Origin of the sequence: Tepidimonas alkaliphilus, assembly GCF_007556595.1 — a bacterium.
Lineage (GTDB): Bacteria > Pseudomonadota > Gammaproteobacteria > Burkholderiales > Burkholderiaceae_C > Tepidimonas > Tepidimonas alkaliphila.
Genome location: NZ_VJNB01000001.1, coordinates 1 through 56,071 on the forward strand (window position 1 = coordinate 1; position 56,071 = coordinate 56,071).

Consider the following 56,071-nt stretch of genomic DNA (forward strand, 5'->3'; position numbering starts at 1 on the left):
TCGGCCAGCAGCAGCGCCTGCAGCCGGTTGCACCCGTACGACGGGTGCGCCAGCGCCAGCTCCACGATGCGCTGCACCACCTGCGCCGGTGTGCTCATCGGGTGGCTCTTCGGGATCGGCGGCAGATTCTTCAGCCCCTCAATCCCATGCGTCTGAAAGCGGCGCTTGTACTCGTAAAACGGCGTGCGCGTCATGCCCCGGCGCCGGCACGCCTCACTCACATTGCCCAGCGCCTGCGCCAGCTCCAGCACCGACAGCCGCTGCTGCGCCAGCTTCAGCTCCGCGTTCGTCCTTCTCTCCTTTCGTCGATCCGTTATGTCAGGAAAGAAGGTTTAGAGTACATCTTATGCAGACCTGCGTGGGGTAAGTGCGCCCAAATGGGGCGCGCAAGCCCCCGGCGGGGCTGCAAAAGGTCCCGGCGGGGGCCGAAACGGCTCCGCAAGACCCTCGAAACGAGGCCCGAACCCATCACATGAAACCCAAGGCCCAGCCGCGGCGTCAGCTGCGGGGGGTGAGCAGACCTTCCTTTAGGGTGGGGGAGTGGACAGAGGGCTTGTCGGCCTTATACAGACGGACCGGAACGCACGCGCAAGCGCAATCCATTGGGCAGAGGAGTCGATTGACGAAGCACGTCTTCGGCCAGCCAAAGCGCTGAGCGCTGGGCGCGCTCGGCCACCAAGGGCAGCGGCAGTTGCACGTAGTCGTCATTGAAGACCTCGAAGCTGTAATCACCCTGGTAGCCGATCTGGTCGAGCTTGAGTACCAGCTGCACCAACTGCTCGCTGTGCACGCCTTCGCCCGGAAACACGCGGAAGGTTCGCGCGGTGGTCATACGCTCTTCGAATGTGCGTGCCTCCTGCCACATGAAGTCGGCGAGCTGCACCAGAAAAATCTTGTCCGGTTGCAGGTAATCGATTTCGTCCAGCGGAGTCTGCGCGGCGAAGATGTGGAACGAGTCGATGCCAAGCCCGAGGTTGGGGCAATCGGCGCGCACCACCGCTTCCCAGGCAGTGGTGAACTCATTGACATGCCGCCCCCAGGACAGGGCTTCGTAAGCGATCTTGATGCCATAGGGAATGGCCAACATGGCGAGCTTGCGCAGATCGCGGGCAATGTGTGCCAGATCGCCGCTGGCATGGCGCGAGGTGGACGAACAGACCAAGAGCACGTCGCACCCCAGCGCCGCGCACATCTCCAGCATGGCCTTGGCGATGTCCACTTTATAGTGGTGCAGGTGGCCACTCAGGCCCTCGAAATCGCGCAGCACCTGAAAGCCCGTGCCCCGCAGCCCGCTGGCCTGTACCGCCTTGACGGCTGCCTGCCAGCCGCCCGGGTGGCCGACCAGGTCGTTGGCCTTGAGCATGACCTGGCTGAAGCCGGCCGCCTGTATCGCTTCCAGCTTGGCCTCCAGCGGTCCGGCCAGGCTGATGGTGTCCATGCCAAAGCGGGCAATGGTCTGCTCGATGGAATGGGTCCGGCGCCACATGATTCAAGCGCCTCCGGCTTCGCTGTGCACCAGCTCGAACACGACCGAGCCCAGATAGGTTTTGGTGATGGCGCCCCGGGGGTCGGTGTGGGCCTCAGGCGTCTCCACGAATTCCACGCCCAAGCCGCGCAGGGCCCGTACCGCAGCCAACACATCCGGCACGCCCAGGCCGATGCGCTGCAGGCGTTCGCTCGTATCGAACACGTTGGGCTCGGGCTCGACGAGCTGGATCAAGAAGCCGCGGGTGGCCGACAGCGCCGGCACACGCAACAACTTGCCTTTGGGCATGATGCCGAAGCGTTCCTCATCTGGAATCGGCTCGGCGCCCAGGAGCTCGCGGTAAAACTCGATCCAGTCGTAGCTGCGGCCGGGGCCGATGTATTGCACGATCCCGAAAAAGTGGATGCCCGCCGTGGCTTGCGGATGCTGGTCCACTGTGGGGATGGGAACGAAATCGACGTCGTAGATCGAAAAATCCTGATAGCGGTCCACCAGATAGATGCGGCTGCCGCCCGCGCCGTGGATGGCGGGGATGTTGAGCTCCATCACCTCGGGATGGGTGGGGACCGCCCATGCGCCCCGTTCCAGCATGTAGTCGTAGGCGGCGCGGGCATCGCGCACGCGCAGCGCGATGGCCGAGATGCTGGGAGCCTCACCGCCATGGTTGGCGGCTCGGGCGTCATCGGGATGGGCGTTGACGACGATGTTCAGGCCGCCTTGTCGATACAGCAGCACCTCACGCGAGCGGTGTCGGGCAATCGGGCGAAACCCCATCATCTCCAGCACCTGCCCCAGTGCCTGTGGCTTGCCAGTGGCGTATTCGATGAATTCCACCCCGTCGAGGCCGATGGGGTTGGACGCGTCGCTGAACGAGGCTTGCAACGGTTCACGGGCTGATGCGGTGGGCTTGATCAGGAAGTCGCTCACGGGTGGCCTCCGATTCGGTGGGTCAGTAGCTCAGGCGGGCCAGCGCCCGCAGGTGGTCGGCGCTGGTGCTGGGGTAGCCGAAAAACTCCAGATAGGCCGGAATCTGCTCGAACAGCATGTCAGCGCCCACCTGGATGCGGCAGCCCCGCGCCTGTGCGGCGGCGAGGAAGGCGGTCATTTCGGCGCGCATCACCACTTCGCCCACAAACGTTTGCGCCGAGAGCCGATCCATGTCGATCGGCAGAGGGTCGCCCTCGTTCATTCCCAGAGGCGAGGCGTTGACCACCAGGTCGCAGCCTTGCGGGTCACGTGTGTGCAACCGTACCGACAGGGTGGGGAAGTGCGCCTGCAGGCGGGCGGCCAGGGCTTCGGCCGCCTGTGGCTGGATGTCATACAACCCCAGGCGGCTCACGCCCGCGGCGGCCAGCGAGGCCGCGATCGCGCTGCCCACGCCGCCGCAGCCCACGATCAGCGCCCGGGCGCCTTCCAGCGCCAGGCCTTTGCGCCGCAGGCCGCGCACGAAGCCTTCCCCATCGAACAAATCGCCCACGAGGCGCCCGTCTGCGCCGCGCTTGACGGCGTTGCAGGCACCGGCTACCTGCACCGTGGGGCTGGCTTCGTCGAGCAGCGCCACCGTGGCCACTTTATGCGGCATGGTGATGAGGGCGCCGCGCACGTTCTCCAGCCGGAACAGGCTGCGCAACAGATCGGGATAGGCCTCGGGTCTGCAACCCATGGGCACCACCACGGCATCAATGCCGCTGGCCTCGAAATATGGGTTGTAAATCATCGGCGCCTTGAAACTGTGCGTGGGGTAGCCGATGTGGGCGATGAGTTCGGTGTTGCCGGTGATCATGGCCCAGGGGTTATTTGCGCAATTTGCTCAGTTCGGCCATGATGGCATTGACCGTGGCCTCGCCCACATTGGCGCTGTGCTTGGCGATGACGGGTTTCATGCGCTCGCGCAGCTTGGCCACTTCGGCGGGGGGCAATTCGGTCACCTGCATGCCGGCCTTGCGCAGGTTCTCCAGCGTGCTGGCCACGGCGGCACGGGATTGCTCGCGTTGGTATTTGATGGATTCGGCCGCGGCTTCGCGCAGGATGCGCTGCTCATCGCCGCTCAAGCGATCCCAGAAGCGCTTGCTGACCAAGATGGACTGCGGGTTGTACTGGTGGTAGGTGAGGGTCAGATAGCGCTGAACCTCGTAGAGCTTGGCGCCGTAAATGGTGGCCAAGGGATTTTCCTGACCATCCACGGCCCGTTGCTCCAGGGCGGCATATAGCTCTGGGAAGGGCAGCGGGGTGGGGTTGGCCCCCAAGGCGCTGACCCAGTCCACGTTGATGGGGTTGGGGATGACGCGTAGCTTCAGGCCGGCAATATCTTCCACCCGGTTGATGGGGCGGCGGCTGTTGGTGATGTGCCTGAAGCCCAGCTCGTAGTAGCCCAGCGCGACGAGACCGCGCTCTTCCAGTTTGGCGTGAAGGCTGCGGCCGAACTCACCGTCCACCACGGCATCGGCCTCCTGCGGGTTGGCAAACAGGAAGGGAAAGTCATAGACGGCGAAGTCGCGCACCAGGCTGGCCAGGATGCCTGAATTCATCGAGGCCATTTCCAACGTGCCGCCTTGCAGGGCCGATAGGTTGGCCTGGTCGCTGCCCAAGGCGCCACCCGGGAAGATATTGACCTTCAGCGTGCCGCCCGATTTGGCCTCAACCAGTTCGCCGAATTTCTCCATGCCCATCACGATGGGGTGACCTTTGGCGTTCTGATTGGCAAATTTGATTGTCTTGGTCTGTGCGGCGGCCAAGCCGACGGTAGCGACGGCGGCTACCGCGAGAGCGGTTTTGAGGAATAGTCGCTTCATGGTGTCTCCTGCGGGTAGGGCGGCACGCGAAATGGGGATGGGACATAGCCGGCGTGCCGGTCGGCCTGATCCCAGACGGCATCAGGAATAGAACCAGCGGTACGGAGCGATCACGATTTGCGGGAACAGCACCAGCAAAAACAGCACGATGATCTGGGCTAAGAGGAAGGGCCAAACCCCGTGGGCGACTTGTTGAATCTTCATCTTGCTTACTCCGGCCACCACGTTAAGTACCGTGCCAACCGGCGGCGTGATTAAACCAATGGCACCGTTCATCACGAACAGTGCACCGAAATACACCGGGTCGATGCCGGCAGCCTTGACAACCGGCATCAGAACCGGGGCGAGAATCAAGATCATGGGAGTCAGATCCATGGCCATGCCAATGACCAAAATCAGCAACATAATCACGATCAGCAGCAAGGTCGGGTTGTTTATGAAGGGCTGCAGGATGTCGATGAGTTGCCCCGGTAGGTTGGCCACGGTGATGAGCCAGGCACTGACCGCGGCGGCAGCCACGAGGAACATGATGATGGCGGTGGTCTTGGATGCGGCCAACAACACCTGATAGAGCTGCTGAAGGTGCATTTCGCGGTACACCGCGGTGGCCACGAACAGCGCATAGACCGCAGCCACCACGGCCGCTTCGGTGGGGGTGAATACCCCCATCTTCAGCCCCACCAGAACGATCACGGGCAAACCCAATGCCCAGGTCGATTCGCGCAGGGCCTTCCACATCTCGGCGCGGCTGGCTCGCGGGGGCGTGGAAGCGCCTTCTTGGCGGGCCACCAGCCACCAAGTGATAGCGATGGCGATCCCCATCAGGATGCCGGGCACGATGCCGGCGATGAACAGTCGTCCGATGGACACGTTGGCGGCGACGCCGAAAATCACGAACGGAATCGAAGGGGGGATCACTGGGGCAATGATCCCGGCCGAGGCGATCAGGCCGCCGGAGCGGGCCCGGTTGTGGCCGGCCTTGACCATCATGGGCATCAGCAGCGCTGCCAGCGCCGCCGTATCGGCCACTGCCGATCCGGACAGCGACGCCAGCAACACCGCCGCCAGGATGGTGACGAAGCCCAGGCCGCCGCGCACGTGGCCCACCAGGGCCAGCGCCAGATTGACGATGCGCCGCGACAGACCGCCGACGTTCATGATCTCGCCGGCCAGCATGAAGAAAGGCACCGCTAGCAGCGGAAAGCTGTTTGCGCCTTCAAGCACGTTTTGCGCCAAAATTTGGGCATCGAAGAGATCCAGATGCCACATCAGCGCCACGCCGGAGAGCAGCAGGGCATAGGCAATCGGAATGCCTATGGCAATGGCGCCGATCAGCGCGCCAACGAAAATCAGAACAGTCATGCAGGCATCCCGGTCAATTTTTGGGGGCGGGGGAGGCGGATGCAGAGGCTACGGACGGCTCCAGCCCGTGCGGGCTGTGCATTTGCGCCAGGGTCAGGCGACCGGTGCTTATGCGCCAGATGTCGATGAGCAGCAGGCAGCCAGCCGAAGCGGCAAACACCACGCCGCAGCCATACATCCAGCCCATCGACCAGCCTGTCACCGGGGCCTGCACATCCCAGTTGATGCGGGTTTGCGCTAAGCTGCCCTGGAACATCAGCCAGGTGGCAAAGAGCATCAAGCCGTGACCGACCAGCAGGCCCATGCGCTGCCCCAGCGGCGGCAGCCGTGCGATCAGCATGTCCACGCCCATGTGGGCGCGTTCCCGGATGGCCACCACCGCCCCCAGGAACACCAGCCACAGAAACAGCCAGCGCGAGAGTTCCTCGGACACGGCAATGCCGGAATTGAAGCCATAGCGCAACACCACGTTGCCGAACACCATGACGACCATCGCTGCCAGGCAGAAGGCCATGATGGCGCCGAGCACACGGCAATAGTGGTCCACTATGCGATCGACCATAGGTGTCTCCTTGGATCGTGATTGTGTACGAACTAGTTAGTTTTTTTATTAGGGTAAACCATGACCCCGTGGCAAACGGCGGGTGAAAAGAGGGGTCAGCGGTCGGCGCGCAGGTAGCGGACCACCATCTCCACCGCCAAGGCGCGGCGATGCGCCACCACGTCGGTGTCTGGGCGGTCGCGCTTGAAGATCAGGTCGAAGGTGTGGCGGTTGGAGACGTTGAAAAACGCCAGCGAAGAGATGGCCCAGTGGATGTCCAGCGGGTCCAGGCCAGGCCGAAACACGCCTTCGGCCACGCCACGGTCATAGAGCTGGCGAATGGCTGTGATCGCCGGGGTGTTGAGCTCCTGAATGAAGCGGCTTCGGGCCAGGTACTGGCCACGGTGGATGTTTTCCGACATCACCAGCCGGATGTAGGGCTCATTGCTGTGGTGGTGGTCGAAGGTATAAGCCACCAGGCGGCGCAAGGCCTCCTCGGGAGGAAGGTCTTCCAGGTGTAAGGCGGCCTCGTTCTGTCGCATCCGGCGGTAGGACTCCTCCAGCACCGCAAGGTACAAACCCTCCTTGCTGCCGAAGTAGTAGTAAATCATCCGCTTGCTGGTGTGGGTGGCATCGGCGATTGCGTCGATGCGTGCCCCTGCCAGCCCCTTTTCGCCGAACTCCTGGGTAGCCACTTCCAGGATGTTGGCCATGGTGCGCTCAGGGTCGTTGGTGCGGGTGGTCGCCCGCTTGCGGACAGCACGGGACGTGCGGGCGGAGGGGGAGCGCGTAGCAGAATGTACCATCCGGTTCATAGCGGCAGTATATGCCGCCTGCTCGGCCTGGCGCTTCAGCTTGTCCGCTGCTCAAGGAAGCGCTGCGCGTCCAGCGCCGCCATGCAGCCGGTGCCGGCGCTGGTGATGGCCTGGCGGTAAACGTGGTCTTGCACGTCGCCGGCGGCGAACACCCCTGGCACGCTGGTCATCGTGGCCATGCCGTCGCGGCCGCCGCGCGTGACGATGTAGCCGTCTTTCATTTCGAGCTGGCCGGCGAAGATCTGCGTGTTGGGGCTGTGGCCGATGGCAATAAAAACGCCCTGCAGCGCCAGCTCCTCGGTGGCGCCGCTTTGCACATGGCGGATGCGTACGCCGGTGACCGCCTTGCCATCGCCCAGCACTTCGTCGAGCACGTGCCAAAGTTTCAGCTCGATCTTGCCTTCGCGCACCTTGTCCATCAGCTTGTCCACCATGATGGCCTCGGCGCGGAAGGTGTCGCGGCGGTGGATCAGCGTGACCTTGCGCGCGAGGTTGGCCAGGTACAGCGCCTCCTCCACGGCGGTGTTGCCGCCGCCGACGACGCACACATCCTGCCCGCGGTAGAAGAAGCCGTCGCAGGTGGCGCAGGCGCTCACGCCTTTGCCCAGGTAAGCCTGCTCCGACGGCAAGCCCAGGTATTTGGCCGAGGCGCCGGTGGCGATGATCAGGGCGTCGCAAGTGTAGGCGCCGCTGTCGCCGCTCAGTGTAAAGGGGCGGCGCGACAAATCGGCAGTGTGAATATGGTCGAACACGATTTGGGTGGCAAAGCGCTCGGCGTGCTGCTGAAAGCGCTGCATCAACTCCGGGCCTTGCACGCCGTGGACGTCCGCCGGCCAGTTGTCCACCTCGGTGGTGGTCATGAGCTGGCCGCCTTGCGCCAAGCCGGTGATCAGCACGGGCTTCAGGTTGGCGCGCGCGGCGTAAATGGCCGCCGTGTAGCCGGCTGGGCCGGATCCTAAGATCAAAACGCGGGCGTGCAGGGTTGGGGTGCTCATGCGCGGCATTGTAAGCAAGCCCTTGGGTTAAGCTTGTAACCATATGAGCCGATCCTCCAATGCGTTTCATGCGGACTTGGCCGCCCCACCGCTGCGCGGTCTGCGTCGCTTGGCGCAAGAGCTGGGCTTGCTGGTCGCCGGCGTGATCTGGGGGTTTGCGGCGCTGGCGTTGGCGACCCAGCATCCCGGGGACCCCGCCTGGACGACCTCCGGGACGGGCGTGGGTTATCGCAACGGGGGCGGGCTGCTGGGTGCCTGGGTTGCCGATCTAGGCTATGCGTTGTTCGGCGCGTCGGTATGGTGGCTGGTGCTGGCCGGCGGCTGGAGCTGGCTGTCCGCCGCGCGGCGCTGGTTGCGCGCGCAGCGCGCGCCCTCTGCGTCGGGGCTGGAGCCTGCGCACGTGTGGCAAGCGGCAGGGCGCGCTGCCGCGCTGGCTGGGGTGCTGGCGGCCAGTTGCGTCATCGAATGGTCGCGCTTGACGCGCTGGGATGCGTGGCTGCCTGGGCATACTGCCGGCGGCGTGCTGGGCGCGCTGCTGGGGCCCTGGGCGCTGCGCGGGTTGGGTGACGTGGGCTCGGTGTTGGTGGCGCTGGCGCTGTGGGCGGGGTGCTTGCCCGTGGCGTTGCGCTTTTCATGGGCGCGGGTGGCCGAAGGCATCGGCGCAGGGGTAGAGTGGGCGTGGCAGCGCTGGCGCGCGCGGCGCGAGGCGTATGAGGACGCGCGCATCGGCGCGCAGGCGGCCCGCGCGCGCTCGGCGCCCCCCCCGCACGGGGCCGAGCCATCCTTATCCCCGCCGCCACCTTCTCCTTCCGTGGCCGGTGAGGCGGTTGAAGGCCGCGCCGCGGCAGACCCCAGGCCATCGGCGCCCGCCGCCGTGGGCGAAGGCGCCAGCGCCGCTCGCTCAAGCGCGCCGCGACTGCAAATTACCCCGGCTGCGCAGGCGGTGGAGCCCAGCGCGCGCGCGCTGCAGGAGCGCCAGCAAGCGCTGTTCGCCGAAGGCGAGTCGCCGCTGCCGCGGCTGGAGCTGCTCGATCCCCCGCCGCGCCAGCAAGCCACCGTGGCGGCTGAGACGCTGGAAATGACCAGCCGCTTGATTGAGAAAAAGTTGGCCGATTTTGGCGTGGAGGTGCAAGTGGTGGCGGCGCAGCCTGGCCCCGTCATCACCCGCTACGAGATCGAGCCGGCCACGGGCGTCAAGGGCGCGCAGATCGTCAATCTGGCCAAGGACTTGGCGCGCTCGCTGTCGCTGGTGTCGATCCGCGTCATCGAGACCATCCCTGGCAAGAGTCTGATGGCGCTGGAGCTGCCTAACGCGCGCCGCCAGACCATCCGGCTCAGCGAGATCTTGGGGTCGCAGGTCTATCACGAGGCCAAGAGCCTGCTGACGCTGGGCCTGGGCAAGGACATCGCTGGCCATCCGGTGGTGGCCGACCTGGCCAAAATGCCGCACCTGCTGGTGGCCGGCACCACCGGCTCGGGCAAGTCGGTCGGCATCAACGCCATGATCCTGAGCCTGCTCTACAAGGCCGAGCCCAAGGACGTGCGGCTGCTGCTGATCGACCCGAAGATGCTGGAGCTCAGCGTCTATGAAGGCATCCCGCATCTGATCGCGCCGGTCGTCACCGACATGAAGCAGGCCGCCAACGGCCTGAACTGGTGCGTGGCCGAGATGGAAAAGCGCTACCGCCTGATGAGCAAACTCGGCGTGCGCAACCTCGCGGGCTACAACGCCAAGATCGACGAGGCCGCGCAGCGCGGCGAGTCGATCCCCAACCCTTTCAGCCTGACGCCGGAGTCACCCGAGCCGCTGGCACGCCTGCCGTACATCGTGGTGGTCATCGACGAGCTGGCCGACCTGATGATGGTGGTCGGCAAAAAGATCGAGGAGCTGATCGCCCGCCTGGCGCAGAAGGCGCGCGCCGCCGGCATCCACCTGATCCTGGCCACGCAGCGGCCCAGCGTCGACGTCATCACCGGCCTCATCAAGGCCAACATCCCGACGCGCATCAGCTTTCAAGTCAGCAGCAAGATCGACAGCCGCACCATTCTCGACCAGATGGGGGCCGAGGCGCTGCTCGGCATGGGCGATATGCTCTACCTGCCCGCTGGGGCAGGGCTGCCGACGCGCGTGCACGGCGCCTTTGTCAGCGATGAGGAGGTGCACCGCGTGGTGGCCTTTTTGAAAGAGCGCTACGGCGAGCCCGACTACCTGGACGACGTGCTGGAGGCCCCCGCTGGCGACGGCTTGGGCGGCGCTGACGGCGGCGAAGCGGAGGGCGGCGAGAAGGATCCGCTGTATGACCAGGCGGTGGCCATCGTGCTGCAGGATCGCAAAGCCAGCATCAGCTACGTCCAGCGCAAGCTCAAGATCGGCTACAACCGCGCCGCCCGGCTGCTGGAGGACATGGAAAAGGCTGGCTTGGTCAGCGCCTTGACCGCCAGCGGCCAGCGTGAAATCTTGGTCGGGCAGCGCCCCGATTAACCGCCCGCGCGGGAACCACCGCAGCCCAAGCGCACCGAAGCCACCATGCTGTCACGACGCACCCTGCTGGCGGCCGCTGGCGCCGCCCCCCTGACGATGCTGACCCCCGCCGCGCGCGCGCAGGGCGAGGGCCTGCGCGATCTGGAGGCGTTCCTCGCCACCGTGCAGCAGGGGCGCGCCACCTTCACACAGACCGTTACCGCCCCCGGGCGCGACGGCCAGCCGCCGCGCGTGCGCACCAGCCGCGGCGAGTTCAGCTTCCTGCGCCCGGACCGCTTCCGCTTCCGCTACACGCACCCCTTCGAGCAGGACATCGTCGCCGACGGGCAGACGCTGTGGCTTTATGACCCTGATTTGAATCAAGTGACCGCCCGTCCCCAGGCCGAGGCGTTGAGCCAGACGCCGGCGGCGCTGCTGGCCGCCGGCGCCGACCTGCGCGCGCTGCGCCAGGCGTTCGAGCTGCGCGAGGGCGAGCCGCGCGACGGCCTGCACTGGGTGGAGGCGATCCCGCGCGCGCGCGACGGCGCCATCCAGCGGGTGGCGGTTGGCTTTCGCGCCGGCCAGCTGGAGGCGCTGGACATCCTCGACGGGCTGGGCCAGCGTTCGGTGCTGCGCTTCGGCCCGCTGCAGACCCGTGGCGTGACGGCGGCGCAGTTCCGCTTTCAGCCGCCGCCGGGGGCGGAGGTGGTGCGCCCGTGACGGCGCCGCACGTGCCGCTGGCGGAGCGGCTGCGTCCGCGCACGCTCGCCGAGGTGGTGGGGCAGGCGCACCTGCTCGGCCCCGGCATGCCGCTGCGGCTGGCGTTCGAAAGCGGCCGGCCGCACAGCTGCATCCTGTGGGGGCCGCCGGGGGTTGGCAAGACGACGCTGGCGCGCCTGATGGCGCAGGCGTTCGACGCCCAGTTCATCGCCTTAAGCGCCGTGCTGGGCGGCGTCAAGGACATCCGCGACGCGGTGGAGCGCGCCGAAGCCGCGCGCCGCGGGCTGCGCCCGCAGCCGACGCTGGTTTTCGTCGATGAGGTGCACCGCTTCAACAAGGCGCAGCAGGACGCCTTCCTGCCGCACGTGGAAAGCGGCCTGTTCACCTTCGTCGGCGCCACCACCGAAAACCCGAGCTTCGAGGTCAACGCCGCGCTGCTGTCGCGCGCCACGGTCTATGTGTTGCAGCCGCTGGCGGAGGCCGACCTGCAAGTGTTGATCGACCGCGCGCTGGACAGCGGCGAGGCGCCGGCGCTGGATGCCGCAGCGCGCCGGCTGCTCGTGGCCTACGCCGACGGCGACGCGCGCCGGCTGCTCAACACCCTGGAGACGCTGGCGGTGGCCGCGCGCGCCCAGGGCCGCGCAGAGGTGGACGAAGCCTGGCTGCTGGCGACGCTGGGCGAGCGGCTGCGTCGCTACGACAAAGGCGGCGACCAGTTCTACGACACCATCAGCGCGTTGCACAAAAGCGTGCGCGGCAGCGACCCCGACGCGGCGCTGTATTGGTTGGCGCGCATGCTGGACGGCGGGGCTGACCCGCGCTACCTGGCGCGCCGGCTGATCCGCATGGCGGTGGAAGATGTCGGTCTGGCCGACCCGCGTGCGCTGCGGCTGGCCTTGGACGCCGCCGAGACTTATGAGCGGCTCGGCAGCCCGGAGGGCGAGCTGGCGCTGGCGCAAGCGGCGGTTTATCTGGCCGTGGCGCCCAAAAGCAACGCGGTGTATGCCGCCTACAAGGCCGCGCGCACCTTCGTGGCGCGCGACGGCACGCGGCCGGTGCCGCTGCACCTGAGGAATGCCCCCACCGCGCTGATGCGCGGGCTGGGCCATGGCCGCGGCTACCGCTACGCGCATGACGAGCCCGACGCGTTCGCCGCCGGCGAGCGCTACTTCCCCGACGGCATGGCCGAGCCGCGCTTTTACGAGCCGACGCCGCGCGGGCTGGAATCGCGCATTGGCGAGAAGCTCGCCGAGCTGCGCCGGCGCAACGCCGAGGCGCGCGCTGGCGGCGGCGAACATCATGATAACTCACGCTAATGCAAACGCTAAAACATCGATCCGGCTGCTGGAAAACCCGCAGTGGGGCGGAAATGGCTTGGGGCAAACCCTGATTTTGCGGCGCCGATTGAGGGCAAACCAGCAACCAAGCCGTCTCGACGCTTGGCTACAATCCGCGCACTTCAACCCGCCCCTGGGGCTGCCTTGCAGCCAGCACTGGCGGGTTTTTTGCTAATCCGAGGCGGGCGGCCCTTTGCGGTGGGGTGGCCTGGTTCTCACAACGGAGAGCGTTCATGGAAGTCTTGCTACAGCAGATCATCAACGGTCTGGTGCTGGGCAGCATGTATGCGCTGGTGGCCTTGGGCTACACGATGGTGTACGGCATCATCGGGCTGATCAATTTCGCCCATGGCGACGTGCTGATGGTGGGCGCGCTGACCAGCTGGACCCTCATCACCTGGGCGCAGGCCGCCTCCCCCGACATGCCCGGCTGGGCCATGCTGGCCCTGGCGGCGCTCATTTCGATGCTGGTGTGCGCGCTGCTCAACTTCAGCATCGAGAAGCTGGCCTACAAGCCGCTGCGCAACTCCCCGCGGCTGGCGCCGCTGATCACCGCCATCGGCATGAGCATCCTGCTGCAGACGCTGGCGATGATCATCTGGAAGCCCAACCCCAAGTCCTACCCGACGCTGCTGCCGAGCGAGCCGTTCAACCTCGGCGGCGCGGTGATCTCGCCGACGCAGGTCACGATCCTGGCCACCACCGCCATCGTGCTGTCGGTGCTGATGTTCATCGTCAACAAGACCAACCTCGGCCGCGCGATGCGCGCCACCGCCGAGAACCCGCGCGTGGCGGCGCTGATGGGCATCAAGCCCGACGTCGTCATCTCGGCCACCTTCGTCATTGGCGCGATGCTGGCGGCGATCGCCGGCATCATGTGGGCGTCCAACTACGGCACGGTGCAGCACTCGATGGGCTTCATGCCGGGCCTGAAGGCGTTTGTGGCCGCGGTGTTTGGCGGCATCGGCAACCTGGCCGGCGCGGTGGTCGGCGGCGTGGCGCTGGGGCTGATCGAGTCGCTTGGGGCCGGCTACCTCGGGCCGCTGACCGGCGGCTTCCTCGGCAGCCAGTATTCGGACATCTTCGCGTTCATTGTGCTGGCCATCGTGCTGACGCTGCGGCCCTCGGGCCTGCTGGGCGAGCGCGTCGCCGACCGCGCCTGACGACCGGAAGGAGTTTCCCACCATGACGCAAGCCTCCGCTCCTTCCAAGGGCCGCTACGTCGCGTTTGCGGCGGCGGCGCTGGCGATGCTGGTGCTGCCGCTGCTGCTGCAGGCCACCGGCAGCAACTCGTGGATGCGCATCGTTGACGTCGCGCTGCTGTATGTGATGCTGGCGCTGGGCCTCAACATCGTGGTCGGCTTTGCGGGCCTGCTGGACCTGGGCTTCATCGCCTTCTTCGCGGTCGGCGCCTACCTCTACAGCCTGCTGGCCTCCAGCCACCTGGCGGACAACTTCCCCGCCATCGCGGCGATGTTTCCGAACGGCATCCACCTGAGCTTCTGGATCGTGATCTTCCTGGCGGCGATCCTGGCCGGCCTCACCGGCCTGATCCTGGGCTATCCGGTGCTGAAGCTGCGCGGCGACTACCTGGCCATCGTGACGCTGGGCTTCGGCGAAATCGTGCGCATCTTCATGCTCAACCTCGACCGCCCGATCAACATCACCAACGGGCCCAAGGGGATTGCCGGGGTGGACGCGGTGACGGTGTTCGGCCACAACATGGGCCAGCGCCTCACCGTCTCGTTGGGGGACTGGAGTTACACCTTCGAGTCGGTGACGCTGTATTACTACCTGATCCTGTTCTTCGTCGTGCTGACGGTGGTCATCTGCTACCGGCTGGCCGACTCGCGAATCGGCCGCGCCTGGATGGCGATCCGCGAGGACGAGATCGCCGCCAAGGCCATGGGCATCAACACGCGCAACCTGAAGCTGGCGGCGTTTGGCACCAGCGCCACCTTCGGCGGCGTGGCCGGCGTGCTGTTCGCCTCGCTGATGCGCGGCGTCTATCCGGAGTCGTTCGTGCTGATGGAGTCGGTGATGATCGTGGCGATGGTGGTGCTGGGGGGGCTGGGCCACATTCCGGGCGTGATCCTCGGCGCGCTGCTGCTGGCCGGCCTGCCGGAGCTGCTGCGCCACCTGGCCGGCCCGCTGCACCACCTCACCGACGGGCGGCTGGCGCCGGAGATCCTGCGCCAGCTGCTGATCGCGCTGGCGATGATCGTCATCATGCTGCTGCGTCCGCGCGGCCTGTGGCCGGCGCCGGAGCACGGCAAGGCGCTGAGCAAGTGAGGAGCACGGCATGACGGACACCATCCTGAAAGTCAGCGGCGTCTCCAAGCGCTTCGGCGGCCTGCAGGCGCTCTCCGACGTCGGCATCGAAATCAAGCGCGGCCAGGTCTATGGCCTGATCGGCCCCAACGGCGCCGGCAAGACGACCTTCTTCAACGTGCTGACGGGCCTCTACACCCCCGACAGCGGCCGCTTCGAGCTCGACGGCAAGCCCTACACCCCCACCGCCGTGCACGAGGTGGCCAAGGCCGGCATCGCCCGCACGTTCCAGAACATCCGGCTGTTTGCCGAGATGACGGTGCTGGAAAACGTCATGGTTGGGCGCCACGTGCGCACGCGCTCGGGCATCCTGAGCGCCATTCTGCGCACGCGCGCGTTCAAGGCCGAGGAAAAGGCCATCGCCGAGCGCGCCATGGAGCTGCTCGACTACGTCGGCATCGCCCGCTACGCCGACTACAAGGCGCGCACGCTGTCGTATGGCGACCAGCGCCGGCTGGAGATCGCGCGCGCACTGGCCACCGATCCCAAGCTGATCGCGCTGGACGAGCCGGCCGCCGGCATGAACGCCACCGAGAAGATGCAGCTGCGCGAGCTGATCGAGCGCATCCGCGCCGACGGGCGCACCATCCTGCTGATCGAGCACGACGTCAAGCTGGTGATGGGCCTGTGTGACCGCGTCACCGTGCTGGACTACGGCAAGCAGCTCGCGGAGGGCACGCCGGCCGAGGTGCAGAAGAACCCCAAGGTCATCGAGGCGTACCTGGGCACGCAAGGACACTGAAGATGGCGAACACCCTGCTGAAGGTCACGGGCCTGAAGGTCTCCTACGGCGGCATCAAGGCCGTCAAGGGCATCGACCTGGAGGTGCGCGAGGGCGAGCTGGTCACGCTGATCGGCTCCAACGGCGCGGGCAAGACCACCACGATGAAGGCCATCACCGGCATGCTGCTGGCCGAGGCCGGCGAGATCGTTTACCAGGGCCAGCCGATCCGCGGCGTCGGCTCTTGGGATCTGGTCAAGCGCGGGCTGGCCATGGTGCCGGAGGGCCGCGGCGTCTTTACGCGCATGACCATCGTCGAAAACCTGCTGATGGGCGCCTACACGCGCCGCGACAAGGCCGAGATCCAGCGCGACATCGAGCGCATGTTCGCGCTGTTTCCGCGCCTGAAGGAGCGCAAGGATCAACTCGCCGGCACCATGTCCGGCGGCGAGCAGCAGATGCTGGCGATGGCGCGCGCGCTGATGAGCCGCCCCAGGCTGCTGCTGCTGGACGAGCCGTCGATGGGGCTGTCGCCGATCATGGTGGACAAGATCTTCGAGGTGGTGCGCGACGTGCACGCGCAGGGCATGACGATCCTGCTGGTGGAGCAAAACGCCCGCCGCGCGCTGCAGGTGGCCGACCGTGGCTACGTGATGGACTCCGGCGAGATCATCATGCACGGCGAGGCCAAGGCCATGCTGGACGACCCGAAGGTGCGCGCCGCCTACCTCGGTGAGGCCGCGGCGGCCTGACCGGGCGCGCCCCCGCGGCGCGCGCCTCTCTACAATTCAGGCTTTCAAAACGAGCGCGGGCCTGGCTGCCGTGGGCACGCAGGCGCGCCGCTTGAGTTGCCGCGCTGGGGCCGCCCGTATCGAAGGGCGGAGCGCGGCTTAGGCTTTTGGCATCATGACCGACACCTCAACGTCCCCCGCCCACGCCGACGACAACCACCTGATCGCCGAGCGCCGCGCCAAGCTGGCGGCGTTGCGCCAATCCGGCGCGCCGGCCTTCCCAAACGACGTGCGCCCGCAGCACCGCGCCGAGCAGCTGCAGGCCGAATACGGCCACATGAGCAACGAGCTGCTGGAGCCGATGCGCGCGCGCGCCAGCGTCGCTGGCCGCATGATGCTCAAGCGCGTCATGGGCAAGGCGAGTTTCGCCACGCTGCAGGACGCCTCCTTCGGCCCCACCGGCGGGCGCATCCAGATTTACGTCACCAAGGACGGCGTCGGCGAGGCGCTGTATGAAGCGTTCAAGCACTGGGACCTGGGCGACATCGTGTGGGCTGAGGGCACGCTGTTCAAGACCCGCACCGGGGAGCTGTCGATCAAGGTCGAGCGGCTGCGCCTGGTGGTCAAGAGCCTGCGCCCGCTGCCGGACAAATTCCACGGCGTGCACGACCAGGAGCTCAAATACCGCCAGCGCTACGTGGACTTGATGACCGACGTGGCGGCGCGGCAGCGCTTCGTGGCGCGCAGCCAGGCCGTCACCGCGCTGCGCGAGCACATGGTGGCGCACGGCTTCCTGGAGGTGGAAACGCCGATGCTGCACCCGATCCCCGGCGGGGCCAACGCGCGGCCCTTCGTCACGCATCACCACGCGCTGGACCAGGACATGTACCTGCGCATCGCGCCGGAGCTGTACCTGAAGCGGCTGCTGGTCGGCGGGTTTGAGCGCGTGTTCGAAATCAACCGCAACTTCCGCAACGAAGGCATCAGCGTGCGCCACAACCCCGAGTTCACGATGATGGAGTTCTACGCGGCGTACTGGAACCACGCCGACATGATGGCCTTCACCGAAGACATGATCCGCCGCGTGGCGCGCACGGTCTGCGGCGACGGCAAGCTCGTGTATCAGGGGCGCGACGTCGATCTGGAGCAGCCGTTCGAGCGCCTGACGATCCGCGAGGCCATCCTGCGCCACACCGACGCCGGCGAGCGCGTCGATGACGCCGACTGGCTGCGCGCGCAGCTGCGCAAGCTCGGCGTGGACGAGGCCAAGGAACGGCTTGGCGAGCGCAGCCTGGCCGGCCTGCAGGTGCTCTACTTCGAGGAGGTGGTGGAGGACAAGCTCTGGCAGCCGACCTTCATCTGCAACCACCCCACCGAAATCTCGCCGCTGGCGCGCGCCAGCGACGCCGACCCCAGCATCACCGAGCGGTTTGAGCTCTACATCGCGGGGCGCGAAATCGCCAACGGTTTTTCCGAGCTCAACGACCCCGAGGACCAAGCGGCGCGCTTCCACGCCCAGGCGGCGCAAAAAGAAGCCGGCGACGACGAGGCCATGTATTTCGACGCCGACTACATCCGCGCGCTCGAATACGGCATGCCGCCGGCCGGCGGCTGCGGCGTCGGCATCGACCGGCTGGTGATGCTGCTGACCGACAGCGCCAGCATCCGCGACGTGATCCTGTTCCCGGCGCTGCGGCGCGAGACCTGAGCGTCGCGCGTGGGCCTGCGCCGCCGGGCGGCGTCAGGCGGCGTAGGGCTCCAGCGCCTTGCGCAGCTTCTTCAGCGCCGCCGCCTCGATCTGGCGGATGCGCTCGGCGCTGACGCCGTACTCGTCGGCCAGCTCCTGCAGCGTCTTGCCGCCCTGGCCGTTTTCGTCCACGTCGAGCCAGCGCGCGCGGATGATGCGGCGCGAGCGCTCGTCCAGCTGCGCCAGCGCTTGCTCGATGCCGTCGGTGGCCAGCCGCTCGCGCTCGCGCGCGGCCAGCACCTCGGTCGGCTCGTGCCGGTGGTCGGCCAGGTAGGCGATCGGCGCCAGCGCATCTTCGCCCTCGTCGGCTGGCAGCGGATCCAGCGCGACGTCGGCGCCGCTTAAGCGCGCCTCCATTTCGACGACGTCCTCGCGCCGCACGTTGAGGTCGCGCGCGATGGCGTCGATTTCCGCCGGGCTGAGCCGTTCGCGCGTCTCGGCGGCGTCGGCCTTCAGGCCGTTTTTCAGCGAGCGCAGGTTGAAGAACAGCTTGCGCTGCGCCTTGGTCGTGGCGACCTTGACCATGCGCCAATTGCGCAAGATAAACTCATGAATTTCCGCTTTGATCCAATGCACCGCGTAGCTGACCAGGCGCACGCCCAGCGCGGGGTCGAAGCGGCGCACGGCCTTCATCAGGCCGATGTTGCCTTCCTGGATCAGGTCGGCCTGCGGCAAGCCGTAGCCGAGGTACTGGCGCGAAATCGCCACCACCAGCCGCAGGTGCGACAGCACCAGCTTGGCCGCCGCTTCCAGGTCGCCGCGCTCGCGCAGCCGGCGCGCGCATTCGCGCTCCTCCTCGGCGCTGAGCATCGGAATGCGGTTGACGGCGCTGATGTAAGCGTCCAGGTTGCCCAGCGGCGGCAGCGTCAGGCTCGTGCTGCTCCACGAAGCCGCCGGCAGCGTGGCCGCGGCGCTGGGCGCAAGGGCGAAGGACGTGGCGCTCATCGGTTCTCCTCTTCCGTGCGAGCACAGGGCTCATGTTAGCACTCTCTTGGATCGAGTGCTAAAGCCCAGGTTCCCTCATGGATGGACGCCGCCGGGCGCGTGCGGGCATCCTTCGGGCTCATGTGCTTACGGGCGTTCAAAGGGGTGTGGACAGGGGCGTGGATCACGCGGGGGCTCGGGCGCGCCCGGCGCTGGATCGCGGCCCTGGCCGGCTGGCTGTGGACGGCATCCGCCCCAGCCGCGGAGGCGCTGCAGACTAAGGAAGTGGCGCGCGGGCTGGAGCGCCCGTGGGCGGTGGCCTTCCTGCCGGACGGGCGCTTCCTCGTTGCCGAGCGCCCTAAGCGGTTGCTGCGCTTGCGGCCCGGGCCGTGATCCGCGGCTTGATCGGCTAGACTTCGCCGCGCAAGCGATGAGCCAGCCGCGAACGGCGGACGGCCTAAACGCTTGGGTTTGGAGGGGCAAAGATGAACCATCAAGGCGTGCGGCGTCTTGGGGCGGGAGCAGGGCTGGCGTGCGCGGCGCTGACGCTTGCCCACGCGGCCTGGGCGGCTGAGGGTGCGCTGTCGGCGTGCGAAGCCGCGGCGCAGGAGCGCAAGCTGGCTGGCGCGGCCAAGACGTCGTTTGTCAAGAAGTGCCAGCAAGAGGCGCAGACGCGCTGCGAGGCGCAAGCCGGTGAGAAAAAGCTGGCCGGCGCCGCCCGCGCGAGCTTCGTGACCAAGTGCGTGCGCGAAACCGGCCCGCAGGGCCAGTGACGGCGCGATGGCGGTGCTGACGCTGCAACAGGCGGTGCGCGCCCACGCCACGCTGGCCGACGTGGCCGAGCGCGCGTGGGCCTCGGCGCGGCTGCTGCGCCGCGTTGCGGCGCACTTGCCGCCGCTGCTGCGCGAGCAGGTGCTGCCCGGCCCCTTGGACGAGCGCGAGTGGTGCCTGCTGGCGGCCAACCCCTCCGTGGCGGCCAAGCTGCGCCAGCTGGCGCCAGTGCTGCTGGCGGCGGCCCGCTCGGCGGGCTGGCCGGCGCTGCAGGCGGTGCGCGTGCGCGTCTCAAACCCCGTTTCGCGTTGAGCGCAGGCGGCGGGCCGAGGCGGGGCAGCCGCTACAATGCCCGCTCATTCGAAGGCAAACCGCGCTGGTCGGCATGTTGCCGCAGCGCGGTTGGGGGTTTTATGGCCATCCCATTCCTCACCAAGATTTTTGGCAGCCGCAACGACCGGCTGCTCAAAGGCTACCGCCGCATCGTCGAGCGCATCAACGCGCTGGAGGCGCCGCTGCAGCTCCTCAGCGACGAGCAACTGCAGGCCAAGACCGCCGAGTTCAGGCAGCGCCTGGCGCAGGGGCAGTCGCTCGACGACCTGCTGCCGGAGGCGTTCGCGGTGGTGCGCGAGGCCAGCCGCCGCGTCATGCAGATGCGCCACTTCGACGTGCAGCTGATGGGCGGCATCGCCCTGCACCAGGGCAAGATCGCCGAGATGCGCACCGGCGAGGGCAAGACGCTGACCGCCACGCTGCCGGTGTACCTCAACGCCCTGACCGGCAAGGGCGTGCACGTCGTCACCGTCAACGACTACCTGGCCAGCCGCGACGCCGAGTGGATGGGTCGGCTCTACAGGTGGCTGGGGCTGACGGTAGGCGTCAACCTGCCGCTGATGAGCCGCGAGGCCAAGCAGGCCGCCTACGCCGCCGACATCACCTACGGCACCAACAACGAGTTTGGCTTTGATTACCTGCGCGACAACATGGTGTATGAGCCGCGCGACCGCGTGCAGCGCGGCTTGCACTACGCCATCGTGGACGAGGTGGACTCGATCCTGATCGACGAGGCGCGCACGCCGCTGATCATCAGCGGCCAGGCCGAGGACCACACCGAGCTCTACGTCAAGGTCAACCGGCTGGCGCCGCAACTCAAGCGCCAGATCGGCGAGGCCGACCCCCGCACCGGCGAGGGCGTCATCGAGCCGGGCGACTTCACGGTCGATGAAAAATCGCACCAGATCCACCTGACCGAGCAAGGCCACGAGCGCGCCGAGGAGCTGCTGACGCGCGCCGGGCTGCTGCCGGAAGGGGCCTCGCTCTACGACCCGGCCAACATCACGCTGCTGCACCACCTGGTCACGGCGCTCAAGGCCCACCACCTGTATCACCGCGACCAGCACTACGTGGTGCAAAACGGCGAGGTGGTCATCGTCGATGAATTCACCGGGCGCTTGATGGTGGGGCGGCGCTGGAGCGACGGCCTGCACCAGGCGGTGGAGGCCAAGGAGGGCGTGGCGATCCAGCCGGAAAACCAGACGCTGGCTTCGATCACGTTCCAGAACTACTTCCGTCTGTATCAGAAGCTGGCCGGCATGACCGGCACCGCCGACACCGAGGCTTACGAATTCCAGCAGATCTACGGGCTGGAGGTGGTGGTCATCCCGCCCAACAAGCCGAGCCAGCGCCGCGACGAGCAAGACCGCGTTTACAAGACCACGGCAGAAAAATACCGCGCCGTGGTGGAGGACATCCGCGCCTGCCACGCGCGCGGCCAGCCGGTGCTGGTGGGAACCTCCTCGATTGAAAATTCGGAGCTGCTGTCGCAGCTGCTGCAGCGCGAGGGCCTGCCGCACCAGGTGCTCAACGCCAAGCAGCATGCGCGCGAGGCCGAAATCATCGCCCAGGCCGGCCGCCCCGGCGCCATCACCATCGCCACCAACATGGCGGGCCGCGGCACCGACATCGTGCTGGGCGGCAACCTCGAGAAGATGATCGCCGCGGTGGAGGCCGACCCGGCGCTGGACGAGGCCGCCCGGGCGCAGCGCATCGCGCAGCTGCGCCAGCAGTGGCAGGCCGACCACGACAAGGTCAAGCAGCTGGGGGGCTTGCGCATCATCGGCACCGAGCGGCACGAGAGCCGCCGCATCGACAACCAGCTGCGTGGCCGCGCCGGCCGTCAGGGCGACCCCGGCTCCAGCCGCTTCTACCTGAGCCTGGACGATCCGCTGATGCGCATTTTTGCCGGGGATCGCATCAAGACCATCATGGAGCGGCTCAAGATCCCCGAGGGCGAAGCGATCGAGGCCGGCATGGTCACCCGCGCCATCGAGAGCGCGCAGCGCAAGGTCGAGGCGCGCAACTTTGACATCCGCAAGCAGCTGCTGGAATACGACGACGTCGCCAACGACCAGCGCAAAGTCATCTACCAGCAGCGCAACGACATCCTGGACGCGCAGGATCTATCGGCCCAGGTGGCGGCGCTGCGCGAGGGCTGCTTCACCGACCTGGTGCGCCAGTTTGTGCCAGCCGGCAGCGTCGAGGAGCAGTGGGATCTGCCCGGCCTGCAGCAGGCGCTGGCCGAACGCTACGGGCTGACGCTGGACCTGGTGGCCGAGGTGCAGCAGGCCAGCGAGATGGACGACGAGGACATCGTGCGCCGCGTCGTGCAGGCCGCGCACGACGCCTACGAGGCCAAGGTGCAGCTGGCCGGGGCGGAGGCGCTGCGCCCGTTTGAGCGCGTGGTGCTGCTGCAGACGCTGGATCAGCACTGGCGCGAGCATTTGAGCGCGCTGGACTACCTGCGCCAGGGCATCCACCTGCGCGGCTACGCGCAAAAGCAACCCAAGCAAGAATACAAGCGCGAGGCGTTCCAGCTGTTCGGCCAGATGCTGGACGCGGTGCGCGACGAGGTCACGCGCATCCTGATGAACGTGCGCATCCAGACGCCGGAGGAGATGAGCGGCGCGGCGCAGCAGATGGAGGCGCGCGCCACGCACCTGACCAACGTCACCTACACCGCGCCGACCGAGACCGGCGAAGCCGAGACCACCGCCGATGCCGGGCTGCTCGCCCGCCCGCCGGCACCGGCGCTGCCGCGCGTCGGCCGCAACGACCCCTGCCCGTGCGGCAGCGGCAAAAAATACAAGCACTGCCACGGCAAGCTGACCTGAGGGCGCGGCGGCGCATCCAGGCGCGCGCCGGGCGCCCAGCGGCGCAACAGGGCGCATCCAGCGCGCAACAGGCCTGTGCTATCGTTGTGAGAGGCCGGCAGGCGCCGCCTTCGCGAAGTTCCACGACGCGGGCTTGATCAACCGCTGAGGCGCCACCGCCGCCACGTTACAAGGTTATCAGGTGGAGGGAATCGGCATGCGCTTTCGGGATTGGAGCATCGGCTGGCGCATCGCGCTGGCGGTGGGGGTGATGGCGCTGGGCATGGTGCTGACCGGCGCGGTGTTGTTTGGGGTGGATCAGAAGGTGGTCAAACCCAAGTTGGCTGAGTTGGAGCAGTCCAACCAATTGGCGCTGGCCGCCACCGAGTGGGGGCAGCTGGCGACGATTCAGAATCAGCGCCAAGTCATCATCGCGCGGTTTGGCTTGCAAAATCCAGAGTTAAAGCAAGCCGTGGAGGCCAACATCGAAAAAACGCGCGTGCGCATCGATGAGCTGCAGGATAAGCTCAGACGCGAGATCGCCGCCACGGGTCAGCAAGCGGTCTTTGCCGAAGCGGGCCGAGTGCGCGACGAATACCTGCGCTTGCGCGACGACTTGAGCCGTGCGATCGAGGCGAACGACGCCGCGGCCATCGAACGGCTGATTCCGCAAGTGCAGCGCAACGGCGACGCTTACGCCGCGGCGGTCGGCAAGCTGGCCGAGGGGCTGCAGCGCGAGGCAAAAGAAGCGCAAGCCGATGCGGAGGCCGCGCAGCGCATGGCGGAATGGGGGGTGCTGGTGGTGATAGCCGCCTCATTGTTGGTGGGCGTGCTGTTGGCGGTGGGCATCGTGCGCGGCATCACGCGCCCGCTGGCCCGCGCGGTGGCGCTGGCCGAGGCGGTGGCGCAAGGCGACTTGACGCAGCGGGTGGAGGCGCACTCGCAAGATGAGGTCGGCCGGCTGCTGGCGGCGCTGGCGCGCATGCAGCAGGCGTTGGTGGAGGCGGTGGTGCGCATCCGCGAGGCTGCTGCCAGCGTGGATCACGGCGCGGCGGAAATCGCCGCCGGCAACCAGGATCTGTCGGCGCGCACCGAAAGCGCCGCCTCGAGCCTGGAGCAGACCGCCTCCAGCATGGAGGAGCTGACCGAGACGGTGCGCCACAGCGCCGATTCCGCCCGCACCGCCAACCAGCTGGCGGCGCAGGCGGCGCAGACCGCGCGCGAGGGCGGGCAGGCGGTGCAGGAAGTCACTGCGACGATGCAGGGCATCGAGACGGCCAGCCAAAAGATCGCCGACATCACCAACGTCATCGACGGCATCGCCTTCCAGACCAACATCCTGGCGCTCAACGCCGCGGTGGAGGCCGCGCGCGCCGGCGAGGCCGGCCGGGGCTTCGCGGTGGTGGCCGGCGAAGTGCGTCAGCTCGCGCAGCGAAGCGCCCAGGCCGCCAAGGAGATCAAGGCCCTGATCGACGACAGCGTGCAGCGCGTGCAGCGCGGCGGCCAGCAGGTGCAGGTGGCCGCCGGCACGATGGAGCAGATCGTGCAGGCGATCCAGCGCGTGGCCGACATGATCGGCGAGGTGTCCGCCGCCGCCAACGAGCAGAGCGAAGGCATCGCGCAGGTCAACGCGGCGGTGGGCCAGCTGGACCAGGCCACGCAGCAGAACGCCGCGCTGGTGGAGCAGGCGGCGGCTGCGGCGGCCAGCTTGCGCCAGCAAGCCGAAGAGCTGCTGCGCACCGTGTCGCAGTTCCGGGTGCCGGGCGGTGCGGCGGCCAGCGTGGCCGCGCCCGCGGCGCGGCGCAGCCCCGCGCCCGCCGCCGTGGCCAGCGCCAAGCCTGCGCCGCGCGCCCCGGCCCTGCGCTCGACGTCCGCGCCGCCGCCTGCCGCGCCGGCGGCAGCGTCCGCCGCGCTGCCGGCCCACCCGCCGGCGCGCGCCGCCGCCGCCGCCCCCGCCGATGAGGGCGATTGGGAAACGTTTTAACGCCACGGTCAGCGGGGGTTTTCGACTTTGCCGTCCACCGAGTCCTTTGCGTTTAGCGACTTGCTGACGGTGGCCGCGTGGCGCCGCTCGTGGGTGCTGCGGGTGGCGGCGGCGTCGCTGGCGGTGGCGCTGCTGGCGGCGGGGGTGGGCGGGTGGCTGGCGCGGCGCGACCGCGCCGAAGAACTGCAAGCCCACTGGAGCGCCGAAATCGACCGCGTAGCCCGTTCGGCGCAGGGCGCGTCTGGGCCGGCGTCGGCCCAAGCGGCCCGGTTGGTCGCCGATTTGATGGAACTCGGCTTTGACGCCGCTGCGGTGCTGGACGCGCAGGGTCGCCGCTTGGCCTACCAAGGCCCGCACGCCGACGATTGGCTGCGCCAGCCGCCGACGCTGGCCGATGGCCGCGCGGCGACGCAGGCCGTGGGGGTGATCCGGCGCACGGTGCCGCGGCCCCATGGGGAGCCGGCCTGGACGGTGCACGCCCTGCGCACGCTGGCGCCGTTGGAGCAGCGCCTATTGCAGCGCGACACCACGCGCGAGGTGCTGGAGGGCGCGCTTGTGGCGGGGCTGGCCGCGCTGCTGGGCGGCGGCGTCACGATTCCGGTGCTGGCGGGGCTGTGGCGCGACAACCAACGCAAAACCCAGGCGCTGGCGGGGTCGTATCTTTCCACGATGGAGGCGCTGGGCCGCGCCATCGCCCGGCGCGATTCCGACACCGGGGCGCACAACTACCGCGTGGCGTGGATGGCCGCCGAGCTCGGTCAAGCCCTTGGCCTGGATCCGGAGGCCATCCGTTCGTTGGTGCTGGGCAGTTTTTTGCACGACGTCGGCAAGATCGCCATCCCCGACCGGGTGCTGCTCAAGCCCGGGCGGCTGGATGAGGAGGAATGGCGCATCATGCGCACGCACGTCGCGCAGGGCGAGGCGATTTTGGAAGGCATCGAATGGCTGGCGGGCGCGCGGCAGGTGGTGGCGGCGCACCACGAGCGCTGGGACGGCAGCGGCTACCCGCGCGGCCTGGCCGGCGAGGCCATTCCCTTGGCGGCGCGCATTTTCGCGGTGGTGGATGTGTTCGATGCGCTGACCTCCCGCCGCCCGTATAAAGAACCCTTCGCGCTGGCCCAGGCGCTGGAGATGATGGAGCGCGAGCGCGGACGGCACTTTGATCCTGCGGTGTTGCAGCGTTTTCTGGAGCTGGCCCCCGGTTGGCATGCTAAGCTGCAAGGCTTGGATGAGGCGCAGTGCCGCGCGCTGCTGCACGCGCAACTGCGGCGCTGGTTCGACGGGCACGCGCCCGCCGCTTCGGCGCCTTGCACGCCCGGCTAAGGCAACCCATGGCTGTTCAACTTTGCCCCCCCGACCCCGCCAAGCTGCACCCGGTGCCCGGCCTGCGCCTGGGCGTGGCCGAGGCGCACGTGCGCAAGCCCAACCGCAAGGATCTCACCGTCATGCTGCTGGACGACGGCAGCGCGGTGGGCGGCGTCTTCACCCGCAACCGCTACTGTGCTGCGCCGGTGCAGGTCTGCCGCGAGCACCTGGCCGCGGGGCCGGGCATCCGCGCGCTGGTGGTCAACACCGGCTGCGCCAACGCCGGCACCGGCGAGCAGGGGCTGGTGGATGCGCGCACCGTCTGCATCGCGCTGGCGCAGCGGCTCGGTGTGGCGCCGCAGCAGGTGCTGCCGTTTTCTACCGGCGTCATCATGGAGCCGCTGCCGGTGCAGCGCATCGTGGCCGGGCTGCCGGCGGCGCTGGCCGATGCGGCCGAGGACGGCGCGCACTGGCTGCGCGCCGCCGAGGGCATCATGACCACCGACACCGTGCCCAAGGCCGCCAGCCGCCGCGTGACGATCGACGGCGTGCCGGTGACGGTGACCGGCATCGCCAAGGGCGCCGGCATGATCCGGCCGAACATGGCGACGATGCTGGGGTTCGTCGCCACCGACGCGCCGGTGGCCCCGGAGCTGATCGGGGAACTCGCCCGCCGCGCCGCCGACGGTTCGTTCAACCGCATCACGGTCGATGGCGACACCTCCACCAACGACTCCTTCATCGTGATGGCCACCGGGCGCGCGGCGCTGGCGCCCATCACGTCGCTGGACAGCCCCGCCGGGCAGGCGCTGCAGGCGGCGGTGACGGAGGTGGCGCGCGAGCTGGCGCACGCCATCGTGCGCGACGGCGAGGGGGCGACCAAGTTCATCACCGTGCGCGTGGAGGGCGGGCGCGACGCCGAGGAGTGCCTCAAGGTCGCCTACGCGATCGCGCACTCGCCGCTGGTCAAGACCGCCTTCTACGCCAGCGACCCCAACCTGGGCCGCATCCTGGCGGCGGTGGGCTACGCCGGCATCGAGGACCTCGACCAGGGCCGCATCGAGCTGTTCCTGGACGACGTGCACGTCGTCACGCGCGGCGGGCGCCACCCGGCCTACCGCGAGGAGGACGGCCAGCGCGTGATGAAGCAGAGTGAAATCACCGTGCGCGTGGACCTGGGGCGCGGCACGGCGGCCGAGACCGTGTGGACGTGCGACCTGAGTCACGATTACGTCAGCATCAACGCCGACTACCGCAGCTGAGCCGATGAACGAACGATTCGAACGGCTGCTGGCGCGCGCCGAGGCGCTGATCGACCGCATCGAAGCCATCCTGCCGCAGCCGCTGTCGGCCCCGGACTGGGGCGCGTCGGTGGCGTTTCGCTACCGCAAGCGCGGCGCGCACGGCGTGCTGGAGCCGGTGCGGCACGTGGCCTCGATCCGGCTCGAGGACCTGCAGGCCATCGACGAGCAGAAGGCCAAGGTGCAGCGCAACCTGGAGCGCTTCGTGCGCGGGCTGCCGGCCAACAACGTGCTGCTGACCGGTGCGCGCGGCACCGGCAAGAGCTCGCTGATCAAGGCGTGCCTGAACGAATACGCCCCGCAGGGCCTGCGCCTGATCGAGGTGGACAAGGGCGACCTGACCGACCTGCCCGACATCGTCGAGGTGGTGGCGCCGCGGCCGGAGCGCTTCCTCGTCTTCTGCGACGACCTGAGTTTCGAGGAAGGCGAGCCGGGCTACAAGGCGCTGAAGTCGATCCTCGACGGCTCGGTGGCCGCCGCCAGCCCCAACGTGCTGATCTGCGCCACCAGCAACCGCCGCCACCTGCTGCCCGAGACGATGCGCGACAACCTGGCCGCCACCTACGGCGACGACGGCGAGCTGCACCCGGGCGAGGCGGTGGAGGAGAAGGTCTCGCTGTCGGAGCGCTTCGGCCTGTGGGTGAGCTTCTACCCGTTCAGCCAGGACGAATACCTGGCGGTGGTGCGGCAGTGGCTCGCCGCCTACGGCGTGCCGGAGGCGCAGTGGGACGAGGCGCGCCGCGCGGCGCTGGTGTGGGCGCTGGAGCGCGGCGCGCGCAGCGGGCGCGTGGCCTACCAGTTCGCGCGCGACTGGGCGGGCCGCACGCCCGCGGAGGGGGCATGACCGCGCCCGCCGCGCCGGCGCCCGACGAGGTGCTGGTGGTCGATGCCGACCGGCCGCGCGCGCCGGGCCCGCGGCCGGTGGTGGACGTGGCGGTCGGCGTGCTGATCGACCGCGACGGGCGCTTCCTGCTCACCACGCGCCCGCCCGGCAAGGCCTACGCCGGGCACTGGGAGTTCCCCGGCGGCAAGGTGGAGCCGGGCGAGACGGTGGAGCAGGCGCTGCGCCGCGAGCTGCAGGAAGAGATCGGCGTGACGATCGGGGCGGCGCAGCCGTGGCGCGTGCTGGAGGCCGACTACCCGCACGCGCGCGTGCGGCTGCACGTCTGCCGCGTGTTCGACTGGCGCGGCGAGCTGCAGATGCGCGAGGGGCAGACGTTCGCGTGGCAGACGCTGCCGGTGACGGTGGCGCCGGTGTTGCCCGGCACCTGGCCGCTGCTGCGCTGGATGGAGCAGGAAGCCAGCGCGCCGATCGATGCAGGCTATGGATGTCATCGGGAATGACCCCCTTGCCAGGGCCGCGGTCCGTCGCTACGCTGAGGGCAATCCCGGGGAGTTGCCGGGATGAGTGGAAGGAGAACCTCGATGGCACGATTGACGCCGTTTCGTTTCCCGCCGGGTACCTGCATCGCGCAGGCGCAGCCGCCGCAGCGCCCGGCGGTGACGCTGCAGTCGCCCGGCGTGACGGTGATGACCGACCTGACCGAGGTGCGCGCCGCCACCACCACGCCGGACGAGACGCTGCGCGCGGCGCGCCAGACCATGATCCACCAGGGCGTGCGGCTGCTGTTCGTGGTGCAGGACATGCCGTGCGTCGAAGGGCTGGTGACCGCCACGGATTTGGAAGGCGAGCGGCCCCTGGTGGCAGCGCAGCGCCGCGGCGTCACCTACGACGAGCTGGTGGTGGCCGACGTGATGACGCCGCTGGCGGAGTTCGACGCCGTGGATTACGACGACCTCAAGCGCTGCAGCGTGGCCGACGTGATCGCGACGCTGAAGGCGGTCGGACGGCGGCACCTGCTGGTGGCGGAGAAGGCCGGCGCCGGCCACGGGCCGTGGATCCGCGGCATCATCTCGCACACGCAGATCGAGCGCCAGCTCGGCCAGCCAATCGACGTGCTGGATCTGGCGAGCAGCTTTTCGGAGATCCGCGCGTCGTTGGCGGCCTGAATGGCGTGGCCTGGCGTCAGTGCGGCGGCGCCTCCGGATCCGGAGCCGGGGGCGTCGGATCCGGCACCCGGTAGGCCTCGCTGGCCCAGGCGCCCAAATCCACTTGCTTGCAGCGTGCGCTGCAAAACGGTCGCCAGGGGTTGTCCGGCGCGTAGCGCGCCGGTTGCCCGCAGGCTGGGCAGCGCACGGTGCGCGGCGTGAAGCCGGGGGAGGGCTCGGGTGTGCTCATCCGGGTCAAACTCCGTTGGCGCTCGGCCACCGCGCCACCTCCCACCCGACGATCTGGCGCTTCGTGGGGCTGAACTCCACGCCGAGTTCGATCACCTCCTCGATGCCCGGCGCGCCGCGGTGCTTGGCGGCGTAATCCTTGGCCTTGAGCTGGCGCATCGCCTCGCCGGTGGGGGCGTCGCCGTCGATGACCTTGAACTCGATCACCCACGCGCGGCCCGCATGGCGGATGACGAGGTCGCACTGGCCCGGATTGGAGACCTCCTCCGGCACGATGTCCAGGCCGAGGCTTGCCAAGTGGCTGTAGAAGACGCTGGCGTAATAGCCCTCATACTGGGCGATGGGGTTGGCGCGCACCCAGTCGTGCGGGATGCTGGCGTAGAGCCGCTCGAAGTGCGCGCGCAGCGCGTCGGTATCCGCCGCGCGCAGCATGCGCACCACGTCGGTCAGGCGGCCCTCGGGGCGCTGCGGCAGCCAGGCGCGCAGCAGGGTTTCGTTGAGCGCGGCGCGCACCTCGCGGTTGGGCACGCCGAGCTCGTATTCGGTCACTCCATCACAGACCTCCACGCGCTGGATCGTGAGGTAACCGGTCTGCCACAGCAGCGCCTCGGGCTCGATGGCCTCCACGTCAAAGGCGGAGAGCAGCTGCTCGCTGGCGTAGAGCCGCTCCAGCTGCGGGGTGTAAAAGCCCCGGCGCTTTAGCCACTCCACGAGAAAAGTCGGCGTGCCGGTCTCAAACCAGTGCGCGCGGAATTGCCGTTCGGCCAGCAGCAGCAAGACGTCAAAGGGGTTGTAAACGCTCACCGGACCCCAGCGGTAGCCGTTGTACCAGCGCCGGATCTCCTCGCGATCCAGTGCCTGGCCTTCCGCCGCGGCGGCCTCGAGCTCCGGCGCGAAGACGGTGTCGATATCCTCCTCGGTGTAGCCGCAGAGCGTGCCGTATTCGGGCGACAGCGTGATGTCGCGCAGGTTGTTGAGGCCCGAGAAGATCGAGACCTTGCTGAATTTGGACACCCCGGTCAGCAGCACAAAGCGCAGGTCGGCGTCTCTTCCCTTGATGACGCTGTAGAGGTTTCTCAAGCCCTCGCGCATGGCGCGGGCGATCTCAGGGGCCTCGAGGTTGTCGAGGATCGGCTTGTCGTATTCATCGACCAGCACCACGGCCTGGCGCTGGTGCTGCTCAGCGGCGCGGGTGATGAGCTCGGTGAAGCGGATGTGCGGGTCTTCGCCGACAGGCGGCAGGCTCACGCCGAGCCGGGCGGCGTTGGTGTCGAGCTGATGGTGGATGTGGGCTTCGAGCTTGGCGGCTTCGGCTAGCCGACCCTCGGCAAAGCTGATGCGGATGACCGGATGGGGCTTGGCCCAGTCCCAGTGGTCGGCAAGGAAGAGCCTCTCGCGCGGCGCCGTGCCATCCGCGCCGTCGTGCGCGTCGAACAGCTGCCGCTTACCCTCGAACGCGCAGGCGATCGTGTCCAGCAGCAGGCTCTTGCCGAAGCGGCGCGGGCGGGAGAGAAAGTAGAACTTGCCGCTGTCCGCCAGGCGCGCGACGAGCGGCGTCTTGTCCACGTAGTAGTAGCCGCCCTCGCGGATGTCGCGCAGGGTCTGGATGCCGATTGGCAGTTTGCGGCGCGAGCCCAATGGTGTCATGGCGGTTCGTCAGGCGCAAAGGTGGATTTCGAATTCGGCATCGATGTCGGTGGCAGGCTCCAGCTTGCCCTCGATGTTGCGGCGCAGCAATCGCACCGAAACCAGCAAGCGGTTGCCGCTGATTTCCGGGACGAGGCGCAAGCCGGGGTCGAGCCAGACGCGCAGCAGCTGAAAGGTGCGACTTTGCGGCAAGTTTTGCTGGAATTGCCCACGCGCCGCAAACACCTTTTGCGCCACCGCCGACTCTCGCAACAGCTGCAGCAGCAGCTGCACCGGCTGCCCGAGGCAGGCCACCGACTGGGCCCACTGCAACAGGTCGGCTTGGCGCTCGGCAGCGGGGCGGTGCTGCCACTCGTGATAGGCCGGCAGGTCAAACGCGCAAGTGCCCCCAGGGATCCCGATTCGGTTGCGCAAGGTTGCCAGCCACTCCACCCCGCCCAACGCATGCCCCAAGCGGCCTTCGTCGTCACGCAAGGCGGCGTGGCATTGTTCGATTTGCGTCAGCACCCGCTCCAGGGCGGCTTCGGCGATGGTGGGATGGCCGCGCAGCGCCTCCAGCTGCTGGCGATGGCGATCGAGATCCTTCAGGATTTCGGTCTTCAGGTCGGCGCGTGCGCCGACCTCGAGAATCTCGAACAGCGTCTGCAGCGCGTGATGGTGGTCCAGCGGATGCTCACGGGGCACCAGCACGCCCAGCCGGTGCAGCAGGTGCTCCAGGCGCAGGTAGGTGCGGGTGCGCTCGTTAAGGGGGTATTCGTAGAGGATCACGGGGTCATGATAGCGGCATTCGCCGCTGCGCCCAGGCGCGCAGCACCTGCGCACGCAGGGCATCCAGATCGGTGGCGGCGCCGTTGGCCAGCACCACATCGGCGGCGGCCAGCCGCTGCGCGCGGCTGGCCTGCTGCGCCAGCACCGCTTCCACCTGCGCGCGCGGCCAGCCGCTGCGCGCCATCACGCGCGTGATCTGCGTCTCGGGCTCGCAATCGACGACCCAGACCCGGTCGCAGCGCTGCCGCCACGCGTCCGACTCCACCAGCAGCGGCAGATCCAGCACCACGGTGTCGGCGGCGCTGGCGGCCAGGCGCCGGTCGATCTCGGCGCGCACCAGAGGATGGACGATCGCTTCCAGCCGCGCCTTGGCCTGTGGGTCGGAGAAAGCCAGCGCCCGCATGCGCGCGCGATCCAGCGCGCCACTCGCGTCGATGAAAGCGGGGCCGAAGGCGGCGCGGATCGGCTCGATGGCGGCGCCTCCGGAGGCGGTGACGGCGCGCGCGATCGCGTCGGCGTCGATGACGTCGGCGCCGAGCTCGGCGAGCATGCGCGCCACGGTGCTCTTGCCGCTGCCGATGCCGCCGGTCAGCCCGATGCGCAACGGGGCGCCCATCACGCGAGCCCCACCCAGCCCAGCACCGCGCGCGGGCCGAGCGCCCACACCAGCAGCCCGCCGAAGGCGAGAAACGGCCCGAACGGCACGTAGCGGCCTTCGCGCAGGCGCCCGAGCGCCTTCATCGCCAGCCCCACGACGGCGCCCAGGAGCGAGGCCACCAGCACCAGGGGAATCAGCGCCTGCCAGCCGAGCCACGCACCGAGGGCCGCCAGCAGCTTGAAGTCGCCGTAGCCCATGCCTTCCTTGCCGGTGAGCAGCTTGAACGTCCAATAGACGCTCCACAGGCTCAGGTAGCCGGCCACCGCCCCCCACAGCGCATCCGGCAGGGCCTGCCCCGTCCAGCCGAGCGCTGCGGCGATCAGGCCCGCCCAGACGAGCGGCAGCGTGATGTCGTCCGGCAGCAGCGTCGTGTCCCAGTCGATGCAGGCCAGCGCCAGCAGCGCCGCCGCAAAGCCCGCCCAGGCCAGCGCCGCCGGCTCCAGCCCGTAGCGCCACGCGCACCCGGCGAACAGCGCGCCGGTGGCTGCCTCCACGAGGGGGTAGCGCCAGCCGATCGGCGCGCCGCAGGCGGCGCAGCGGCCGCGCTGCAGCGCAAAGGACAGCAGCGGCACGTTGCGCCACCACGGGATCGGCGTGCCGCACTGCGGGCAGTGCGAGCGCGGCGCCAGCAGGTCGTAGCGCGGCGCCTCGGCGACCGCCTCGCCGCGCAGCGCCGCGCATTCCGCCGCCCAGCGCCGCTCCAGCATCCGCGGCAGGCGGTGGATGACGACGTTGAGGAAGCTGCCGACCAGCAACCCCAGCAGCAGCGCGGCGGCGATGACGAGGGTGGATTCAGGCGAAGTCGGCAACGTCAGCATCGGCGGGGTGGCGGCAACCAGGCCGACAGAGTGTAACCCGCCTCAGTGGCGCTCTAGGCCGTTGCGCCCAGCAGCCCGCGCCGCTCGATGAACGCCACCACCTCGTCCACGCCTTGCAGGGTCTTGAGGTTGGTCATGACCCACGGGCGGCGCTCGGCGTCGGGCCGCATGCGCGCGGTGTCGGCGGCCATGACTTCGAGGCTTGCGCCGACGTGCGGGGCGAGGTCGATCTTGTTGATGACCAGCAGGTCGCTGCGGGTGATGCCGGGGCCGCCCTTGCGCGGGATCTTCTCGCCGGCAGCCACGTCGATGACGTAGATCGTCAGGTCCGACAGCTCCGGGCTGAAGGTGGCGGCCAGGTTGTCGCCGCCGCTTTCGACGAAGACGATGTCGGCGTCCGGAAAGCGCCGCAGCATGCGGTCGATGGCCTCGAGGTTGATCGAGCAGTCCTCGCGGATGGCGGTGTGTGGGCAGCCACCGGTCTCCACGCCGAGGATGCGCTCGGGCGGCAGCGCGCCGCTGACGGTGAGCAGGCGCTGGTCTTCCTTGGTGTAGATGTCGTTGGTGATGGCGACCAGATCCCAGCGGTCGCGCATGGCCTTGCACAGCATTTCCAGCAGCGTGGTCTTGCCGGAGCCGACCGGCCCGCCGATGCCAACGCGCAGCGGCGGCAGCGGCTTGGTGCGCCCAGGGATGGCGTGCAGCGGGGTGGTGATCACAGGGGCGTTCATGAGCGGAACAGGCGGCTGTATTGCGTTTCGTGGCGGGCCGACAGGATCGCCAGCATCGGGGTGAAGGATTGGCGCTGCGCGGCGGGCAGCGTGGCCGCCTGGGCGACGAGCGCCGGCAGCGCCGCGCGCAGCCGCGCCAGCAGCCGCTGGCCGGCGGCCTGGCCGAGCGGCACGGCCTTGATGGCGGCCTGCGCCATCGCCTCGCACCAGGCAAAGCCCGCCGCCAGCAGCGCGCGCGCCACCGGCAGCGCCGGTGGCGTGAGGCTCGCCAGCGCCCAGGCGTAGGCCACCGGGTAGGTCGGCTGGCGCAGATCCTGCGGCACGGCTGCCGGCGGCGGGGCGGGGTGCAGCTCGGGCGCCAGGCTGCCCAGCCACTGCACCACGGCGTGGCCCTGCTGTTCGGTCTGCAGCCGCAGCTCGGCGCTTTCGCGCGTGCGCCGCACCCAGCCGTCCAGTTCGCGCAGGGCGCTCCAGTCGGCCTGCCGCCACGCGGCCAGCGCCGCCGCCGTCACCGCCAGATCGGCGCGCGCCGGCGCCAGCCGCAACTGCGCCTGCAGCCAGGCGGCGGCGCTGGCCTCGTCGCGCACCAGGCCGGCCTCCACCGCCGCCTCCAGTCCCTCGGAATACGAAAAGCCCCCCAGCGGCAGCGCCGGCGAGGCCAGCCACAGCAGCGCCAGCAGCGCTCCGTCGTCGGTCGCGCTGGCTTCGGGCGCAAGCGGGTCAGGGCGCATGCCGGTGCCCGTGGTCGTGGCCATGGTCATCGTGGTCATGGTCGTGCCGGTGCCCGTGGCCATGCGGATGCGCGTGACCGGGGTGGCCGTAGGCGCCGCTTTCCGGCTCGAACGGAGCCTCCACCTCGGTGACGTCGAGGTGCAGCCCGCGCAGCAGGTCGGCCAGCACCGGGTCGCGCTCCAGCTGCAGGTGGTCGGGCTCGATCTGCAAGGCGACGTGCCGGTTGCCGAGGTGGTAGGCGGCGCGCAGCAGGTCCAGCGGCGTGCCGTGCCGCGGGCACGCCGTCACGCGCAGCAGCGGCTCTGGCGCCGCCTCCACGCGCAGCAGGCCGCCGTCGGCCAGCACCAGTGCGTCGCCGCCGCGCAGCACGGTGCCGCGCGGCAGCACGACGCCGATGCGCCGCCCGAGCGTGTCGGTGGCCTCGAAGCGGCTGCGCTGGCGCTGCGCCCAGTCCAGCACCAGCGCAGGCGCCCGCGCCAGCAGCGCGCGCGCCAGCCCGCCGCCGCGCGGCAGCACGCGCGTGGCCAGCAGCGTCGTCGAGGAGGTGGAGGCCATCGTCATCGCGCTCACCTTTCAGAACAGGAAGTAGCGCTGCGCCATCGGCAGCACCGCCGCCGGCTCGCACACCAGCAGCTCGCCGTTAGCGCGCACGGCGTAGGTCTGCGGGTCGATTTCCATCACCGGCGTGGCGTCGTTGAGCACCATGTCGCGCTTGCCGATGCCGCGGCAGCCGCGCACCGCCACCAGCGGCTTGCGCAGGCCGTAGCGCGGCCCGACGCCGGCGGCCAGCGCCGCCTGCGACACGAAGGTCAGCGACGTGCGCGCCACCGCCTCGCCGAAGGCGCCGAACATCGGGCGCAGGTGCACCGGCTGCGGCGTCGGGATGGAGGCGTTGGGGTCGCCCATCGCGGCGGCGGCGATCAGGCCGCCCTTGACGACGACGGCGGGCTTGACGCCGAAGAAAGCCGGCTTCCACAGCACCAGGTCGGCCCACTTGCCGACCTCCACCGAGCCGACCACGTGCGCCACGCCGTGCGCGATCGCCGGGTTGATCGTGTATTTGGCCACATAGCGCTTGATGCGGAAGTTGTCGTTGCGCGGCTCGTGCTCGATGCCGCGCGCACGCCCCGGCGGCGGGGCCAGCCAGCCGCGCTGCACCTTCATCTTGTGCGCGGTCTGCCAGGTGCGCGTGATGACCTCGCCGACGCGGCCCATCGCCTGGCTGTCGCTGCTCATGATGCTGATGGCGCCCAGATCGTGCAGGATGTCCTCGGCGGCGATCGTCTCCTTGCGGATGCGGCTTTCGGCAAACGCCAGATCCTCCGCGATGGCCGGGTCGAGGTGGTGGCACACCATCAGCATGTCCACGTGCTCGTCCAGCGTGTTGACGGTGTAGGGCCGCGTCGGGTTGGTGGAGGACGGCAGCACGTGCGGCTCGCCGACGATGCGCAGGATGTCCGGCGCGTGCCCGCCGCCGGCGCCCTCGCAGTGGAAGGCGTGGATGGTGCGGCCCCGCGTGGCGGCCAGCGTTTCCTCGACGAAGCCGCTTTCGTTGAGTGTGTCGGTGTGGATGGCGACCTGGGTGTCGGTTTCCTCCGCCACCGACAGGCAGGTGTCGATCGCCGCCGGTGTGGAGCCCCAGTCCTCGTGCAGCTTCATGCCGATGGCGCCGGCCTCGATCTGCTCGCGCAGGCCTTCCGGGCGGCTGGCGTTGCCCTTGCCGAGAAAGCCCAGGTTCATCGGGAACGCCTCGGCCGCCTGCAGCATGCGCTCGAGGTGCCACGGTCCCGGCGTGCAGGTGGTGGCGTTGGTGCCGGTGGCCGGGCCGGTGCCGCCGCCGGTCATGGTCGTGATGCCCGACATCAGGGCTTCCTCGATCTGCTGCGGGCAGATGAAGTGGATGTGGCTGTCGTAGCCGCCGGCGGTGACGATCATGCCCTCGGCCGCCAGCACCTCGGTGCCGGGGCCGATGACGATGTCCACGCCCGGCTGCGTGTCGGGGTTGCCGGCCTTGCCGATGGCGACGATGCGACCGTCGCGCACGCCGATGTCGGCCTTGACGATGCCCCAGTGGTCGATGATCAGCGCGTTGGTGATGACCAGGTCCACCGCGCCCTGCGCGCGGCTGCGGGGGCTCTGCCCCATGCCGTCGCGGATGGTCTTGCCGCCGCCGAACTTGACCTCCTCGCCGTAGCCGCCGGCGCGCAGCGTCAGATCGTCTTCCACCTCGGCCCAGAGCTCGGTGTCGGCCAGGCGCAACCGGTCGCCCACCGTGGGGCCGAACATTTCCGCATAGGCGCGGCGCGGAATCGTGGCCATCGTGCCTCAGCCTCCGTGTGCGTCGTCGTCCAGCGGCCCGTTGACCAGACCGCGAAAGCCCCAGGCCTGGCGCGTCCCGCCATACGGCACCAGCTCGACGGTGCGCTGCTGGCCCGGCTCGAAGCGCACCGCGGTGCCGCTGGCGATGTTGAGGCGCATGCCGCGCGCGGCGGCGCGGTCGAAGGCCAGCGCCGCGTTCACCTCCGCGAAGTGGTAGTGCGAGCCGACCTGGATCGGGCGCTGGCCGGTGTTGCTGACCACCAGCGTGACGGTGGGCCGGCCGGGGTTGAGCTCGAGCTCGCCGTCGGCGGTGAGGATTTCGCCGGGGATGACACGTTCGGCGGCGGTCATCGTCGATCCCTCAGCGGGCGAGCAGCGTGTAGAAGCCAGCCAGCGCGACCAGCGCGCCGCTGGCGCGCGGTGCCCAGGCGTGCCAGCGCCGCAGCGTCACGCCCAGCGCGATGCCCAAGGCGTGCAGCACCGCGGTGCTGAGGACCATCCCCGCCAGGGCCGCGCTGCCCTGCAGCTCCTGCCCATGGGCGGCGCCATGAAACCACGCAAAGCCTGCCACGATCGCCGCCACCACCGGGGCCGGCCAGGCGGCCTGCAGGGCGATCAGCAACCCGATGACGACCATCGAGGCGACGATCATTGGCTCCACCGCCGGCACCGCCAGGCCGTGCTGGGCGCTCCAGGCGCCCAGCCACAGCACAGCCGCGAAGCTCAGCGGCGCCAGCCAAACGCGCGCCGTGGCCAGCGCGCTCCAGACGCCAACGGCCAGCATCACGAGCAGGTGATCCAGCCCGCTCCAGGGGTGCATCAGACCGGCCAGCCAGCCATGGTGGGCGCCCATGTCGACGCCGGTATGGGCCCAGACGGTGTGGGCCGCCAGCCCGAAGCCAGCAGCCGCCAGCGCCGGGCCAGCGCGGCGCGTCAACGCCAGACAACGAAACGAGGACGTGGTCATGGGAACATCTCCTGCTTTGCCGAGGGGGCTCAAGCGATCGGCTGGTGCACGGTGACCAGCTTGGTGCCGTCGGGGAAGGTGGCCTCGACCTGGATATCGTGGATCATCTCCGCGACGCCGTCCATCACGTCGTCGCGCGTGAGCACCTGGCGGCCTTCGCTCATCAGCTGCGCCACCGTCTTGCCCTCGCGCGCGCCCTCCAGCACGTAGGCGCTGATCAGCGCCACTGCCTCCGGGTAGTTGAGCTTGAGCCCGCGGGCGCGACGCCGTTCCGCGAGCAGCGCGGCGGTGAAGATCAGCAGCTTGTCCTTTTCGCGCGGGGTCAGATCCATGTCCGGGATGAAGCAAGCCGTGTGCCAGCCTGATGCGGCGTGGCACGAAAGCTGCAAGCCAGCCGCGCATGCCACCCGTTTCCAGCAACGTCGAGCCGCGCCCGGCGCCGTCGGCGCCGATCGCGCCGGTGCGCCGCGCCTACCATCGCTGGGTGGCCAGCGAGACGCTGGAAGACTACGCGCTGCGCTACACGCCGTTGCGCTTTCGCCGCTTCAGCGCCGCGCGCGTGGCCAACATGGCGTTCGGCGTGGCCTCGTTCCTGGTGCTGGAGGCGGTCGGCGCCACGCTGATGCTGCAGTTCGGCGTCGTCAACGCGGTGGCGGCGATCCTGGCGGCCGGGGCGGTGATCGCGCTGGTGGGCTGGCCGATCAGCGTGGCCGCGGCGCGCCACGGCGTGGACATGGATCTGCTGACGCGCGGCGCAGGCTTCGGCTACCTCGGCTCGACGCTGACCTCGCTGATCTACGCCACCTTCACCTTCATCTTCTTCGCGCTGGAGGCGGCGGTGATGGCCTACGCGCTGGAGCTGGCGCTGGGCATCCCGCCGTCGTGGGGCTACCTGCTGTGCGCGCTGGTGGTGATCCCGCTGGTGACGCACGGCGTGACGCTGATCGGGCGCTTTCAGCTTTGGACGCAGCCGTTGTGGCTGGTGCTGATGCTGCTGCCGTGGGCAGCGGTGCTGGTGCAGGATCCGGGCTCGGTGGCGCGCTGGCTGCACCGAGATGGTGCGATCGAGGCCGCCGGAGGATTCGACTGGCACCGCTTCGGTGCGGCGCTGACGGTGGCGCTGGCGCTGGTGACGCAGATGGGCGAGCAGGCCGACTACCTGCGCTTCATGCCGCCGCCGCACCCCGCGCGGCGCTGGCGCTGGTGGGCGGCGGTGGCCGTCGGCGGCCCGGGCTGGGTGGTGCCGGGGGTGCTGAAGATGCTGGCGGGCGCGTGGCTTGCCCATCTGGCGCTGGAGCGCGGTGTGGACGCGGCGCACGCGGTCGATCCGAACCAGATGTACCGCGTCGCCTACGAGCACCTGCTGCCGCCTGCCTGGGCGGTGGCGGCCACGGCGCTGTTCGTCGTCGTCTCGCAGCTCAAGATCAACGTCACCAACGCCTACGCCGGGTCGCTGGCGTGGAGCAACTTCTTCTCGCGCCTGACGCACCACCACCCCGGGCGCGTGGTCTGGATGGCGTTCAACATCGCGCTGGCCTGGCTGCTGATGGAAATGAACGTCTTTCAGGCGCTCGGGGCGGTGCTGGGGTTGTACGCCCACGTGGCGCTGGCGTGGCTGGTGGCGGTGGTGGCGGACCTGGTGGTGCTCAAGCCACTGGGCTGGTCGCCGCGCGGCCTCGAATTCCGCCGCGCGCATCTGGTGGACGTCAACCCGGTCGGGGTCGGCGCGATGGTCGGCGCCTCGCTGCTCGGGGTGGCGGCGCACGTCGGGATGCTCGGCGCGCTGGCGCAGGCGTTTTCGGCGCTGGTGTCGATGGGGGCGGCGTTCGGGCTCGCGGTGCTGCTGGGCGCCTGGACGCGCGGCCGCCATCACCTGGCGCGCCGGCCCGATCCGGCGGTGGCCGGCGCCCCACCGGGCGCGTCGGGCACGCCGGCGGTGCTGCGCTGCGTCGTCTGCCAGGGCGACTACGAAGGGCCGGACATGGCGCGCTGCCCGGCCTACGGCGGCTGGATCTGCTCGCTGTGCTGCACGCTGGATGCGCGCTGCGGCGACGCCTGCAAGCCGCACGCGCGGCTGGGCACGCAGCTGCGCGCGTGGCTGCGGCGCTGGCTGCCGCGGCGCTGGCTGCCGTACCTGGACGCCGGGGTGGCGCACTACCTCGTGCTGCTGGCGGTCACCGCGCTGGTGCTGGCCGGACTGCTGGCGCTGCTGGCGCAGCAGGATCTGCGCCACGCGCAGGCGCTGGGCGCGCCGGCGACGCTGATTCACGAGGCTTATCGCAAGGTCTACGTCGTGCTGCTGGCGCTGGCGGCCGTGGTGGTGTGGTGGCTGGTGCTGGCGCAGCGCGCGCGCCACGTGGCGCAGCGCGAATCGAACCGCTACACCCGGCTGCTGCTGCGCGAGATCGACGCGCACCGCCGCACCGACGCGCAGTTGCAGCGTGCGCGCGAGCAGGCCGAGGCGGCGCGGCGTGCCGCCGAGCGCGCCAACGAGGCCAAGAGCCGTTACTTGAGCGCCATCAGCCACGAGCTGCGCACACCGCTGGGCGCCATCATGCTGTACGTGCAGGCGCTGCAGCGCGACGCCGCGCTGGAGGCGCGCCAGGCGCACGCGCTGGCGATGATCCAGCGCGCCGGCGAGCACGTGTTGTCGCTGATCGAAGGCACGCTGGACCTGGCGCGCATCGAGGCCGGGCGGGTGACGCTGGACCTGCGCCCGACCGACCTGCGCGCGCTGCTGGAGGAGGTGGCCGCGCTGCTGGCGCCGCAGGCGCGCGCCAAGGGGCTGCGCTTCGCGCTGGAGGGGCCGCCGCGCTGGCCGGCGGCGGTGCGCACGGATGCGGCGCGGCTGCGCCAGGTGCTGCTCAACCTGCTCGGCAACGCGGTGCGCTACACCGACGCCGGCACCGTGACGCTGCGCGTGGCCTGGGCGCGCGAGCTGGCCACGATCGAGGTCGCCGACACCGGCCCGGGCATGAGCGCCTCGGAGCTGCAGCGCGTGTTCGAGCCGTTCGCGCGCGGGGCCGCGGCCAGCCGCGCCGCCGGCGCCGGGCTGGGGCTGACGATCGCGCGCATGCTCACCGAACTGATGGGCGGCGAGCTGACCGTGCACAGCGCGCTCGGGCAGGGCACGACGTTCCGGCTGCGGTTGTACCTGCCGGAGGTGGCCGCCCCCGCCGTGGCCGCCGCGACCGCGTCCGGGGCGGCGCCGGCGGCGCTGCCGCCGCCTGCCGCGCTGTCGGCCTGCCCCGGGCTGCACGCCTGGCCCGCGCCGCTGCGCGCGGCGCTGCTGGAGCGCGTGCGGCTGGGCTGGGCGCGCGGCGTGCTGCGGCTGCTGGATGAGGCGCCGCCGCTGCCCGGCCTGGAGGCGGTGCGGCAGGCCGCGCGCGCGCTGGAGTTCGACCTGCTGGAGCGATGGCTGATGGAGGCAAGCGACGATGCGACCGCACGTGCTGGAGAGTGAGACCGGCCCGCTGGTGCTGATCGTGGACGACGTGCCCGAGAGCCTGGCGGCGCTGCACGACATGCTGGACGAGACCGGCTACACGGTGCTGGTGGCCAGCGACGGCCCCACGGCGCTGCTGCGCGCGCGCCAGGCGCGGCCCGACGTGATCCTGCTCGATGCGCTGATGCCGGGCATGGATGGCTTTGAGGTGGCGCGCCGGCTCAAGGCCGACGAGCGCACCGCCAGCATCCCGATCCTGTTCATGACCGGCCTGACCGAGACCGAGCACCTGATCGAGGGGCTGGCCGCCGGCGCGGTGGACTACGTGACCAAGCCCGTCAAGCCGCAAGAGGTGATCGCGCGCATCGGCGTGCACCTGCGCACCTCGCGCCAGATCCGCCAGGGCTCGATGGTGCAGCAGCAGGCGCGCAACGCGCTGGATGCGTTCGGCTTTGCCACCATCACGGTGCGCATGCGCGACGGCCGGCTGCTGTGGCAGACGCCGCTGGCGCGCGAGCTGCTGTGGCGCTACTGTGGCACCGAGGCGCCGGTGACGCCGGAGCCGGTGCTGCAGTGGCTGCGCCGCCACGGGCCGGACCTGTGCCGGGGCGACCCGGCGCCGGCGGAGCCGCCGCGCCTGACGCTGACGCAGGGCACGCGGCGGCTGACGCTGCGGCTGTACCGATCGGTGGATGATCCGGCTGACACCAGCGCCGACAGCGAGGGCGGCCACTGGCTGATCGTGATGCAGGAGACCTCCGACACCAGCGTGCTGGAGGCGCTGATGAGCACCTTCGGCCTCACCGCCCGCGAGGCCGAGGTGCTCTACTGGGTCGTGCAGGGCAAAATCAACCGCGACATCGCCGACATCGTCGGCGCCAGCCCCGCCACCGTCAAGAAGCACCTGGAGCGCATCCACGCCAAGCTCGGCGTGGAGACGCGCACCGCCGCGGCGGCGCTGGCGCTGCAGCGCGTGCCGCAGCTGCGCCCGGGCGGGATTTAGCCCGCCCCGTTCGACACGTTTATTGACGGCGGAACAGCGCCACCAAGTCGTCGCGCAACGGCACTTCGGCCACCGCCGTCAGCTTGAATTGGTCGCCGTCCAAGGCCAAGCGGTTCAGCGTCGCTTTCTTGGCATCCAGATTGAGGGTTCCCACCGCCATGCTGCTTTTGCGCAGGTAGTCGGCCACCCGGGGATTGCGCGCCACGATGTCCTGCGGCTGTTTTTGCGCCCAGGTCGTCACGTGAAAGACCAGCGTACCTTTGTATTGCTGGGCTGCCAGCTCTTCCAACGTTTTTTCCAGCAGCGCCACATTGTCGTCGCGCTTCCATTCACCCCCAAAGGCCAGATAAACCATGTCGGCGTTGGCCAGGCGCTGAACCGCAGCGGGGATGTCGCTTGCTTCGCGCACCGACTCCATGGTGAAGGCTCCTTTGGGATGCGTGCGCAGGTAGCCGCTGCCGATGCCGCCGGCCAGCGTGCTGCAAATGGCCGACCGGTTGGCAATGACGCCCAGCGTCGGCATGGGCATCACCTGGCCCAGGGCTTCGCCAACCGTGCCGCCGGCCATGGCGCGGATGGTTTGCAATTCCCCCATCGTCAGGGGTTTTTTCTCTTGAGCCCAAGTTGGGCTGGCGGCTGCTGCCAACAGGCTAAGGCCAAAGATCCAAGGGGTGGTGCGTCGCATGATTGGAACTCCTTTCAGATTGTTGCAGGGTTACTGGGAAAGTAAATCGTCCGAACTCAACGACTCAACAGGTAATGCACGACCGCGTCACGATCGGCGACGTTGCCGACATAGAACGGGTGCGGCGCTTGCCCCCCGCGCTGAGGATCGAGCAGCCAGCGCAGCGCCTCCAGCGTGTCGCGACCCTCCACGCTGCCGTCGTGCAAAAAGTCTTTGCGGCCATCCAAGCCCAGCAGCAAGGGTTGCGCGTAGCCGACTCGCTCGCCGCGCAGCGAGGCGTTGATCACCACCACCTCGTTGTCGTAGCTTGGGCGCGGCCCTTGATCGAAGCTTTTCTGCACCGGCGACAGCGGCGCGGGACGGCTGAGCAGCACTTGAGGCCGATAAGCCGGGTAGAGGGTGCTGAGCGGCTGCACCGCCGTTTGCACCGGGCGATTGGGGTCGGCGGTGTGGCAGCTGGCGCATTGCTGCGCAAACACTTGTTGGCCGCGCTGCACCAAGGCCGGATCGAGCTGGCGCTGGGTGCGCGGCGCGGCCAGCTGGTCGGTGTAGGCGCGCAGCGCCGCCAGCTTGGCGGCATCGACGCGCACGCCCACCACGCCCGCCGGATCGCCGATGGGGCGACCCGTCGGTTGCGCGCGCACAAAAGGATAGCGGCCAGCCAGCCCGCTGCGTTCCAGCACGGCACGGTAGCGTTGGTGGATTTCCTGACCCACCGGCCCCGCCAGCGTGGTCAGCAGTTGCGCACCGCGCTCGGTGGCCAGCACGGTCGGATCCAGCGCGACCGTGTAAACGTAGTTGTTGAAATCGTCCAGGTTGGCGAACGTGCCGGCATGCCCCCACGGCGCGGCCAAGTCGGTGCGGAAAAACGCCTGCGTGTAAGCGGTGTTGTTGATGCCGTCGGGCAGGGCATCGAACGTGCCGGGGCCGTAGTGCCGCTGTCCCTGCCGGTCGGCGCCGGCCAGGTAAGCGCGCGCCTCCTCATTGGTGTCGTTTTGAATGCCGGCAAAATCGGTCTTGCCGATGCTGGCGCCGTTGAGGGATTGGAAAGCCAGTTGCAGCAATGGCAAATAAGCCACTGGGTTGTCGGCTGCCGCCAGAATCTTGCCGACGTCAAGATCGATCGCGTTAGGGCCATCGATACGGCGACCAACCGAACCGGCCAATCCCGCGAATCCAGCCGGCACCACCGAGTTGTCGGTGCGGCTGTGGCACAGCGCGCAGCTGATGCCAATCTTGTCCCCGCGCGCGAGGTCAAGCCGGTCGTTCGGGTTGTATTGCGGCGAGCTGCCCAGCGGTTTGCGCCGTCCTTGCGCATCCACCGGCACGACGCCGATCACCGCCCCTTCATTGATCAGCGTCAGCGTCACGGCTGGATCGGCCAACACGGTTTGTTGCGGATCTTTGCCGTTGCGAATTTCAGCCAGCGCCTTGGTCAAGGCTTGGGCGGTGGCAGGACTGAGCGCTTCGACGTCCACGTTCAGACCCAACCCGAGGGCTTGCAGCGGGGTGAGGCCGGCTTTGACCAGCCCCTGGGGCAAGCGCATCGCATCGGTCCAAAAGCCTTCGTTGCCAAAGGTTTCGTAGCGGAACACCTCGCGTCCGAGGGCCACCGCCGCGCGGTCGGGCCCGGCCTCGGCGCTGCTGGGGCCGTCGCCGCCGCCAAGGCAGCCCAGCAGCGCTAAAGCAGCGCCAGCGCTCGCCGCCAGCGCCAGCGGCCGGCGCAGCCGCACCAAGTGGAGTTTGAGCGTCATCGGGGTCTCCTTGTCAAAGCAGGGCGGAGCATTCCGCCCTCAACCCCTAAAACGGCGCTCAGCCCCGTTTGGATGCAAAACCTTTCATTAAGTAGGGTTTTGGCTTGCCGCCGGCGCCGATGGCCACGGCGCCAGGTAGCGGACGGGCCCGGTGGGCGTGCCGGTGGGCGATCCCCCCGCCGGCTCAAGGCTGACAGCCAAGGCTTTGAACGCCACCTCGCCCGGGGGCGTGCGCACGGGGGTTGCGTGGCCTGGCGGGGCAAGCCCCAGCGAGATCGGCTGTCCCTCCACCGGCACGGCCCACAGCTCCCAACTGCGCTGCGGACCCGGGTCGGCCTGACGCGGCACGATCACCTGCCAGACTTGCGCAGAGGGCTGCGTGACGACGATGACGCCAGCGGCGGGGTCAGGCTCGGCGGGTTGCAGGATGGCTACGGTGGCCCCCAAAGGATCCTGCGGTCGCAAGGGCCAGGCGACCACAGCCAGACTGATGGCCGCCGCGGTGGCGACGGCAGCCCAAGCAGGCCACAACCATGCTCGCAGCCGTCTTGACGGACGAGCCACAGCAGGCGGTGGGGCCGCAAGACCAGCTAACCGAGCGGCGATCCGATCCCAAACCGCCGCCGGCGGCGCCTCTCGCGGCGCCGGCGCCAGTTCGCTGAAGCGCTGTTGCCAGCGTAACACATGCGCTTGCAACAGCGGATGGGCGACCATCAGGCGCTCGAAACGGCGTCGCGCGCCTCCCCTTAAGGTGCCGATGACGTAAGCGCCGGCCAATTGCTCGGCCAACGGTTCGCGCAGGATGTTCATACGGTGGGATGTCCGACTTGCTGCAGGCAGTCGCGCAAACCCAACAGGGCGCGTCGCACCCAGCTTTTGACGCTGCCCAGCGGCGCGCGCAAGTGTTGCGCGAGCTCCAGGTGGCTCAGGCCATGCATGTAGGCCAAGATGACGCTTTGGCGCTGCACCGGCGGCAGTTGTTGCAAGCAGTCGTGCAGATGCCGTTGCGTGCGTCGTTGGTGCCAGACCTCTTCGCCGCCGTCGTGTTGCGCCCAAGCGACTGCTGGATCGCTTGGCTCGTCGTCGCTGAGCGTCTCGCCGGCGGCAGTGGCCGCAGCCGCTGCCGGTGTGTTCTCGAGGGACACGACGGGACGCGCGCCGCGCAAGCTGTCGATGGCTTTGTTGCGGGCAAGGGTCAGCAGCCAAGCCCAGGGATGCCCCAAGCTGGCTCGATAGAGCTGCGCCTGCTGCCAGACAGCCAGATACGTTTCTTGCAGGGCGTCTTCGGCGGCGGCACGATCAGGCTGGATGCGCAGGATGACGCCGAACAGCCGGGCTGCGGTGCCGTCGTAAAGCCGCCGCAGCGCGCCGGCGTCATGCAGGGCCACGCGTGCCAACAGGTCAGCCAGCTCGTCAGGTGAGAAAGAGTAAGCCCGCGTCATCGCTTGGGGTTTTCTAAGGGCGCGCTGCTCTCTAGGGATTGAAAGGTCTTGGTGACCGCAGCAACGGGGCGCATCGTAGCGCAAAGCCCAGCGCGGCGGTTGAGGCGCCCTACGCCATCTGGCGTACAGACGCGGCGGCGCGCGGTGCCTAGCATGGGGGGCGTTTGATCCCTCCCGTCGCTTCCCAACCTGCGGAGAACCACCATGATGCAACGTCGCTCCACGCTCAAGGCCCTGTCCGCCGCCGCCGCGATGGCCGCTTTCGGCCCCTGGGTGGCGCGGGCGCAAGGCAACGCGCCGATCAAGGTCGGCATCCTGCACTCGCTGTCGGGCACGATGGCGATCTCCGAGACGGTGCTCAAGGACATCGCGCTGATGACCATCGACGAGATCAACGCCGCCGGCGGGGTGCTGGGGCGCAAGATCGAGCCGGTGGTGGTCGATCCGGCCTCCAACTGGCCTCTGTTTGCCGAGAAGGCGCGCCAGCTGCTGACGCAGGACAAGGTGGCCGCGGTGTTCGGCTGCTGGACCTCGGTCAGCCGCAAGTCGGTGCTGCCGGTGTTCGAGGAGCTGAACGGCCTGCTGTTCTACCCCGTGCAGTACGAGGGCGAGGAGCTCAGCAAGAACGTCTTCTACACCGGCGCGGCGCCGAACCAGCAGGCGATTCCCGCCGTGGAATACCTGATGAGCAAGGACGGCGGCAGCGCCAAGCGCTTCGTGCTGCTCGGCACCGACTACGTGTATCCGCGCACCACCAACAAGATCCTGCGCGCGTTCCTCAAGTCCAAAGGCATCCCCGAGTCGGACATCATGGAGGAGTACACGCCGTTCGGCCACAGCGACTACCAGACCATCATCGCCAAGATCAAGCAGTTCGCCGCCGCGGGCAAGAAGACCTGCGTGATCTCCACCATCAACGGCGACTCCAACGTGCCGTTCTACAAGGAGCTGGGCAACCAGGGCCTCAAGGCCACCGACGTGCCGGTGGTGGCCTTCAGCGTCGGCGAGGAAGAGCTGCGCGGCGTCGACACCAAGCCGCTGGTCGGGCACCTGGCGGCGTGGAACTACTTCATGTCGATCAAGAACCCGACCAACGACGCCTTCATCAAGAAGTGGGCCGCCTACGCCAAGGCCAAGAACATCCCGGGCCACAAGGACAAGCCGCTGACCAACGACCCGATGGAGGCCACCTACATCGGCATCCACATGTGGAAGCAGGCGGTGGAGAAGGCCAAGAGCACCGAGACCGACAAGGTCATCGAGGCCATGGCCGGGCAGACCTTCGACGCCCCGAGCGGCTTCAAGGTCAAGATGGACGAGCGCAACCACCACCTGCACAAGCCGGTGTTCATCGGCGAGGTGCGCGCCGACGGTCAGTTCAACGTCGTCTGGAAGACCAAGGGGCCGATCCGCGCCCAGCCGTGGAGCCCGTTCATCCCCGGCAACGAGAAGAAGAAGGACGTGCCGGAGAAGGCCTGACGCCGGCGGGAGGGCAGGGGATGACGATGCGCGCATGGCGGCATGGGGCGGCGACGCTGCTGGCCGTGCTGGGCCTGCTGCTGCCGCGGCTGGCCCCGGCGCTGACGCCGGAGCAGGCGCTGGCGGTGGCCGAGGGGACGGTGGCCGAGCGCGTGCAGGCCATCACGCAGCTGGCCGCCGCGCCGGATCCGGCGGCAGCGGCGCTGCTGCGTGCGCTGCAGGACGAGCGCGTGCGCGTGCTCGAGGGGCAGGTCTGGATCGAGCAGCCGGACGGCAGCGCGGTGCGCGCCGACAGCGGTGCGCCCGAGCCGCTGCCGCCCGCGGCCGAGGCGCCGCTGCTGAACAACCGGCTGCGCGCGGCGCTGGCGCTGGCGCTGGCGGCGCTGGATTTGCAGGAAGCCGACCCGCAGCGCCAGCGCGCCGCCGCCGCGACGCTGCGCCGCGCCCTGCTGGAGGAGCCGGACGAAGCGTTCGCGCCGCTGCTGCGCGCGGCGCTCGACCCGCAGCGCCAGCCGCCGCTGGACGGACGCGCCGCGGCGCTGCTGGCGCAGGCCCTGGCGGCGGTGGAGCTGGCCGATGCCGATCCGGCGCGCCGGCGCGTCGCCGCCGGGGTGCTGGGCGGCAGCGGCGAGCGGCAGGCGCTGCCGTTGCTGCAGCAGCAGCGCGCGCAAGAAACCGACCCCGCGGTGGCGCAGGCGCTGCGCCAGGCGCAGCAGGCGCTGGAGCGCACGCTGGCGCTGGCCGAAATCGGCGGCACGGTGTTCACGGGGCTCAGCCTCGGCTCCATCCTGCTGCTGGCGGCGCTGGGGCTGGCGATCACCTATGGCCTGATGGGCGTCATCAACATGGCGCACGGCGAGCTGATCATGGTCGGCGCCTACGCCACCTACGTCGTGCAGCAGCTGTTTGCGCGCCTGTGGCCGCAGTGGTTCGACTGGTACGTGCTGGCGGCGCTGCCGGTGGCGTTCCTGACCGCGGCGCTGGTCGGGGCGGCGATCGAGCGCGGCGTCATCCGGCACCTCTACGGCCGGCCGCTGGAGACGTTGCTGGCCACCTGGGGCCTGAGCCTGATCCTGATGCAGGCGGTGCGCAGCCTGTTCGGCGCGCAGAACGTCACGGTGGAAAACCCCGCGTGGCTCAGCGGGGCGCTGACCCTGCCCGGGGGGCTCGTCCTGCCGTGGAACCGGGTGGCGATCCTGGTGTTCGCGGCGCTGGTGCTGGCGGCGGTGGCGTGGGTGCTGGCGCGCACGCGGCTTGGGCTGTTCGTGCGCGGCGTGACGCAGAACCGCCCGATGGCGGCCTGCATGGGCGTGCCGACCGGCCGCGTCGATGCGCTGGCGTTTGCCTTCGGCTCCGGCGTGGCGGGGCTGGCCGGGGTGGCGCTGAGCCAGATCGGCAACGTCGGGCCGGACCTGGGGCAGGCCTACATCATCGACTCCTTCATGGTCGTGGTGGTCGGCGGCGTCGGCCAGCTGGCCGGCACGGTGCTGGCGGCGCTGGGGCTGGGGCTGCTGAACAAGCTGCTGGAGGGCTGGGCCGGCGCGGTGCTGGCCAAGATCGCCGTGCTGGTGCTGATCGTGATCTTCATCCAGAAGCGGCCGCAGGGGCTGTTCGCGCTGAAAGGAAGGCAGGCATGAACACCGCCGCATCGACCGCAGGGCCGCAGCCGGCCAGCGCGCACGGGCCGCGGCTGCTGGCGCCGCAGGCGCGCGCGCTGTGGCTGGCCGTCGCGCTGGTGGCCGGGGTGGCGCCGCTGCTCAACCTCGCGGTGCCGCCCGACAGCGTCTGGCACCTGAGCGACCACTGGATCACGCTGCTCGGCAAGATCATGTGCTACGCCATCTGCGCGCTGGCGCTGGACCTGATCTGGGGCTACACCGGCATCCTCAGCCTCGGGCACGGGCTGTTCTTCGCGCTGGGCGGCTACGTGATGGGCATGTACCTGATGCGCCAGATCGGCACCGACGGCCACTACGGCAGCGAGCTGCCGGACTTCATGGTCTTCCTCGACTGGAAGGAGCTGCCGTGGCACTGGGCGCTGTCGCACAGCTTTGCGGCCACGCTCGTGCTGATCGTGCTGGTGCCGGGGCTGCTGGCGTGGGTGTTCGGCTACTTCGCGTTCCGCTCGCGCATCCAGGGGGTGTATTTCTCGATCATCACGCAGGCGCTGACGCTGGCGGCGATGCTGCTGTTCTACCGCAATGAGACGGGCTTCGGCGGCAACAACGGCTTCACGGACTTCAAGCGCATCCTGGGCTTTCCGATCACGACCTCGGAGACGCGCGTGGCGCTGTTCGTCGTCACGGGGCTGACGCTGATCGGCTGCTACCTGCTGGCGCGCTGGCTGGTGGCCAGCAAGTTCGGCCGCGTGCTGCAGGCGATCCGCGACGCCGAGGGGCGCGTGATGTTCTGCGGCTACGACCCGCTGCCCTACAAACTCACGATCTGGACGCTGTCGGCGGTGATGTGCGCGCTGGCCGGGGCGCTGTATGTGCCGCAGGTCGGCATCATCAACCCGCGCGAGATGAGTCCGGCGGCCAGCATCGAGATCGCGGTGTGGACGGCGGTCGGCGGGCGCGGCACCCTCATCGGCCCGATCGTCGGGGCGTTCGCGGTCAACGGCGCCAAGAGCTGGCTGACGGTGGTGGCGCCGGAGGTCTGGCTGTACGCGCTGGGCGCGCTGTTCGTGGCGGTGACGCTGTGGATGCCGCAGGGGCTGGTCGGCCTGTGGCGGCGCTGGGTGCGCCGCGCGCCGCGCGGGGAGGGGGGCGCATGACCCCGGATCTGCTGCAAAGCGGCGCCGAGCGCTGGCAGCGTGCGCAGCGCCGCGCCGAGTCCGAAGGCGCCAGCGGCGGGCGTGCCGCGGCCTTCGCCCACCCGGTCGCGCCCGGCGCCATCGACACCAGCCACGGCCGCATCCTCTACCTGGACGACGTGCAGGTCAGCTTCGACGGCTACAAGGCGCTCAAGGGCCTCAGCCTCGACATCGCGCCCGGCGAGCTGCGCGCCATCATCGGCCCCAACGGCGCCGGCAAGACGACGATGCTGGACGTCATCACCGGCCGCACGCGCCCGGACCGCGGCAGCGTCTTCCTCGGCAGCACGATCGACCTGCTGCGCTACCGCGAGCCGCAGATCGCCGCGCTGGGCGTGGGGCGCAAGTTTCAGAAGCCCACGGTGTTCGAGCCGCTGACGGTGTGGGAAAACCTGGAACTGGCGCTGGCGGGCGACAAGCGCGTGCGCGCCAGCCTCACCTTCCGCCTCGGCGCCGCGCAGCGCCAGCGCCTGCAGGAGCTGCTGGCGCTGATCCACCTGGAGGACGCCGCCGGACGAGCCGCCGGCACGCTCAGCCACGGGCAGAAGCAGTGGCTGGAGATCGGCATGCTGCTGGCGCAGGAGCCCAAGGTGCTGCTGCTGGACGAGCCGGTGGCCGGCATGACCGACGACGAGACCGAGCGCACCGCGCAGCTCCTCCTCAAGCTCAAGGGGCGCCACACGCTGGTGGTGGTGGAGCACGACATGGGCTTCGTGCGCGCGATCGCCGACAAGGTCACCGTGCTGTGCGACGGCGCGGTGCTCACCGAAGGTTCGTTCGAGCAGGTGGCGCGCGACGAGCGCGTCATCGAGGTCTATCTGGGGCGTTGACGGTCATGCTGGTGATCGAGGACGTGCATCAGTACTACGGCGGCTCGCACACGCTGCGCGGCGTCAGCCTGCAGGCGCGCGCGGGCGAAATCACCGTGGTGCTGGGCCGCAACGGCGTGGGCAAGACCACGCTGCTGAAGAGCCTGATGGGCCTGGTGCCGATCCGCCAGGGCCGCATCGCCTTCGACGGCGCGGAGCTGGCGGGCCAACCGGTGCACGAGCGCGCGCGCCGCGGCATCGGCTACGTGCCGCAGGGGCGCGAGATCTTCCCGCGCCTGACGGTGCGCGAAAACCTGCTGATGGGGCTGGCCAGCCGCCCCGCCGGCACCGCGCTGCCGGCGCAGCTGTTCGAGCTGTTTCCGGTGCTGGCCGAGATGCAGGGCCGCCGCGGCGGGGACCTTTCCGGCGGGCAGCAGCAGCAGCTGGCGATCGCGCGGGCGCTGGCGGCGCGCCCGCGCCTGCTGGTGCTGGACGAGCCGACCGAAGGCATCCAGCCCAACATCATCCAGGCCATCGGCCGCGTGCTGCGCCAGCTGGCGCGCCAGGGGCTGGACGGCGAGCCGATGGCGATCCTGCTGGTCGAGCAGTACTACGACTTCGCACGCGAGCTGGCCGACCGCTACGTGGTGCTGGAGCGCGGCGCGGTGGTGGCCAGCGGCAGCGGCGACGAGATGGACGCCCACGGCGTGCGTGCGATGGTGGCGCTGTAGCGGATCAAACCCGCCACAGCCGCAGCGGCGGGGCCTCCAGGCCCCACGCCTGCCGGCGCAGCACGGCGCGCAGGCGTTGCCACAGCGCCATCAGCGGCTCCACCACCTCCGCCAGCCCGCGCACCACCAGCACCCGTTCGTGCGGGCAGGTGGCGCCGGCGGCCACCGGCTCGAGGCTTGCGGGCAGCTGCGCGCGCACGGCCTGTAGCAGCCGCTCGCGCTCGGCCTCGGTCCACGGCGTGCCGCGGGCCAGCACCAGCGTGCCCAGGGCGCGCCGCCCCGCCAGGCCGGGGCCGCCGTCCAGCAGCCAGCGATCGGCGGCCTCCAGCCGCCCTTCGTCGAGCCAGACGTCGTCCACCGCCATGCGCTGGTGCAGCACGCCGGCGGCGAACGGCGCGCCGGCCTGCGGCAGGCCGAGCGCGCACACCTCCCACGCCAGCAGCTGCGCGCCCGGGGCGAGCTCGGCGTCGAAGGCGTTGCGCGCCAGGCAGCCGGGGTAGGCGATCGTCTCCGCCGGCAGCCACTCCAGCCGCGCGCCGTCGGACAGCCGCGCGCGCACCTTCTGCGCCGCCGGCGCGCCGTCGCTGCGGTAGAAGCGCGTCGCCCCGGGCGTGGTCACCAGCACGTGCGCGCCGGGGCCGACCTGCACGTCGATGGCCAGCTCGTCGCCGCCGACGAGGCCGCCCGGTGGGTGCACCAGCACCGCGTGCACCACCGCCGGGCCTTCCGGGTGCAGCGTCTGCAGCACGCGCAGCGGCCCCTCGTGCGCGAACGCCAGCCGGCTGCGCCCGCTGACGGCGCTGCCGTGCAGCTTCAGCCGTGCCTGCCAGCCCATCGGCGCGGCCAGCCGCGGTTCAGCGCTGCACCGCGGCGGCGGCCACCGCGGTCATGTTCAGCACGCGGCGCACGGTGGCCGCCGGCGTCAGGATGTAGGCCGGTGCGCGCACGCCCATCAGGATCGGGCCGACCGTCACGCCGCCGCTGGTGGTGGTCTTCATGACGTTGTAGAGGATGTTGGCCGCATCCAGGTTCGGGCAGACCAGCAGGTTGGCGCTGCCCGACAGCGTCGAATCGGACAGGAAGCGCGCGCGGATCTCGGGCTCCAGCGCCGCATCGCCATGCAGCTCGCCGTCGCACTCGATCTCCGGGTGCGCGGCGACGAACAGGTCGCGCGCGGTGCGCATCTTGCGCGCGCTGGCGCGCTTGGACTGCCCGAAGGTGGAGTGCGACAGAAACGCCACCTTCGGCACGATGCCGAAGCGCTGCACCTGCTGCGCCGCCATCCAGGCGATCTCGGCCAGCTGCTCGGCGCTGGGGTCCTCGTGCACGTAGGTGTCGGTGATGAAGATCGGGCCGCGGTCGGTGTTGACGGCGTTGAGCGCGGCGTAAAGCGTGGCCCCGGGCGCGCGGCCCAGCACGGCGTCGATGCGCTCCAGGTGCGTGGTGTAGGTGCCGACCAGCCCGCAGATCAGCGCGTCGGCATCGCCCAGGTGCACCATCAGCGAGCCGATGATGGTGTTGGAGCGGCGCACGGCGGCCTTGGCGACCTCGGGCGTGGCGCCGTCGCGCTTCATCAACTGGTGGTAGGCCTCCCAGTACTGGCGGAAGCGCGGGTCGTCCTCGGGGTTGACGTTCTCGACGTCCAGCCCAAGCCGCAGGTGCAGGCCGGCGCGGCGGATGCGCGCCTCGATGACGGCCGGCCGGCCGATCAGGATCGGCCGCGCGATGCCTTCCTCCAGCGCCAGCTGCGCCGCGCGCAGCACGCGCTCGTCCTCGCCGTCGGCGTAGGCCACGCGCGCCAGCGGCTGCTGCCGCTTGGCCACGGCGAAGATCGGCCGCATCAGGATGCCGGTCTGATAGACGAAGCGCTGCAGACTTTCGCGGTAGGCGTCCAGATCCTCGATCGGGCGCGTGGCCACGCCCGACTCCGCCGCCGCCTGCGCCACCGCCGGCGCGATGCGCAGGATCAGCCGCGCGTCGAACGGCTTGGGGATCAGGTAGTCGGGGCCGAACTGCAGCTCCTGCCCGGCGTAGGCGGCGGCGACTTCATCGCTGATCTCGGCCTTGGCCAGCTGCGCGATCTCGCGCACGCAGGCCAGCTTCATGGTCTCGGTGATGCGGGTGGCGCCACAATCGAGCGCGCCGCGGAAGATGTAGGGAAAGCACAGGACGTTGTTGACCTGGTTGGGGTAGTCGCTGCGCCCGGTGGCGATGATGCAGTCGGGCCGCGCGGCCTTGGCAACCTCCGGGCGGATCTCCGGCTCCGGGTTGGCCAGCGCCAGGATGATCGGGCGTTCGGCCATTGTCTTGACCATCTCGGCGCTCAGCACCCCGGCGGTGGAACAGCCCAGGAACACGTCGGCGCCGCGCACCGCGTCCGCCAGCGTGCGCGCGTCGGTGGCGCGGCAGTAGCGCTGCTTGGATTCGTCCAGCCGCCCGGCCAGGGCGTCCTCGCGCTGCGTGTGGATGACGCCCTTGGAGTCGCAGACGGTGATCAGCTCGGGCCGCGCGCCCAGCGCCACGAACAGGTCCAGCACCGCGATGGCGGCGGCGCCGGCGCCGCTCACCGCAATGCGCACCTCGCCGATCTGCTTGCCGACCAGCTCCAGCGCGTTGATCAGCGCCGCCGAGGCGATGATGGCGGTGCCGTGCTGGTCGTCGTGAAACACCGGGATGTTCAGCCGCTCGCGCAGCTTGCGCTCGATGTAGAAACAGTCCGGCGCCTTGATGTCCTCCAGGTTGATGCCGCCCAGCGTCGGCTCCAGCGCGGCGATGATCTCGACGAGTTTGTCCGGATCCTTCTCGTTGAGCTCGATGTCGAAGACGTCGATGCCGGCGAACTTCTTGAACAGGCAGCCCTTGCCCTCCATCACCGGCTTGCCGGCCAGCGGGCCGATGTCGCCCAGGCCCAGCACGGCGGTGCCGTTGGTGATGACCCCGACCAGGTTGCCGCGGCTGGTGTACTCGGCGGCCTTGCGCGGGTCGGCGGCGATTTCCAGGCACGGATAGGCCACGCCGGGGGAGTAGGCCAGGCTCAGGTCGCGCTGGTTGGACAGCGCCTTGGTCGGCGTGACGGACACCTTGCCGCGCGTGGGGCTGCGGTGGTATTCGAGCGCGGCGTCGCGCAGGGCTTGTTCGGCGGGGGTCATGGCATGGAGCGCAGCGTGGGTGGACGGTGAACGACGCAGACCCCAAAGGGGTCAGGGGCCTACCGCCAACAAAAGCGAAAGAGGCCACCATGAGCACCGAGTGTAGCGAGCCCACGTCGCCGGCGGTCATGACTACAATGCACATTGTGAACATCAACGTGGGTCATCGCCGTGGGCTGTTGGGCCTGGTCGCGCTGGCGCTGCTGTGGGCCGCGCTGGCGCCGGCATTGGCCCAGGCGTGGGTGGGCTCGCCGCGCGCCGACGAGCGGGTGCAAATCTGCACCAGCACCGGCATGGCGTGGGTGTCGTTGGACGCCGGCCTAGCCGCGCCTGATGACGGGGCTGCAGCGACGATGACGTCGTGCGACTGGTGCCTGCTGCATGCAGGGCCAGGATTGCCGCCGCCTC

54 protein-coding genes (1 of these 54 cut by a window edge) are annotated in these 56,071 nt (G+C 69.5%); 26 read left to right on the plus strand and 28 right to left on the minus strand.

Features of this window, described 5'->3' with window-relative positions; genetic code table 11:
- From Talka_RS00005 to trxB, 9 genes are all read right to left on the minus strand, one after another.
- The coding region (locus Talka_RS00005) for a helix-turn-helix domain-containing protein (RefSeq protein WP_246100526.1) at positions 1-317 on the minus strand (317 nt) is incomplete at its 3' end.
- A gap of 245 nt (positions 318-562) precedes the next feature.
- Positions 563-1,486 carry a sugar phosphate isomerase/epimerase family protein gene (locus Talka_RS00010; RefSeq protein ID WP_143888992.1) on the minus strand — a complete coding sequence of 308 codons (924 nt, stop codon included), beginning with the start codon at positions 1,484-1,486 and terminating at the stop codon, positions 563-565.
- Positions 1,487-1,489: 3 nt separating this feature from the next.
- Positions 1,490-2,413 carry a VOC family protein gene (locus tag Talka_RS00015; RefSeq protein WP_425472617.1) on the minus strand — a complete coding sequence of 308 codons (924 nt, stop codon included), beginning with the start codon at positions 2,411-2,413 and terminating at the stop codon, positions 1,490-1,492.
- A gap of 22 nt (positions 2,414-2,435) precedes the next feature.
- Entirely contained in the window at positions 2,436-3,269 is an 834-nt protein-coding gene (locus Talka_RS00020; RefSeq protein ID WP_143888993.1) for a shikimate dehydrogenase family protein, read from the minus strand.
- Between the two features lie 10 nt (positions 3,270-3,279).
- Positions 3,280-4,278, minus strand: coding sequence for a TRAP transporter substrate-binding protein (locus Talka_RS00025; RefSeq protein WP_143888994.1), 999 nt, complete (start codon positions 4,276-4,278; stop codon positions 3,280-3,282).
- Between the two features lie 81 nt (positions 4,279-4,359).
- On the minus strand, positions 4,360-5,640 hold the full coding sequence (locus tag Talka_RS00030; protein WP_143888995.1) for a TRAP transporter large permease subunit: 1,281 nt from the start codon (positions 5,638-5,640) through the stop codon (positions 4,360-4,362).
- A gap of 13 nt (positions 5,641-5,653) precedes the next feature.
- Positions 5,654-6,202: a TRAP transporter small permease gene (locus Talka_RS00035; protein ID WP_143888996.1), complete on the minus strand. Its 549-nt coding sequence runs from the start codon at positions 6,200-6,202 to the stop codon at positions 5,654-5,656.
- 95 nt (positions 6,203-6,297) lie between these two features.
- Positions 6,298-6,996 (minus strand): TetR/AcrR family transcriptional regulator, encoded by a 699-nt coding sequence (locus tag Talka_RS00040; RefSeq protein ID WP_143888997.1) that lies wholly within the window; start codon positions 6,994-6,996, stop codon positions 6,298-6,300.
- 35 nt (positions 6,997-7,031) lie between these two features.
- Entirely contained in the window at positions 7,032-7,991 is a 960-nt protein-coding gene (gene trxB / locus Talka_RS00045; RefSeq protein WP_143888998.1) for a thioredoxin-disulfide reductase, read from the minus strand.
- A gap of 43 nt (positions 7,992-8,034) precedes the next feature.
- Here trxB and Talka_RS12205 point away from each other — a divergent pair, with 43 nt between their 5' ends.
- From Talka_RS12205 to lysS, 8 genes are all read left to right on the plus strand, one after another.
- A complete protein-coding gene (locus Talka_RS12205) occupies positions 8,035-10,473 on the plus strand; it encodes a DNA translocase FtsK (RefSeq protein WP_143888999.1) in 2,439 nt (812 codons plus the stop codon).
- 96 nt (positions 10,474-10,569) lie between these two features.
- A complete protein-coding gene (gene lolA, locus Talka_RS00055) occupies positions 10,570-11,172 on the plus strand; it encodes an outer membrane lipoprotein periplasmic chaperone LolA (protein WP_143889424.1) in 603 nt (200 codons plus the stop codon).
- On the plus strand, positions 11,169-12,488 hold the full coding sequence (locus Talka_RS00060) for a replication-associated recombination protein A (RefSeq protein WP_143889000.1): 1,320 nt from the start codon (positions 11,169-11,171) through the stop codon (positions 12,486-12,488). The genes lolA and Talka_RS00060 overlap by 4 nt, the downstream gene beginning before the upstream one ends.
- A gap of 254 nt (positions 12,489-12,742) precedes the next feature.
- On the plus strand, positions 12,743-13,672 hold the full coding sequence (locus tag Talka_RS00065) for a branched-chain amino acid ABC transporter permease (protein WP_143889001.1): 930 nt from the start codon (positions 12,743-12,745) through the stop codon (positions 13,670-13,672).
- Between the two features lie 22 nt (positions 13,673-13,694).
- Positions 13,695-14,801: an ABC transporter permease subunit gene (locus tag Talka_RS00070; RefSeq protein ID WP_143889002.1), complete on the plus strand. Its 1,107-nt coding sequence runs from the start codon at positions 13,695-13,697 to the stop codon at positions 14,799-14,801.
- Between the two features lie 10 nt (positions 14,802-14,811).
- The gene (locus Talka_RS00075; RefSeq protein ID WP_143889003.1) at positions 14,812-15,582 is read left to right on the plus strand and encodes an ABC transporter ATP-binding protein; all 771 of its coding nucleotides are present in this window, start codon (positions 14,812-14,814) and stop codon (positions 15,580-15,582) included.
- 2 nt (positions 15,583-15,584) lie between these two features.
- A complete protein-coding gene (locus Talka_RS00080; RefSeq protein WP_143889004.1) occupies positions 15,585-16,313 on the plus strand; it encodes an ABC transporter ATP-binding protein in 729 nt (242 codons plus the stop codon).
- A gap of 154 nt (positions 16,314-16,467) precedes the next feature.
- Complete coding sequence (lysS, locus tag Talka_RS00085; RefSeq protein ID WP_143889005.1) at positions 16,468-18,000, plus strand: lysine--tRNA ligase; 1,533 nt, start codon at positions 16,468-16,470, stop codon at positions 17,998-18,000.
- A 33-nt stretch (positions 18,001-18,033) separates the two neighbouring features.
- Here lysS and rpoH read toward each other — a convergent pair whose 3' ends face one another.
- Positions 18,034-18,984 carry an RNA polymerase sigma factor RpoH gene (gene rpoH, locus Talka_RS00090; RefSeq protein ID WP_143889006.1) on the minus strand — a complete coding sequence of 317 codons (951 nt, stop codon included), beginning with the start codon at positions 18,982-18,984 and terminating at the stop codon, positions 18,034-18,036.
- Positions 18,985-19,065: 81 nt separating this feature from the next.
- Between rpoH and Talka_RS12265 the strand changes: the two genes are divergently transcribed.
- From Talka_RS12265 to Talka_RS00140, 10 genes are all read left to right on the plus strand, one after another.
- Positions 19,066-19,356 (plus strand): PQQ-dependent sugar dehydrogenase, encoded by a 291-nt coding sequence (locus Talka_RS12265; RefSeq protein WP_221933825.1) that lies wholly within the window; start codon positions 19,066-19,068, stop codon positions 19,354-19,356.
- A gap of 92 nt (positions 19,357-19,448) precedes the next feature.
- Complete coding sequence (locus Talka_RS00100) at positions 19,449-19,736, plus strand: hypothetical protein (RefSeq protein ID WP_143889007.1); 288 nt, start codon at positions 19,449-19,451, stop codon at positions 19,734-19,736.
- 7 nt (positions 19,737-19,743) lie between these two features.
- Entirely contained in the window at positions 19,744-20,046 is a 303-nt protein-coding gene (locus tag Talka_RS00105; protein WP_143889008.1) for a DciA family protein, read from the plus strand.
- A gap of 101 nt (positions 20,047-20,147) precedes the next feature.
- Positions 20,148-22,904, plus strand: a complete 2,757-nt coding sequence (secA, locus tag Talka_RS00110; protein WP_143889009.1) for a preprotein translocase subunit SecA — start codon at positions 20,148-20,150, stop codon at positions 22,902-22,904.
- A gap of 196 nt (positions 22,905-23,100) precedes the next feature.
- Positions 23,101-24,867: a methyl-accepting chemotaxis protein gene (locus tag Talka_RS00115; RefSeq protein WP_246100498.1), complete on the plus strand. Its 1,767-nt coding sequence runs from the start codon at positions 23,101-23,103 to the stop codon at positions 24,865-24,867.
- Between the two features lie 69 nt (positions 24,868-24,936).
- Positions 24,937-26,190: an HD-GYP domain-containing protein gene (locus Talka_RS00120; protein ID WP_143889010.1), complete on the plus strand. Its 1,254-nt coding sequence runs from the start codon at positions 24,937-24,939 to the stop codon at positions 26,188-26,190.
- Positions 26,191-26,198: 8 nt separating this feature from the next.
- Positions 26,199-27,434 (plus strand): bifunctional glutamate N-acetyltransferase/amino-acid acetyltransferase ArgJ, encoded by a 1,236-nt coding sequence (gene argJ / locus Talka_RS00125; protein ID WP_143889011.1) that lies wholly within the window; start codon positions 26,199-26,201, stop codon positions 27,432-27,434.
- Positions 27,435-27,438: 4 nt separating this feature from the next.
- Positions 27,439-28,317 carry an ATP-binding protein gene (locus tag Talka_RS00130; protein ID WP_143889012.1) on the plus strand — a complete coding sequence of 293 codons (879 nt, stop codon included), beginning with the start codon at positions 27,439-27,441 and terminating at the stop codon, positions 28,315-28,317.
- The gene (locus Talka_RS00135) at positions 28,314-28,817 is read left to right on the plus strand and encodes an NUDIX domain-containing protein (protein ID WP_143889013.1); all 504 of its coding nucleotides are present in this window, start codon (positions 28,314-28,316) and stop codon (positions 28,815-28,817) included. Before Talka_RS00130 ends, Talka_RS00135 begins: the two co-directional genes overlap by 4 nt.
- 81 nt (positions 28,818-28,898) lie before the next feature.
- Complete coding sequence (locus Talka_RS00140) at positions 28,899-29,483, plus strand: CBS domain-containing protein (RefSeq protein ID WP_143889014.1); 585 nt, start codon at positions 28,899-28,901, stop codon at positions 29,481-29,483.
- Between the two features lie 16 nt (positions 29,484-29,499).
- On the opposite strand, the gene Talka_RS00145 is transcribed toward Talka_RS00140, so the two are convergent.
- From Talka_RS00145 to Talka_RS00200, 12 genes are read right to left on the minus strand one after another with little or no spacing between them, the layout of a single operon-like run.
- Positions 29,500-29,712, minus strand: coding sequence for a DNA gyrase inhibitor YacG (locus Talka_RS00145; protein WP_143889015.1), 213 nt, complete (start codon positions 29,710-29,712; stop codon positions 29,500-29,502).
- Between the two features lie 5 nt (positions 29,713-29,717).
- A complete protein-coding gene (locus Talka_RS00150; RefSeq protein ID WP_143889016.1) occupies positions 29,718-31,358 on the minus strand; it encodes an ATP-binding protein in 1,641 nt (546 codons plus the stop codon).
- A 9-nt stretch (positions 31,359-31,367) separates the two neighbouring features.
- Positions 31,368-32,126: a cell division protein ZapD gene (gene zapD, locus Talka_RS00155; RefSeq protein WP_143889017.1), complete on the minus strand. Its 759-nt coding sequence runs from the start codon at positions 32,124-32,126 to the stop codon at positions 31,368-31,370.
- 4 nt (positions 32,127-32,130) lie between these two features.
- Positions 32,131-32,742 carry a dephospho-CoA kinase gene (gene coaE / locus Talka_RS00160; protein WP_143889018.1) on the minus strand — a complete coding sequence of 204 codons (612 nt, stop codon included), beginning with the start codon at positions 32,740-32,742 and terminating at the stop codon, positions 32,131-32,133.
- Positions 32,742-33,602 (minus strand): prepilin peptidase, encoded by an 861-nt coding sequence (locus Talka_RS00165; protein ID WP_143889019.1) that lies wholly within the window; start codon positions 33,600-33,602, stop codon positions 32,742-32,744. Before Talka_RS00165 ends, coaE begins: the two co-directional genes overlap by 1 nt.
- Before the next feature lie 53 nt (positions 33,603-33,655).
- Positions 33,656-34,318, minus strand: a complete 663-nt coding sequence (ureG, locus tag Talka_RS00170; RefSeq protein WP_143889426.1) for an urease accessory protein UreG — start codon at positions 34,316-34,318, stop codon at positions 33,656-33,658.
- A gap of 11 nt (positions 34,319-34,329) precedes the next feature.
- Positions 34,330-35,088: an urease accessory protein UreF gene (locus Talka_RS00175; RefSeq protein WP_425472618.1), complete on the minus strand. Its 759-nt coding sequence runs from the start codon at positions 35,086-35,088 to the stop codon at positions 34,330-34,332.
- Complete coding sequence (gene ureE / locus Talka_RS00180) at positions 35,054-35,626, minus strand: urease accessory protein UreE (protein ID WP_342781007.1); 573 nt, start codon at positions 35,624-35,626, stop codon at positions 35,054-35,056. The genes Talka_RS00175 and ureE overlap by 35 nt, the downstream gene beginning before the upstream one ends.
- A 12-nt stretch (positions 35,627-35,638) precedes the next feature.
- Positions 35,639-37,384: an urease subunit alpha gene (gene ureC / locus Talka_RS00185; RefSeq protein ID WP_143889021.1), complete on the minus strand. Its 1,746-nt coding sequence runs from the start codon at positions 37,382-37,384 to the stop codon at positions 35,639-35,641.
- Between the two features lie 6 nt (positions 37,385-37,390).
- A complete protein-coding gene (locus tag Talka_RS00190) occupies positions 37,391-37,735 on the minus strand; it encodes an urease subunit beta (protein ID WP_143889022.1) in 345 nt (114 codons plus the stop codon).
- A gap of 10 nt (positions 37,736-37,745) precedes the next feature.
- Entirely contained in the window at positions 37,746-38,351 is a 606-nt protein-coding gene (locus tag Talka_RS00195) for a HupE/UreJ family protein (RefSeq protein ID WP_143889023.1), read from the minus strand.
- Positions 38,352-38,380: 29 nt separating this feature from the next.
- Entirely contained in the window at positions 38,381-38,683 is a 303-nt protein-coding gene (locus Talka_RS00200) for an urease subunit gamma (protein ID WP_143889024.1), read from the minus strand.
- 68 nt (positions 38,684-38,751) lie between these two features.
- On the opposite strand from Talka_RS00200, the gene Talka_RS00205 reads away from it, so the two are divergent.
- The gene (locus Talka_RS00205; RefSeq protein WP_246100499.1) at positions 38,752-41,814 is read left to right on the plus strand and encodes an ATP-binding protein; all 3,063 of its coding nucleotides are present in this window, start codon (positions 38,752-38,754) and stop codon (positions 41,812-41,814) included.
- Entirely contained in the window at positions 41,789-42,799 is a 1,011-nt protein-coding gene (locus tag Talka_RS00210; protein ID WP_143889026.1) for a response regulator transcription factor, read from the plus strand. The genes Talka_RS00205 and Talka_RS00210 overlap by 26 nt, the downstream gene beginning before the upstream one ends.
- Before the next feature lie 19 nt (positions 42,800-42,818).
- On the opposite strand, the gene Talka_RS00215 is transcribed toward Talka_RS00210, so the two are convergent.
- The 4 genes from Talka_RS00215 to Talka_RS00230 all read right to left on the minus strand — a co-directional run bounded on the left by Talka_RS00215 (position 42,819) and on the right by Talka_RS00230 (position 46,680).
- On the minus strand, positions 42,819-43,484 hold the full coding sequence (locus Talka_RS00215) for a hypothetical protein (RefSeq protein WP_143889027.1): 666 nt from the start codon (positions 43,482-43,484) through the stop codon (positions 42,819-42,821).
- A 56-nt stretch (positions 43,485-43,540) separates the two neighbouring features.
- Positions 43,541-45,238, minus strand: a complete 1,698-nt coding sequence (locus Talka_RS00220) for a c-type cytochrome (protein WP_143889028.1) — start codon at positions 45,236-45,238, stop codon at positions 43,541-43,543.
- Between the two features lie 87 nt (positions 45,239-45,325).
- Positions 45,326-46,048, minus strand: coding sequence for an anti-sigma factor (locus Talka_RS00225; protein WP_143889029.1), 723 nt, complete (start codon positions 46,046-46,048; stop codon positions 45,326-45,328).
- On the minus strand, positions 46,045-46,680 hold the full coding sequence (locus Talka_RS00230) for a sigma-70 family RNA polymerase sigma factor (protein ID WP_143889030.1): 636 nt from the start codon (positions 46,678-46,680) through the stop codon (positions 46,045-46,047). Before Talka_RS00230 ends, Talka_RS00225 begins: the two co-directional genes overlap by 4 nt.
- A 207-nt stretch (positions 46,681-46,887) precedes the next feature.
- Between Talka_RS00230 and urtA the strand changes: the two genes are divergently transcribed.
- From urtA to urtE, 5 genes are read left to right on the plus strand one after another with little or no spacing between them, the layout of a single operon-like run.
- A complete protein-coding gene (urtA, locus tag Talka_RS00235) occupies positions 46,888-48,159 on the plus strand; it encodes an urea ABC transporter substrate-binding protein (protein WP_143889428.1) in 1,272 nt (423 codons plus the stop codon).
- Between the two features lie 26 nt (positions 48,160-48,185).
- Positions 48,186-49,796, plus strand: coding sequence for an urea ABC transporter permease subunit UrtB (gene urtB, locus Talka_RS00240; protein ID WP_143889429.1), 1,611 nt, complete (start codon positions 48,186-48,188; stop codon positions 49,794-49,796).
- Entirely contained in the window at positions 49,793-50,935 is a 1,143-nt protein-coding gene (gene urtC, locus Talka_RS00245; RefSeq protein ID WP_143889031.1) for an urea ABC transporter permease subunit UrtC, read from the plus strand. Before urtB ends, urtC begins: the two co-directional genes overlap by 4 nt.
- Entirely contained in the window at positions 50,932-51,804 is an 873-nt protein-coding gene (urtD, locus tag Talka_RS00250) for an urea ABC transporter ATP-binding protein UrtD (protein WP_143889032.1), read from the plus strand. The genes urtC and urtD overlap by 4 nt, the downstream gene beginning before the upstream one ends.
- A gap of 5 nt (positions 51,805-51,809) precedes the next feature.
- Positions 51,810-52,514: an urea ABC transporter ATP-binding subunit UrtE gene (urtE, locus tag Talka_RS00255; RefSeq protein WP_143889430.1), complete on the plus strand. Its 705-nt coding sequence runs from the start codon at positions 51,810-51,812 to the stop codon at positions 52,512-52,514.
- Positions 52,515-52,518: 4 nt separating this feature from the next.
- Here urtE and Talka_RS00260 read toward each other — a convergent pair whose 3' ends face one another.
- Positions 52,519-53,349 carry an urease accessory protein UreD gene (locus Talka_RS00260; protein WP_143889033.1) on the minus strand — a complete coding sequence of 277 codons (831 nt, stop codon included), beginning with the start codon at positions 53,347-53,349 and terminating at the stop codon, positions 52,519-52,521.
- A gap of 19 nt (positions 53,350-53,368) precedes the next feature.
- Complete coding sequence (locus Talka_RS00265) at positions 53,369-55,663, minus strand: NADP-dependent malic enzyme (protein WP_143889034.1); 2,295 nt, start codon at positions 55,661-55,663, stop codon at positions 53,369-53,371.
- Positions 55,664-55,809: 146 nt separating this feature from the next.
- Between Talka_RS00265 and Talka_RS00270 the strand changes: the two genes are divergently transcribed.
- A protein-coding gene (locus Talka_RS00270) for a DUF2946 family protein (RefSeq protein WP_185970004.1) crosses the window boundary here: on the plus strand, positions 55,810-56,071 show its 5' portion. It continues 128 nt past the right edge of the window; 262 of the gene's 390 nt are visible here — the first part of the coding sequence; its start codon is at positions 55,810-55,812; its stop codon lies off the right edge, out of view.

Coding starts and splice junctions, on each gene's coding strand:
- coaE (WP_143889018.1), bottom strand. CDS start 32,742: ATGGGCGCCCCGTTGCGCATCGGGCTGACCGGCGGCATCGGCAGCGGC.
- argJ (WP_143889011.1), top strand. CDS start 26,199: ATGGCTGTTCAACTTTGCCCCCCCGACCCCGCCAAGCTGCACCCGGTG.
- Talka_RS00150 (WP_143889016.1), bottom strand. CDS start 31,358: ATGACACCATTGGGCTCGCGCCGCAAACTGCCAATCGGCATCCAGACC.
- Talka_RS00210 (WP_143889026.1), top strand. CDS start 41,789: ATGCGACCGCACGTGCTGGAGAGTGAGACCGGCCCGCTGGTGCTGATC.
- urtA (WP_143889428.1), top strand. CDS start 46,888: ATGCAACGTCGCTCCACGCTCAAGGCCCTGTCCGCCGCCGCCGCGATG.
- lolA (WP_143889424.1), top strand. CDS start 10,570: ATGCTGACCCCCGCCGCGCGCGCGCAGGGCGAGGGCCTGCGCGATCTG.
- Talka_RS00140 (WP_143889014.1), top strand. CDS start 28,899: ATGGCACGATTGACGCCGTTTCGTTTCCCGCCGGGTACCTGCATCGCG.
- Talka_RS00075 (WP_143889003.1), top strand. CDS start 14,812: ATGACGGACACCATCCTGAAAGTCAGCGGCGTCTCCAAGCGCTTCGGC.
- urtE (WP_143889430.1), top strand. CDS start 51,810: ATGCTGGTGATCGAGGACGTGCATCAGTACTACGGCGGCTCGCACACG.
- urtB (WP_143889429.1), top strand. CDS start 48,186: ATGCGCGCATGGCGGCATGGGGCGGCGACGCTGCTGGCCGTGCTGGGC.
- Talka_RS00010 (WP_143888992.1), bottom strand. CDS start 1,486: ATGTGGCGCCGGACCCATTCCATCGAGCAGACCATTGCCCGCTTTGGC.
- Talka_RS00035 (WP_143888996.1), bottom strand. CDS start 6,202: ATGGTCGATCGCATAGTGGACCACTATTGCCGTGTGCTCGGCGCCATC.
- Talka_RS00165 (WP_143889019.1), bottom strand. CDS start 33,602: ATGCTGACGTTGCCGACTTCGCCTGAATCCACCCTCGTCATCGCCGCC.
- Talka_RS00265 (WP_143889034.1), bottom strand. CDS start 55,663: ATGACCCCCGCCGAACAAGCCCTGCGCGACGCCGCGCTCGAATACCAC.
- Talka_RS00145 (WP_143889015.1), bottom strand. CDS start 29,712: ATGAGCACACCCGAGCCCTCCCCCGGCTTCACGCCGCGCACCGTGCGC.
- ureC (WP_143889021.1), bottom strand. CDS start 37,384: ATGGCCACGATTCCGCGCCGCGCCTATGCGGAAATGTTCGGCCCCACG.
- rpoH (WP_143889006.1), bottom strand. CDS start 18,984: ATGAGCGCCACGTCCTTCGCCCTTGCGCCCAGCGCCGCGGCCACGCTG.
- Talka_RS00130 (WP_143889012.1), top strand. CDS start 27,439: ATGAACGAACGATTCGAACGGCTGCTGGCGCGCGCCGAGGCGCTGATC.
- ureE (WP_342781007.1), bottom strand. CDS start 35,626: ATGACGATGGCCTCCACCTCCTCGACGACGCTGCTGGCCACGCGCGTG.
- Talka_RS00225 (WP_143889029.1), bottom strand. CDS start 46,048: ATGAACATCCTGCGCGAACCGTTGGCCGAGCAATTGGCCGGCGCTTAC.
- Talka_RS00200 (WP_143889024.1), bottom strand. CDS start 38,683: ATGGATCTGACCCCGCGCGAAAAGGACAAGCTGCTGATCTTCACCGCC.
- Talka_RS00195 (WP_143889023.1), bottom strand. CDS start 38,351: ATGACCACGTCCTCGTTTCGTTGTCTGGCGTTGACGCGCCGCGCTGGC.
- Talka_RS00105 (WP_143889008.1), top strand. CDS start 19,744: ATGGCGGTGCTGACGCTGCAACAGGCGGTGCGCGCCCACGCCACGCTG.
- Talka_RS00070 (WP_143889002.1), top strand. CDS start 13,695: ATGACGCAAGCCTCCGCTCCTTCCAAGGGCCGCTACGTCGCGTTTGCG.
- trxB (WP_143888998.1), bottom strand. CDS start 7,991: ATGAGCACCCCAACCCTGCACGCCCGCGTTTTGATCTTAGGATCCGGC.
- secA (WP_143889009.1), top strand. CDS start 20,148: ATGGCCATCCCATTCCTCACCAAGATTTTTGGCAGCCGCAACGACCGG.
- Talka_RS00065 (WP_143889001.1), top strand. CDS start 12,743: ATGGAAGTCTTGCTACAGCAGATCATCAACGGTCTGGTGCTGGGCAGC.
- Talka_RS00220 (WP_143889028.1), bottom strand. CDS start 45,238: ATGACGCTCAAACTCCACTTGGTGCGGCTGCGCCGGCCGCTGGCGCTG.
- Talka_RS00100 (WP_143889007.1), top strand. CDS start 19,449: ATGAACCATCAAGGCGTGCGGCGTCTTGGGGCGGGAGCAGGGCTGGCG.
- lysS (WP_143889005.1), top strand. CDS start 16,468: ATGACCGACACCTCAACGTCCCCCGCCCACGCCGACGACAACCACCTG.
- Talka_RS00115 (WP_246100498.1), top strand. CDS start 23,101: ATGCGCTTTCGGGATTGGAGCATCGGCTGGCGCATCGCGCTGGCGGTG.
- Talka_RS00080 (WP_143889004.1), top strand. CDS start 15,585: ATGGCGAACACCCTGCTGAAGGTCACGGGCCTGAAGGTCTCCTACGGC.
- Talka_RS00190 (WP_143889022.1), bottom strand. CDS start 37,735: ATGACCGCCGCCGAACGTGTCATCCCCGGCGAAATCCTCACCGCCGAC.
- Talka_RS00230 (WP_143889030.1), bottom strand. CDS start 46,680: ATGACGCGGGCTTACTCTTTCTCACCTGACGAGCTGGCTGACCTGTTG.
- Talka_RS12265 (WP_221933825.1), top strand. CDS start 19,066: ATGGACGCCGCCGGGCGCGTGCGGGCATCCTTCGGGCTCATGTGCTTA.
- Talka_RS00040 (WP_143888997.1), bottom strand. CDS start 6,996: ATGAACCGGATGGTACATTCTGCTACGCGCTCCCCCTCCGCCCGCACG.
- Talka_RS00020 (WP_143888993.1), bottom strand. CDS start 3,269: ATGATCACCGGCAACACCGAACTCATCGCCCACATCGGCTACCCCACG.
- Talka_RS00175 (WP_425472618.1), bottom strand. CDS start 35,088: ATGGCCACGACCACGGGCACCGGCATGCGCCCTGACCCGCTTGCGCCC.
- Talka_RS00215 (WP_143889027.1), bottom strand. CDS start 43,484: ATGCGACGCACCACCCCTTGGATCTTTGGCCTTAGCCTGTTGGCAGCA.
- Talka_RS00025 (WP_143888994.1), bottom strand. CDS start 4,278: ATGAAGCGACTATTCCTCAAAACCGCTCTCGCGGTAGCCGCCGTCGCT.
- urtC (WP_143889031.1), top strand. CDS start 49,793: ATGAACACCGCCGCATCGACCGCAGGGCCGCAGCCGGCCAGCGCGCAC.
- Talka_RS00030 (WP_143888995.1), bottom strand. CDS start 5,640: ATGACTGTTCTGATTTTCGTTGGCGCGCTGATCGGCGCCATTGCCATA.
- urtD (WP_143889032.1), top strand. CDS start 50,932: ATGACCCCGGATCTGCTGCAAAGCGGCGCCGAGCGCTGGCAGCGTGCG.
- Talka_RS00135 (WP_143889013.1), top strand. CDS start 28,314: ATGACCGCGCCCGCCGCGCCGGCGCCCGACGAGGTGCTGGTGGTCGAT.
- Talka_RS12205 (WP_143888999.1), top strand. CDS start 8,035: ATGAGCCGATCCTCCAATGCGTTTCATGCGGACTTGGCCGCCCCACCG.
- Talka_RS00260 (WP_143889033.1), bottom strand. CDS start 53,349: ATGGGCTGGCAGGCACGGCTGAAGCTGCACGGCAGCGCCGTCAGCGGG.
- Talka_RS00205 (WP_246100499.1), top strand. CDS start 38,752: ATGCCACCCGTTTCCAGCAACGTCGAGCCGCGCCCGGCGCCGTCGGCG.